Origin of the sequence: Lentzea albida (assembly GCF_900111005.1) — a bacterium.
Taxonomy (GTDB): Bacteria; Actinomycetota; Actinomycetes; order Mycobacteriales; family Pseudonocardiaceae; genus Lentzea; species Lentzea albida.
The window spans coordinates 222,647-279,055 of sequence record NZ_FOFV01000004.1; the positions used below are offsets into that span (position 1 = coordinate 222,647).

At 69.6% G+C, this 56,409-nt stretch carries 56 protein-coding genes and 2 tRNA genes (2 of these 58 only partly in view); 35 read left to right on the top strand and 23 right to left on the bottom strand.

Annotated elements, in window-relative coordinates:
* The 3 genes from BMY74_RS13030 to BMY74_RS13040 form a co-directional block, all read left to right on the top strand.
* Positions 1–100, top strand: partial view of a metal-dependent hydrolase gene (locus BMY74_RS13030; protein ID WP_089914934.1) — the 3' end only. 707 nt of this gene lie to the left of the window's left edge; the window shows 100 of its 807 coding nt (coding positions 708–807); its start codon lies beyond the left edge, outside the window; its stop codon occupies positions 98–100.
* 252 nt (positions 101–352) lie between these two features.
* Positions 353–835 (top strand): hypothetical protein, encoded by a 483-nt coding sequence (locus tag BMY74_RS13035; RefSeq protein WP_245786089.1) that lies wholly within the window; start codon positions 353–355, stop codon positions 833–835.
* Between the two features lie 9 nt (positions 836–844).
* Positions 845–1,789 (top strand): ribose-phosphate diphosphokinase, encoded by a 945-nt coding sequence (locus BMY74_RS13040; protein ID WP_089914940.1) that lies wholly within the window; start codon positions 845–847, stop codon positions 1,787–1,789.
* Here BMY74_RS13040 and BMY74_RS13045 read toward each other — a convergent pair whose 3' ends face one another.
* On the bottom strand, positions 1,790–2,416 hold the full coding sequence (locus tag BMY74_RS13045; RefSeq protein WP_218159613.1) for a TetR/AcrR family transcriptional regulator: 627 nt from the start codon (positions 2,414–2,416) through the stop codon (positions 1,790–1,792).
* Positions 2,417–2,526: 110 nt separating this feature from the next.
* Here BMY74_RS13045 and BMY74_RS13050 point away from each other — a divergent pair, with 110 nt between their 5' ends.
* Genes BMY74_RS13050 through BMY74_RS13060 form a run of 3 tightly spaced genes read left to right on the top strand, consistent with a single transcriptional unit; the run spans position 2,527 to position 4,635 of the window.
* On the top strand, positions 2,527–3,576 hold the full coding sequence (locus BMY74_RS13050) for a medium chain dehydrogenase/reductase family protein (protein WP_089914946.1): 1,050 nt from the start codon (positions 2,527–2,529) through the stop codon (positions 3,574–3,576).
* Complete coding sequence (locus BMY74_RS13055; protein WP_089914949.1) at positions 3,573–4,031, top strand: TetR/AcrR family transcriptional regulator; 459 nt, start codon at positions 3,573–3,575, stop codon at positions 4,029–4,031. Before BMY74_RS13050 ends, BMY74_RS13055 begins: the two co-directional genes overlap by 4 nt.
* Positions 4,032–4,050: 19 nt before the next feature.
* The gene (locus tag BMY74_RS13060) at positions 4,051–4,635 is read left to right on the top strand and encodes an ABC transporter permease (protein ID WP_089914952.1); all 585 of its coding nucleotides are present in this window, start codon (positions 4,051–4,053) and stop codon (positions 4,633–4,635) included.
* 5 nt (positions 4,636–4,640) lie between these two features.
* Here BMY74_RS13060 and BMY74_RS13065 read toward each other — a convergent pair whose 3' ends face one another.
* Positions 4,641–4,976: a nitroreductase/quinone reductase family protein gene (locus BMY74_RS13065; protein ID WP_089914954.1), complete on the bottom strand. Its 336-nt coding sequence runs from the start codon at positions 4,974–4,976 to the stop codon at positions 4,641–4,643.
* An 81-nt stretch (positions 4,977–5,057) separates the two neighbouring features.
* Between BMY74_RS13065 and BMY74_RS13070 the strand changes: the two genes are divergently transcribed.
* Positions 5,058–5,651, top strand: a complete 594-nt coding sequence (locus BMY74_RS13070; protein ID WP_089914956.1) for a TetR/AcrR family transcriptional regulator — start codon at positions 5,058–5,060, stop codon at positions 5,649–5,651.
* Here the strand turns inward: BMY74_RS13070 and BMY74_RS13075 are convergent.
* Positions 5,648–5,908 (bottom strand): Prokaryotic metallothionein, encoded by a 261-nt coding sequence (locus BMY74_RS13075; RefSeq protein ID WP_089914960.1) that lies wholly within the window; start codon positions 5,906–5,908, stop codon positions 5,648–5,650. The genes BMY74_RS13070 and BMY74_RS13075 overlap by 4 nt on opposite strands.
* A 192-nt stretch (positions 5,909–6,100) precedes the next feature.
* Positions 6,101–6,174: transfer RNA gene (locus BMY74_RS13080), tRNA-Ser, on the bottom strand.
* A gap of 106 nt (positions 6,175–6,280) precedes the next feature.
* Between BMY74_RS13080 and BMY74_RS13085 the strand changes: the two genes are divergently transcribed.
* The 11 genes from BMY74_RS13085 to BMY74_RS13135 all read left to right on the top strand — a co-directional run bounded on the left by BMY74_RS13085 (position 6,281) and on the right by BMY74_RS13135 (position 15,532).
* The gene (locus BMY74_RS13085; RefSeq protein WP_089914964.1) at positions 6,281–7,396 is read left to right on the top strand and encodes a J domain-containing protein; all 1,116 of its coding nucleotides are present in this window, start codon (positions 6,281–6,283) and stop codon (positions 7,394–7,396) included.
* Positions 7,397–7,472: 76 nt separating this feature from the next.
* Positions 7,473–8,324: a type IV toxin-antitoxin system AbiEi family antitoxin domain-containing protein gene (locus tag BMY74_RS13090; protein WP_089914968.1), complete on the top strand. Its 852-nt coding sequence runs from the start codon at positions 7,473–7,475 to the stop codon at positions 8,322–8,324.
* Complete coding sequence (locus tag BMY74_RS13095; protein WP_089914971.1) at positions 8,321–9,238, top strand: nucleotidyl transferase AbiEii/AbiGii toxin family protein; 918 nt, start codon at positions 8,321–8,323, stop codon at positions 9,236–9,238. Before BMY74_RS13090 ends, BMY74_RS13095 begins: the two co-directional genes overlap by 4 nt.
* A gap of 44 nt (positions 9,239–9,282) precedes the next feature.
* Positions 9,283–9,849, top strand: coding sequence for an HhH-GPD-type base excision DNA repair protein (locus BMY74_RS13100; protein WP_089914974.1), 567 nt, complete (start codon positions 9,283–9,285; stop codon positions 9,847–9,849).
* Between the two features lie 60 nt (positions 9,850–9,909).
* Complete coding sequence (locus BMY74_RS13105; protein ID WP_245786090.1) at positions 9,910–10,857, top strand: SdiA-regulated/phytase-like domain-containing protein; 948 nt, start codon at positions 9,910–9,912, stop codon at positions 10,855–10,857.
* A 38-nt stretch (positions 10,858–10,895) separates the two neighbouring features.
* Positions 10,896–12,272, top strand: a complete 1,377-nt coding sequence (locus tag BMY74_RS13110; RefSeq protein WP_245786091.1) for a serine/threonine-protein kinase — start codon at positions 10,896–10,898, stop codon at positions 12,270–12,272.
* Between the two features lie 112 nt (positions 12,273–12,384).
* On the top strand, positions 12,385–13,095 hold the full coding sequence (locus BMY74_RS13115; RefSeq protein ID WP_245786092.1) for an ABC transporter permease: 711 nt from the start codon (positions 12,385–12,387) through the stop codon (positions 13,093–13,095).
* Positions 13,088–13,885 (top strand): ABC transporter permease, encoded by a 798-nt coding sequence (locus tag BMY74_RS13120; protein WP_089914985.1) that lies wholly within the window; start codon positions 13,088–13,090, stop codon positions 13,883–13,885. The genes BMY74_RS13115 and BMY74_RS13120 overlap by 8 nt, the downstream gene beginning before the upstream one ends.
* On the top strand, positions 13,882–14,853 hold the full coding sequence (locus BMY74_RS13125) for an ABC transporter ATP-binding protein (RefSeq protein ID WP_089914988.1): 972 nt from the start codon (positions 13,882–13,884) through the stop codon (positions 14,851–14,853). The genes BMY74_RS13120 and BMY74_RS13125 overlap by 4 nt, the downstream gene beginning before the upstream one ends.
* A gap of 43 nt (positions 14,854–14,896) precedes the next feature.
* Positions 14,897–15,244 (top strand): hypothetical protein, encoded by a 348-nt coding sequence (locus BMY74_RS13130; RefSeq protein WP_089914991.1) that lies wholly within the window; start codon positions 14,897–14,899, stop codon positions 15,242–15,244.
* Between the two features lie 96 nt (positions 15,245–15,340).
* Positions 15,341–15,532: a DUF1918 domain-containing protein gene (locus BMY74_RS13135; protein WP_089914994.1), complete on the top strand. Its 192-nt coding sequence runs from the start codon at positions 15,341–15,343 to the stop codon at positions 15,530–15,532.
* Here BMY74_RS13135 and BMY74_RS13140 read toward each other — a convergent pair.
* Together BMY74_RS13140 and BMY74_RS13145 are read right to left on the bottom strand one after the other, a co-directional pair.
* Complete coding sequence (locus BMY74_RS13140; RefSeq protein ID WP_089915713.1) at positions 15,529–16,341, bottom strand: inositol monophosphatase family protein; 813 nt, start codon at positions 16,339–16,341, stop codon at positions 15,529–15,531. The genes BMY74_RS13135 and BMY74_RS13140 overlap by 4 nt on opposite strands.
* Positions 16,342–16,365: 24 nt before the next feature.
* Entirely contained in the window at positions 16,366–17,346 is a 981-nt protein-coding gene (locus BMY74_RS13145) for a malate dehydrogenase (protein ID WP_089914997.1), read from the bottom strand.
* Positions 17,347–17,438: 92 nt separating this feature from the next.
* Between BMY74_RS13145 and BMY74_RS13150 the strand changes: the two genes are divergently transcribed.
* The gene (locus tag BMY74_RS13150; protein WP_425434834.1) at positions 17,439–18,038 is read left to right on the top strand and encodes a pentapeptide repeat-containing protein; all 600 of its coding nucleotides are present in this window, start codon (positions 17,439–17,441) and stop codon (positions 18,036–18,038) included.
* On the opposite strand, the gene BMY74_RS13155 is transcribed toward BMY74_RS13150, so the two are convergent.
* Positions 18,024–20,723 (bottom strand): TNT domain-containing protein, encoded by a 2,700-nt coding sequence (locus tag BMY74_RS13155; RefSeq protein ID WP_089915000.1) that lies wholly within the window; start codon positions 20,721–20,723, stop codon positions 18,024–18,026. The two genes, BMY74_RS13150 and BMY74_RS13155, sit on opposite strands and share 15 nt — an antisense overlap.
* 139 nt (positions 20,724–20,862) lie before the next feature.
* Here BMY74_RS13155 and BMY74_RS13160 point away from each other — a divergent pair, with 139 nt between their 5' ends.
* The 3 genes from BMY74_RS13160 to BMY74_RS13170 are packed head-to-tail and all read left to right on the top strand — an operon-like array spanning position 20,863 to position 22,935.
* Complete coding sequence (locus tag BMY74_RS13160) at positions 20,863–21,783, top strand: DMT family transporter (RefSeq protein WP_089915003.1); 921 nt, start codon at positions 20,863–20,865, stop codon at positions 21,781–21,783.
* Positions 21,780–22,628: a bifunctional methylenetetrahydrofolate dehydrogenase/methenyltetrahydrofolate cyclohydrolase gene (locus BMY74_RS13165; protein ID WP_089915006.1), complete on the top strand. Its 849-nt coding sequence runs from the start codon at positions 21,780–21,782 to the stop codon at positions 22,626–22,628. Before BMY74_RS13160 ends, BMY74_RS13165 begins: the two co-directional genes overlap by 4 nt.
* On the top strand, positions 22,615–22,935 hold the full coding sequence (locus BMY74_RS13170; RefSeq protein WP_371927508.1) for a DUF3017 domain-containing protein: 321 nt from the start codon (positions 22,615–22,617) through the stop codon (positions 22,933–22,935). The genes BMY74_RS13165 and BMY74_RS13170 overlap by 14 nt, the downstream gene beginning before the upstream one ends.
* On the opposite strand, the gene BMY74_RS13175 is transcribed toward BMY74_RS13170, so the two are convergent.
* Positions 22,925–23,497: a TetR/AcrR family transcriptional regulator gene (locus tag BMY74_RS13175; RefSeq protein ID WP_089915009.1), complete on the bottom strand. Its 573-nt coding sequence runs from the start codon at positions 23,495–23,497 to the stop codon at positions 22,925–22,927. The two genes, BMY74_RS13170 and BMY74_RS13175, sit on opposite strands and share 11 nt — an antisense overlap.
* 65 nt (positions 23,498–23,562) lie before the next feature.
* Between BMY74_RS13175 and BMY74_RS13180 the strand changes: the two genes are divergently transcribed.
* The 3 genes from BMY74_RS13180 (at position 23,563) to BMY74_RS13190 (ending at position 26,562) form a co-directional block, all read left to right on the top strand.
* Positions 23,563–24,135: a dihydrofolate reductase family protein gene (locus BMY74_RS13180; protein WP_342716758.1), complete on the top strand. Its 573-nt coding sequence runs from the start codon at positions 23,563–23,565 to the stop codon at positions 24,133–24,135.
* A 215-nt stretch (positions 24,136–24,350) separates the two neighbouring features.
* A tRNA-Arg gene (locus BMY74_RS13185) sits at positions 24,351–24,422 on the top strand.
* 211 nt (positions 24,423–24,633) lie between these two features.
* Entirely contained in the window at positions 24,634–26,562 is a 1,929-nt protein-coding gene (locus BMY74_RS13190; RefSeq protein WP_177229724.1) for a DUF8189 domain-containing protein, read from the top strand.
* A gap of 84 nt (positions 26,563–26,646) precedes the next feature.
* Here BMY74_RS13190 and BMY74_RS13195 read toward each other — a convergent pair whose 3' ends face one another.
* Both BMY74_RS13195 and BMY74_RS13200 read right to left on the bottom strand, forming a co-directional pair.
* Entirely contained in the window at positions 26,647–26,853 is a 207-nt protein-coding gene (locus tag BMY74_RS13195) for a DUF397 domain-containing protein (RefSeq protein ID WP_245786093.1), read from the bottom strand.
* On the bottom strand, positions 26,850–27,713 hold the full coding sequence (locus BMY74_RS13200) for a helix-turn-helix domain-containing protein (protein ID WP_089915728.1): 864 nt from the start codon (positions 27,711–27,713) through the stop codon (positions 26,850–26,852). The genes BMY74_RS13195 and BMY74_RS13200 overlap by 4 nt, the downstream gene beginning before the upstream one ends.
* Before the next feature lie 203 nt (positions 27,714–27,916).
* Between BMY74_RS13200 and BMY74_RS13205 the strand changes: the two genes are divergently transcribed.
* Positions 27,917–28,612 (top strand): hypothetical protein, encoded by a 696-nt coding sequence (locus BMY74_RS13205; protein WP_143091561.1) that lies wholly within the window; start codon positions 27,917–27,919, stop codon positions 28,610–28,612.
* A gap of 2 nt (positions 28,613–28,614) precedes the next feature.
* Here BMY74_RS13205 and BMY74_RS13210 read toward each other — a convergent pair whose 3' ends face one another.
* The 10 genes from BMY74_RS13210 to BMY74_RS13255 all read right to left on the bottom strand — a co-directional run bounded on the left by BMY74_RS13210 (position 28,615) and on the right by BMY74_RS13255 (position 43,365).
* Positions 28,615–31,902, bottom strand: coding sequence for an error-prone DNA polymerase (locus BMY74_RS13210; protein WP_089915017.1), 3,288 nt, complete (start codon positions 31,900–31,902; stop codon positions 28,615–28,617).
* Positions 31,903–31,962: 60 nt separating this feature from the next.
* The gene (locus tag BMY74_RS13215; protein ID WP_245786094.1) at positions 31,963–33,465 is read right to left on the bottom strand and encodes a DNA polymerase Y family protein; all 1,503 of its coding nucleotides are present in this window, start codon (positions 33,463–33,465) and stop codon (positions 31,963–31,965) included.
* On the bottom strand, positions 33,462–34,205 hold the full coding sequence (locus BMY74_RS13220; protein ID WP_089915020.1) for a hypothetical protein: 744 nt from the start codon (positions 34,203–34,205) through the stop codon (positions 33,462–33,464). Before BMY74_RS13220 ends, BMY74_RS13215 begins: the two co-directional genes overlap by 4 nt.
* A gap of 426 nt (positions 34,206–34,631) precedes the next feature.
* Entirely contained in the window at positions 34,632–36,203 is a 1,572-nt protein-coding gene (purH, locus tag BMY74_RS13225; protein ID WP_089915023.1) for a bifunctional phosphoribosylaminoimidazolecarboxamide formyltransferase/IMP cyclohydrolase, read from the bottom strand.
* Complete coding sequence (purN, locus tag BMY74_RS13230; RefSeq protein WP_089915024.1) at positions 36,200–36,817, bottom strand: phosphoribosylglycinamide formyltransferase; 618 nt, start codon at positions 36,815–36,817, stop codon at positions 36,200–36,202. Before purN ends, purH begins: the two co-directional genes overlap by 4 nt.
* A gap of 50 nt (positions 36,818–36,867) precedes the next feature.
* Positions 36,868–38,406 (bottom strand): cell division protein PerM, encoded by a 1,539-nt coding sequence (locus tag BMY74_RS45010; protein ID WP_177229726.1) that lies wholly within the window; start codon positions 38,404–38,406, stop codon positions 36,868–36,870.
* A gap of 119 nt (positions 38,407–38,525) precedes the next feature.
* Positions 38,526–39,239, bottom strand: coding sequence for a DUF5336 domain-containing protein (locus BMY74_RS13240; protein WP_089915026.1), 714 nt, complete (start codon positions 39,237–39,239; stop codon positions 38,526–38,528).
* A gap of 179 nt (positions 39,240–39,418) precedes the next feature.
* A complete protein-coding gene (sucD, locus tag BMY74_RS13245) occupies positions 39,419–40,306 on the bottom strand; it encodes a succinate--CoA ligase subunit alpha (protein ID WP_089915029.1) in 888 nt (295 codons plus the stop codon).
* A gap of 5 nt (positions 40,307–40,311) precedes the next feature.
* Complete coding sequence (sucC, locus tag BMY74_RS13250; RefSeq protein ID WP_089915033.1) at positions 40,312–41,478, bottom strand: ADP-forming succinate--CoA ligase subunit beta; 1,167 nt, start codon at positions 41,476–41,478, stop codon at positions 40,312–40,314.
* A 207-nt stretch (positions 41,479–41,685) separates the two neighbouring features.
* Complete coding sequence (locus tag BMY74_RS13255; protein ID WP_089915036.1) at positions 41,686–43,365, bottom strand: hypothetical protein; 1,680 nt, start codon at positions 43,363–43,365, stop codon at positions 41,686–41,688.
* A gap of 134 nt (positions 43,366–43,499) precedes the next feature.
* On the opposite strand from BMY74_RS13255, the gene BMY74_RS13260 reads away from it, so the two are divergent.
* Together BMY74_RS13260 and BMY74_RS13265 are read left to right on the top strand one after the other, a co-directional pair.
* On the top strand, positions 43,500–44,480 hold the full coding sequence (locus BMY74_RS13260; RefSeq protein ID WP_089915040.1) for an esterase/lipase family protein: 981 nt from the start codon (positions 43,500–43,502) through the stop codon (positions 44,478–44,480).
* A gap of 281 nt (positions 44,481–44,761) precedes the next feature.
* Positions 44,762–45,478, top strand: coding sequence for a M23 family metallopeptidase (locus BMY74_RS13265; protein ID WP_245786095.1), 717 nt, complete (start codon positions 44,762–44,764; stop codon positions 45,476–45,478).
* 1,402 nt (positions 45,479–46,880) lie between these two features.
* Here BMY74_RS13265 and pcrA read toward each other — a convergent pair.
* Together pcrA and BMY74_RS13275 are read right to left on the bottom strand one after the other, a co-directional pair.
* Positions 46,881–49,187 carry a DNA helicase PcrA gene (gene pcrA / locus BMY74_RS13270; RefSeq protein WP_089915045.1) on the bottom strand — a complete coding sequence of 769 codons (2,307 nt, stop codon included), beginning with the start codon at positions 49,185–49,187 and terminating at the stop codon, positions 46,881–46,883.
* A 60-nt stretch (positions 49,188–49,247) separates the two neighbouring features.
* On the bottom strand, positions 49,248–49,733 hold the full coding sequence (locus BMY74_RS13275) for a hypothetical protein (protein WP_089915048.1): 486 nt from the start codon (positions 49,731–49,733) through the stop codon (positions 49,248–49,250).
* Between the two features lie 219 nt (positions 49,734–49,952).
* On the opposite strand from BMY74_RS13275, the gene BMY74_RS13280 reads away from it, so the two are divergent.
* Positions 49,953–50,216 carry a chorismate mutase gene (locus BMY74_RS13280; RefSeq protein ID WP_089915050.1) on the top strand — a complete coding sequence of 88 codons (264 nt, stop codon included), beginning with the start codon at positions 49,953–49,955 and terminating at the stop codon, positions 50,214–50,216.
* 17 nt (positions 50,217–50,233) lie between these two features.
* On the opposite strand, the gene BMY74_RS13285 is transcribed toward BMY74_RS13280, so the two are convergent.
* Positions 50,234–51,286: an arginase family protein gene (locus BMY74_RS13285; protein ID WP_089915734.1), complete on the bottom strand. Its 1,053-nt coding sequence runs from the start codon at positions 51,284–51,286 to the stop codon at positions 50,234–50,236.
* Between the two features lie 70 nt (positions 51,287–51,356).
* Between BMY74_RS13285 and BMY74_RS13290 the strand changes: the two genes are divergently transcribed.
* The 6 genes from BMY74_RS13290 to BMY74_RS13315 all read left to right on the top strand — a co-directional run.
* On the top strand, positions 51,357–51,683 hold the full coding sequence (locus BMY74_RS13290; protein WP_089915053.1) for a hypothetical protein: 327 nt from the start codon (positions 51,357–51,359) through the stop codon (positions 51,681–51,683).
* Between the two features lie 112 nt (positions 51,684–51,795).
* Positions 51,796–52,653 carry a hypothetical protein gene (locus BMY74_RS13295; RefSeq protein ID WP_089915056.1) on the top strand — a complete coding sequence of 286 codons (858 nt, stop codon included), beginning with the start codon at positions 51,796–51,798 and terminating at the stop codon, positions 52,651–52,653.
* Positions 52,654–52,879: 226 nt separating this feature from the next.
* Complete coding sequence (locus BMY74_RS13300; RefSeq protein WP_143091562.1) at positions 52,880–53,674, top strand: superantigen-like protein SSL4; 795 nt, start codon at positions 52,880–52,882, stop codon at positions 53,672–53,674.
* Between the two features lie 206 nt (positions 53,675–53,880).
* Entirely contained in the window at positions 53,881–54,720 is an 840-nt protein-coding gene (locus BMY74_RS13305) for a hypothetical protein (RefSeq protein ID WP_089915064.1), read from the top strand.
* Between the two features lie 147 nt (positions 54,721–54,867).
* A complete protein-coding gene (locus BMY74_RS13310; protein WP_245786097.1) occupies positions 54,868–56,196 on the top strand; it encodes a serine/threonine-protein kinase in 1,329 nt (442 codons plus the stop codon).
* A 118-nt stretch (positions 56,197–56,314) separates the two neighbouring features.
* Positions 56,315–56,409 carry the beginning of a serine/threonine-protein kinase gene (locus tag BMY74_RS13315; RefSeq protein WP_089915067.1) on the top strand. It continues 1,555 nt past the right edge of the window, so only the first 95 of its 1,650 coding nucleotides appear in the window; it begins with the start codon at positions 56,315–56,317; its stop codon lies off the right edge, out of view.

Here is a 56,409-nt window from a genome sequence, read left to right on the forward strand (position 1 = left end):
GCCGATCGTGACGGTCCTGTCGATCTGGCTGGGGCTCGCGGCGTTGCAGGGGACGGGCGCGCTGCCGTTCCTCGACGGCATCGACCTGCTGCCGGTGTAAAACGTTTCACTTCCAGCCATTCAGCGGCTACCTGAGTCTCACCCGATCGGTCTAGCCTCCACGAACCGGACCTGCGTGTGGAGGATCGAACGTGCCCGAGGCAGACATCGTTGTCGGCGTTCCCCCACGTCAGCCGTTCGAAACGTTGTCGACGCCACATGCGAAGGTCGAGCGGTCCTCTGAGCCGCGCTGGCAGCATGCGGGGTTCGAACCGCAGGCGGACACATCGGGATCCGCGCGAGTGGAGGTCAGGTGACCAGCACCTACGTCGGCATCGACGCCGGCTACGAGAACCGCTGGGAAGCGGAGAAGATCGCGTTGGAGCTGCACGACACGGTGCTGACCACGGCCCGAACGGTCGCGGTGCACGAGGTCGACGGCCACTACGCGATGTCCTTCCTCGTGCCCGTGGCGCCGTCCGACGCGGTGGTGACGTCCCTGGTCGCGCAGGGCTTCGGCGTCGCCGTACGCGGTGCGTCCTCGGGACGCCTGGTAGGCCCGGAGGCGCTCCGAGTGGGCGCCTCCACTGCTGCCGAGGCTCATCAGTACCGCCGCGAGGGGCGCGCTCTGCGATTCCAAGGCCAACGGTCGTTGCGCGGTCGTCATGGCGTGTCGGACATCCTCGCGTTCACGGCCATCGAGGCCGTTCTACCGCGTGACACGCACACGGTCGACACGCGCGGGAACCTCACGCCGTTCTTCCGCGACGGCAAGTTGGTGCTGGTCATCGACTAGTTTCGGGGTGTGCGTGATATCGCTGTCTTCAGTGGTTCTGCCCATCCCTCACTCGCCGCCGAGATCTGTGGTCACCTCGGCGTCGACCTCTCCCCCAGCCGCCTGACCCGGTTCGCCAACGACTGCCTCGAGGTGCAGCTGCAGGCGAACTGCCGCGAGCGGGACGTGTTCCTGATCCAGCCGCTCGTCCCGCCGGTGCAGGAGCACCTCGTCGAACTGCTGCTGATGCTCGACGCCGCCCGCGGCGCCTCGGCGGCCAGGACCACGGTCGTCCTGCCCCACTACGCCTACGCGCGTTCGGACAAGAAGGACGCTCCCCGCATCTCGATCGGCGGCCGCCTGGTCGCCGACCTGATGGTGGCCGCGGGCGCGTCGCGGGTACTGGCGATGACACTGCACTCCCCGCAGGTGCACGGGTTCTTCTCGGTGCCCGTCGACCACCTGCACGCCCTGCGCGAACTGGCGGCGCACTTCTCGAAGTACGACCTGTCGAACACCGTCGTGGTGTCACCGGACCTCGGCAACGCCAAGGAGGCCGCGCACTTCGCCCGGATCCTGGGCGTGCCCGTCGCGGCCGGCGCCAAGCAGCGGTTCGCCGACGACAAGGTGCAGATCTCGACCGTCATCGGCGACGTGGCCGGGCGGGACGTGATCGTGCTGGACGACGAGATCGCCAAGGGCTCGACGGTGATCGAACTGCTGGACAAGCTGCGCGAGCGCGGTGCCGGGCCGATCCGGGTGGCGTGCACGCACGGGCTGTTCTCGTCCGGGGCGCTCGACCGGCTGCAGGCGTTCGACGACGTGCTGGAGATCGTCGCCACGAACACCGTGCCGATCCCGTCCGACAAGCACGTGCCGAAGCTGCGGGTGCTGTCGATCGCGCCGGCGATGGCCGAGGCGATGCGGCGCATCAACGTCGGCGAGTCGGTGTCGACGCTGTTCGAGGCCCCCTAGTCACTTCAGGTGCGCGAGTGCCGTGATCAGGCGGTCTCCGACGTCGTCCGGTCCCGGCATCTTGCGCACCACGGCCCGCTGGTGGGCGAGGCCGTGCAGTCCGAGCCACAACGCCACCGAGTCGCCGAAGAGGTCGTCGCTGCCGTGCGCGATCCCCTCTTCCACACAGGCGCCGAGGACCTCGACGAGCAGCGTGAACGCCGCCACGCCCAGTGAGTCGAGGTCGGCGTCGGTGATCGACGTGTCCTCCGTGGACGGCGTCCAGAGGCCGCCGAACATGATCCGGTAGCGCTGCGGGTGCTGCCGGGCGAAGTCCAGGTAGGCGTTGCACACCGCGAAGAGCCGCGCGCGTGCGTCGGGAGCCGCGTTCTCGTCGGCCTCGCGCAGGACGCTCGTGAGCGAGTCCATCTCCCGCTGCACGACGGCCAGCATGATCGACGGCTGGTCGGAGAAGTGCGGGTAGATCGACGGGGCCGCGATCCCCACCTTCCGCGCGACCGAGCGCAGCGTGACCGCGCGTTCGTCGCCGCCCTCGTCGAGCAGCGCGACGGCCGCCTCGATGATCTCTTCCCGCAGCTTCCCGCCCTCACCGCGGCGGTTGCGCCTGCGCGGTTCCGTGTTCGTCACGGTCGTAACCATACACCTGAAAGTTTATGACTGTTAGGTCTTGCGCTCGTGAACTTACGGGCGTTAGCTTATGTCCGTAAGCACAACCGGGACCGACACGAGGAGCCACGATGAACACCACGACCGCCACCACCCAGGCCACCGAGATCGTCCTGCCGGGTGTGGTCGAGCCCGACGGCCTGCACGTCCGGGTCCGCGACCTGCCGGCGCCGGGCGAGGGCCAGGTGGTCCTGCGGATGGAGGCCACCGGCGTCTCGTTCGCCGAGCAGCAGATGCGCCTCGGCAAGTACTACGACCAGCCGGCGTTCCCGTTCGTGCCCGGCTACGACGTCGTCGGCACGGTCGTCGCCGCGGGTCCCGGTGTCGACCGCGACCTGCGCGGACACCGGTTCGCCGTGGTCACGAAGGTCGGCGCGTGGGCCAGCCACCTGATCGTCGAGGCGGCCGACCTGGTGCCCGTGCCGGACGGCGTGGACGCGGCCGCCGCCGAGACCGTCGCGGTCAACGGCGTCACGGCCTGGCAGATGCTGTACCGCACGGCGAAGGTCAAGCGGGGCGACACGATCGTCGTGCTGGGCGCGAACGGCGGCGTCGGCTCGACGCTGGTGCAGCTGGCCAGGCACGCCGGCATCAAGGTGATCGGCACGGCGTCGGCCCGCAACCTCGACGCGATCCGCGAGCTCGGCGCCGTTCCCGTCGACTACCGCGACCCGAACATGTACGCCCGCATCCGGGAGCTGGCGCCCGAGGGTGTCGACGCGGTGTTCGACCACGTCGGCGGCCCCTCCCTGGAGGAGTCCTGGAAGCTGGTGCGCCGCGGTGGCGCGCTGGTCAACTACGGCTCCGCCGCGACGAAGGACGAGCCGGGCAGCGGGACGCTGCCGGTGCTCAAGCTCTTCGGGCAGCTGATGGTGTGGAACCTGCTGCCCAACGGCAAGCGCGCGGGCTTCTACAACTTCTGGGCCGGCAAGCGCTTCCGCACCGCCGCGTTCCGCACCCGTCTGCGCGACGACCTCGTGCAGGTGCTCGCCTTGGTCGAGTCCGGTGTGGTCACGCCGCAGATCGCCGCGCGCGTCTCGCTGCCGGACGCCGCCGCCGCGCTGGCGCTGGCCGAGTCCCGCACCGTCGTGGGCAAGGTCATCATCGTCCCGGGGCAGTGACCAGGCCGGGCTGCCGTCAGCTGATCGTGACGGCGGCGACCGCCCTGGTCGACTCCGACCGCGCCGTCACGCTGCGGGCCGTGTCCCGCGAGGCCGGTCTCCCCACCTCGTCGATCTACCCGCTGTTCCCCGACGCCGAAGCCATCCTGCTGGCCACGTGCCACGAGGCCTTCCGCGACCTCGAAGCCGCCGTCCTCGGCGCCGCCGGCCCGTACGCGGCAGGCCTCGCCTACCTCGAGTTCGCCGTCGAGCACCCCCGCCGCTACCACGTGATGTTCGGTGCGGCCGACCTCTCCGAACCCGCGTTGCGGTTGTTCACGCAGGTCCTCGCTGATCCCGACCGGGCGCTGGTGTTCTGGCTGGGCCTGCACGGCCTCGCCGACCAGCGCTCCTCGATCCGCCGCTCACCCCAGTTCCACGTCGTCGCACCACGACTGATCACTTCACTCATCTGACTTCCGGAAGGTCCCCGCCATGAACGCCACCGCACTGTCCACCGCCACGACGACCGCCGCCGCGTCCACCGAGGTCGACAACCGCGCCGCCTACCTGGGGTTCGCGTTCGCCTACGTCTTCGGCCACGGCGCCTCGGCCCTGTCCCGGTCCGGCGCCGTGGCGCTGCCGGCGTGGCTGCCGGTCGCGTTGCTCGCCACCGGCCTCCTCGCCGGCACGGCCTTCGCCATGACCGCGTCGCTGCGAGCGCAGAAAACCGCGTCCGAGGCACGGCGACGAGCCGAGAAGCTCGTCGGCACGGCCTGGATCACCGGTTTCGCCGCGCTGGCTCTGGCCGTCACCGGTCTGAGCAAGGTGTTCGACCAGCCCGAGCTGCAGACCGTGCTCTGGCCCGCCGGGTCGGCCATCGTCGTCGGCCTGATCTACATCGCCGAGGGCGCCGTGCGCGGCATCGCGCTGCACTACAACCTGGGCACCTGGCTCGCGCTGGTCGCCGCCGCGGCGCTGTTCGTCCCCGGAGCCGGCGTGTTCGGCGTGCTGGCCGTGCTGGGTGGCGGCGCCTACCTCGTGGCCGCGTTCCTGGAGAGCCGCCGCCTTGCCGCGTAAGGCTTCTACAGCTGCACTCGCACCGTGACGCGACCCTTGTCGTCACGGTGCGATGTCGCGTGTCCGGTCCGTTCGGTGCCATCGAGTTCGAGAGTGAGCGGACCGCCCTCACCGCTGAAGTTGCGCCACCAGGTCTTGTCGTCCGGCATCATCACCTGGATGGTCACGGTGTCACCCTTGCGTTGGTAGCCAACGGGTGTGGAGAACGTGCGACCCGACTTCCGGCCCGTGTAGGACACGACGGTGATGCCCTTGCGCACCAGCTTCCCGACGAGCGGCGCGTCGCGCAGCCCGACGACCACCCTGTTGACGCGGCCCACGATCGAGCTCTTGAAGTTCATGAACTCGACCGTAGCCTGCTAAGTGGAGACCCCCATCCGCTTGGCTGGAAGTGAGAAGAAGTGGTTGCCGAACCGTCTCAGATGCGAGCCGACGCGCGCGAGAACCGCGCACGGGTGCTGACCGTCGCACGGGAGTTGTTCGCCGAACGCGGGCTCGACGTGCCGATGGCCGCGATCGCCCGCAGGGCAGGCGTCGGCGTCGCGACGCTGTACCGGCGTTTCCCCACCAAGGAGTCGCTGGTCGTGGAGGCCTTCACCGAGCAGTTCGCGCACTGCCAGGCCGTCATCGACGACGCGATGCAGGACCCGGACGCGTGGCGCGGGTTCTGCACGGTGATCGAGCAGGTCTGCCTGCTCCAGGTGCGCGACCGCGGGTTCACGGCGGCGTTCGTCGCCTCGTTCCCCGAACTGCACTCCGAGGTGCGCGACCGGACCTGGACGAGCTTCAGCGCGTTGGTGCAGCGGGCGAAGGACAGCGGTCAGCTGCGCGCGGACTTCTCGCCGCACGACCTCATGCTGGTGCTCCTGGCCAACAACGGGCTTTCGGGCGCACCGGTGGAGGCCGCGGTGGCCGCGTCCCGGCGCCTCGTCGCGTACCTGCTGGAGTCGTTCCGGACCGGCACGGACGCCCTGCCGCCGCCCGTGCCGCTCAGCCTGGACCTGGTGCTGAACTAGCCCGGGTGGGCGCCGACGGTGTCGCGGATCTGCGCGCCCAGGTCGGACGAGCCCGACCGGGCGCAGTGGGCGCAGCAGAAGAACTTGCCCTCCACCTCCACACCGTGCCCGATCACGCGGCAGTCGCAGTGCTCGCAGCGCGGCGCGAGCCGTTGGATCGCGCACTCGAAGCTGTCGAACGTGTGCACGCCGCCGCCGACGGTGCGCACCTCGAAGGCCATCCAGTAGTCGTTGCCACAGACGTCACAGGTCGCCATGCGCGGAAGACTGCGGCAGGTCCGCCGGGTCGGCAACTCGAGCGTCGAGTCCCGTGACCAGCTTCTTCGGCGCTGTCACCCGATAGGCGTCCTCGTGCACGCCGAGCCGGCCGCGTCCACGAGTCCGTGCTGCGCCTCGCAGGCTCCGTCCACAAAGGACGTGCCGGAGGAATGCGGAAGCCCCGTTCTGAGCGGGACCGGCCGGATTCGAACCGGCGTTCTCCCTCCGTTCCGGAGGGCGCGTCGACCACTGCGCTACAGGCCCCATCGCCACCGCACGTCCCACACTAGTCGGCGAAGTCCGGGCCGTATGCCCTGCGAAAGTGTTGGACCCAATAAGGTTCACGGACCAACCTCGAACTGGACGGTGTCGTGCCAGGGATCGACTACTACGAGTTGCTCGGTGTGAACCGGGGCGCCAGTGCCTCGGAGATCAAGTCGGCCTACCGCTCTCTAGCCAAGGTCATGCACCCCGACGCGGGTGGGACGTCTGGCGGTTTCCGCCTGCTCCAGGAGGCCTACGAGACGCTGAAGGACCCGGTCCGCCGGGCCGACTACGACCGGCCCGCCGTCCAGGCCCCGACGGTCGTCCGCCCCCAGACACGCCCACGACCTCGACGAACAGGTCACACGGGCAGGCTGCGCGACTTCGGCGACGACCCGAACTACATGGCACCGCGCCCCCGTGTAGACCTCGGCTCGATGGAGTGGTGGAACCGCATCGACCTGGGCGCGCGCGTCCGCTACGTGCCCGCCACAGGCCTCGGCCACGCCCCCGCGGCGGCCGCGATCGGTGGGTGGTTCGTCCTGCTCATCCCGTTGACGATGACGCTGTCACCACTCCTGCTGGCCGTCTGGCTCCCCCTCGTGGCAGGCGCCGGTTACGGGGCGTTCCGACTGGTGCGCCGCTACATGACCGTCGCACGAGCAGAAAGAGCGTTCGCCGGCGAGTACGACGGCAACACGATTTTCGGCCGTCCGGGTGAAAACAGACGCGAACGGCTGACCGCCGGATTGCTCACGGAGTACATGACCCAACTACCGGGAGTGCGCATCTTCCACGGCCTCGCGTGGCCGGGCTCGGTCTTCACCGACGTCGACCACGCCCTGCTGTGCGGCCGCCGCCTGGTCCTCATCGAGTCGAAGTCGTGGCTCCCCGGCCACTACTACTGCGACGAGGACGGCGAACTCTGGCGCAACGGCCACCCGTTCCGCGGCGGCGGCTCCCAACTGCTCGACAGCGTCGACTACTACGCCGAACTCCTCCCGTGGCTCGAGATCCGGGGCGCCCTGATCATCTACCCGAGCCGTGCGGGCGAGGTCACGTGCGACGACGACCTGGACTTCGACGTGCCGCCGATGACGCCGGAGCAGTTCGTGAGCGAGATCGGCGACTGGCTGGCCGACGACCCGGCCACCGTGGACCGGGAGGCGTTGCGCGTGCTGGTGCGGCAGGTGGTGTCGGAGGTGCGGGTGGCGGGGGCCTAGTCCGGACCGCGGATCAAGAGCAGCGTTTGCTACACCCTAGAGGTAGCAAACGCTGCACTCATGTAGCGTTTGCTGCATGGAACGGGTTGAGGCTCTCCGAGTGGTAGGCGACATCGCCGCTGATCAATGGGGCCTTTTCACGACGCAACAGGCGGAAGCGGCAGGAGTGCACCGCACGACCCTGACGCGACTCGCGGCGGCAGGGCTTGTCGATCACGTGTCGCGTGGCGTCCACCTCGTCGTAGCGGCAGGAACACCGAACCATGTCGAGGAAAAAGCGGCCTGGCTGCGTCTCGCCCCTTCCCGCCCTGGGTGGGAGCGCCGTTCCACGGACACGGACAGCGGGGTCTTCTCACACAGCACGGCCTGCGTTCTGCACGAACTGGGGGACGTCCCAGCGCCCGCGGTCGAGATCACCGTGCCACGCCGACGCACCACCAGAACTGCAGGCGTACGACTACATCGTGGTGATCTCTCGGAAGGAGAGATCACCACAACTGGAGATGGCCTGCCCGTGACGACGGTCGAACGCACGATCAGAGACCTCCTCGCATCCCACGTGGATGGGGGTCATGTCGGAGGGGTGCTGCACGACGCGATGCGCCGCGGTCTCGTGGACGTAGACAGCCTGGTACCTGCTGCAGCGATGTACGCGTCCGCCTACGGCATCGGTCGATCGGATGGGCGTCTACTCCTCCAGCACCTGCTGGACCAAGCAGGCACCGCAACGTCCATCAACGATCGAACCGCACAGGCCCAGTCCGCCCGGATCACAGTCGAAGCGTTGGATTCGAACGCGCAAGTCCGAGCAGTCGCCTCAGAACTAGCCGCCCTGGACCAGTTCCAGCTGAGAAGACTGCGAACAGCGGTGACAGCGCTGATCCAGGAGTCCGATGGAAACACGTCCGAGAAGGAAGCGGACCAATGACCTACGCGTCGCCCCAGGCGTTGAGCCGCGCACTTCGTGATCGCGCCAAACGAGAAGCCGCGACCTCCGGCACAAGCCCTGGCGACCTGCTCAGCAGGTTCTACTTCGAACGGCTCATCACCAGGGTGTTCCACCACGACCCCGACGGATGGCTGCTCAAAGGCGGTCAGGCGATGCTGGTGCGCTACCGCGACGTCCGCCACAGCCGTGACATCGACCTGTGCCGCCCAGGCGCCGCAGACCTGAACGAGGCCGTGGAGGCGATCCGCTCAGCCGCCGCGCTCGACCTCCACGACTTCGTCCGATTCGAGTACCGCGAACGCATTGAGATCAAGGGAAACCGCCCGACCACACGAGTCTCGTTCAGGATCCTCGTAGGGCCGCGGACAGAAGGAACAGTCAGCGTCGACCTCGTCGTGCACTCACCGCTGCACGGAAGCCCCGAGCTGCGAAGGCTGAAGCCTTCGGTCCCTGTCGAGTGGCCGGACGACTGGCCCGTCGTCAAGCTGTACCCGCTCGCAGCCCAAGTGGCGGACAAGGTGTGCGCCCTTTATGAGCGGCACAACGGAAGACCATCCACGAGATATCGCGACCTCGTGGACCTGGTCGTGATCGTTCTGCGCGAATCCATGCAGGGCAAGGACCTGCAGATCGCCATCAGCCACGAACACGACCGCCGACGCGGTGCCGGCACCGACCTCGAGCTTCCCGCGGTCTTCACCGTGCCAGAGCCCACCTCGTGGGCCATCGGATACGAACGTGAAGCCAGCAGGCTCGACGCCCTGTCGGCCTGCCGGACGCTCCACCAGGCGACCGAGCTGATGAGCAGATTCCTCACCCCGGTGCTTGCGGCCCCGGACCCAGGTCGATGGACCGCGGCCGAGCAGCAGTGGCGCCCCACCGCGGAGCCGTGAACTCGGCGGGCAGCGGTTGCCGGGTCCGTGGCACTATCCCTCCCATGACCCGCACGGTGTGCCTCGCGCAGAACCCCGACGCGGACGCACTCCTCGCGTCGGACATGTTCGCCCTGCTGACCGGAATGCTGCTGGACCAGCAGATTCCCATGGAGAAGGCCTTCTCCGGCCCCAAGGTCCTCGCCGACCGCATGGGCGGCCTGGACGTGCGCCGCATCGCCGAGGCCGACCCCGAAGACTTCGCCGCGGTCATGGCCACGCCGCCCGCCGTGCACCGGTTCCCCGGTTCGATGGCCAAGCGGGTGCAGGCGCTGTCGCAGTTCGTCGTCGACACCTACGACGGGGACGTCACGCGGATCTGGGCCGACGGGGACGGGGCCGCGGTGTTCAAGCGGCTCAAGGCGTTGCCCGGGTTCGGGGACCAGAAGGCGAAGATCTTCCTCGCACTTTTGGGCAAACAGTTCGGCGTCACGCCCGACGGGTGGCGCGAGGCCGCCGGGCACTACGGGGACGAAGGAAGCCGACGTAGCGTCGCCGACGTGCGCGACCAGCAGTCGCTGCTCGAGGTCCGGGACTTCAAGAAGGCCGCGAAGGCCGCCGCCAAGAAGTAGCCCTGCTGTTCATCGTCTGGTGCACTGGACGTCCGCCGTCAGTTCGCACGAGGTGTGACCTTGCCTCGTGGGAGAAAGGCGGTTCCGTTGCGCATCAAGGTGATCGGCGTGTTCGCGGTCCTGGCGGTCGGTCTGGGGACCATGTCGGCGGACGCGGCCACGGCGTGGCCCGGTGGGTCGGCCACGCAGACGGCTGACGGGTCGAACGTGTTCGGGAAGAACCTCAGCGGGTTGTCGTTCGAGGGTGCGGGTGTCGTGTGGGCCGTGAAGAACGGGCCGTCGACGCTCTACCGGCTCGTTCCGAGCGGGAGTACGTGGAAGGTCGACCAGAAGCGGTCGCTGAAGTTCCGGAACGGTACGGGTGACCCGGACGCCGAAGGTGTCGTGAGCACGCCGGACGGGTTGTTCGTGGTCAGCGAGCGGGACAACGACAACGGTGACGTCAGTTCGCCGATGGTGTTGAAGGTCGGCAACGGCACCGAGAAGGAGTGGAAGCTGCCGGGGATGCCGTCGGTCGAGCCGAACGACGGGCCTGAGGCGATCTCGTGGATTCCCGACTCGTTCCTGACCTCGCAGGGCTTCAAGGACGACACCGGCAAGCTCTACGACCCCGCCGCCTACCCGGGTCACGGGACCGGGTTGTTCGCGGTCGGGCTGGAGGCGACCGGCGGGATCTTCCTGTACGCGCTGCAGGACGGCGGGGCGAAGCTCGTCTCGAAGTTCGCGAGCGGGCAGGCGCAGGTCATGGACCTGGAGTGGGAGAACAACAGGCTGTGGGCCACGTGCGACAACAACTGCAGTGGCAGGTCGACCACACTCGCGGTCAGTGACGGCAGGTTCAAGGTGACGGCGACGTACGACCGGCCGTCGAAGCTACCGAGCGTGAACCTCGAAGGCTTTGCGCTTTCGCCGAACTGCGTCAACGGCAAGAAGGTCGCTCTCTGGGCGGACGACGACAACACCGACAAGCACGCCATCAGGAGCGGTTCGCTGAACTGCACGGTCTAACGGCCGGGTTGTCGGGGTGCGGAACTATGCTCCCGCGCGTGACCGCACCCCACATCCCCGGCCTGACCGACCTGAGACCGTTGGGCGCGGGCGGATTCGCCACCGTCTACACCGCCCACCAGGCACAACTCGGTCGTGACATCGCCGTCAAGATCGACAACCGGGTGCTCGTGGACGAACGGGACCGGAGGCGGTTCCTGCGCGAGGCGCGGGCGGCCGCCAAGCTGTCGGGGCATCCGCACGTCGTCGGGGTGCACGACGCGAACATCACGCCGCAGGGCACGCCCTACATCGTCATGGAGCTGTGCACCGGCGGGTCGCTCGCCGACCAGCTCGACGCGCGGGGGCCGTTGCACCCGGACCAGGTTCGTGACCTGGGCATCAAGCTCGCCGACGCGCTCGCCGCGGCACACCAGGAAGGCGTGCTGCACCGGGACATCAAGCCCGGCAACATCCTCGTCGACCGCTACGGCACCCCGAAGCTCGCCGACTTCGGGCTCGCGGCGCTGCTCGACGCGCAGGGCGGCAGCACGGTCACGCGGGACGCCCTGAGCCCCAGCTACGCGCCTCCCGAGGCGTTCGCGATGGCGGAACCGACGCCGCAGGCCGACGTCTACTCGCTCGCCGCCACGCTCTACACGCTGCTCGCGGGCAAGCCGCCGCGCCCGGTGCCGTGGCCCATCACGTCGTTCGACCAGCTCGGCGAGATCCTGCGCCGGCCCGTTCCCGCGGTGCCGGGGGTGCCGCCCGCGATGCACGAGGCGCTGGCACGGGCGTTACACCCGGACGCGAACCTGCGCACGCCCAGTGCCGCACAGCTGCGGGACGAGCTGATCGACCCGATGCGGTCGCCGACCGTGCCGGTGCCTCCCCCGCCGAAGAGCAGGAGGTGGCCGCTGGTCGCAGCCGCGGCGGGGCTGGTCGCCGTGGTCGTGGCGGGCGTGCTGATCTTGAATCCGTTCGGTGGCAAGGAGCAGTCGAACGCGCAGGGGCCCGGTCCGGCGACGACGCAGCCGGGTGGAGCCGAGGACATCCCGCCTTACCTCAAGAAGTGCGACAGCGGGTTCTGCATCGAGAAGTCGACCTGCTTCCGCGGCATCACGAACATCGGCGGCATGCCCGCGGTCGCGCGGAAGGTGTCCAGCTGCTCCGACCTGCACTACTGGGAGGCCTTCACCGGCGGCTGGCTCTCCGGGGAGATCCCAGCGGTCGACTCCGACGAGCTGATGGCCTCGCCCGAGCTGAAGGACGTCTGCACGGCCGCGGCGATGAAGGCGAACTCGCGGCCGACCGTCGACACCACCGGCTGGGAGATGTCTGCCGTGGGGTTCAAGGACGGCACGCGCAACTACTTCCTCTGCCTCGGGAAGCAGCCCGAGGCCGGCGAGGTCGTCACCAGCGCGTTCGGCAGCTGAAGAAATCCACTTGCGACGGTCACTAACGTAGACCGACGTGCGTGTTCACGCCGATTTGATCATTGCTGGATTCCGAAGGTACTCGACCTACCGACAAGCGATGCTGGCCGGGATGACCACGAACGTGGTCTTCGGCCTGTTGCGGGTCGCGATCCTCGTCGCCGCTCTCCGGGCGGCGAACGGGGAGATCGCGGACTACGACATCGCTGCCGCCAACACGTACGTCTGGATCGGGCAGGGGCTGCTCGGGTTCGTCCTGTTGTGGGGAACCAACGAGCTCGCCGAGCGCGTGCGATCCGGTGACGTAGTAGTAGACCTTTACAGGCCGTGGAACCTCCAAGGCGCCCTCCTCGCGGAGGACGTCGGGCGGGGTGGCTACGCCCTCCTGACACGGCTGGTGCCGCCGATGGTGTTCGGCATGCTGCTGTTCCCGTTCCAGTTCCCGCAGAACGCCGTGCAGTGGCCGTTGTTCGGCATCAGCGCGCTGCTCGCGCTGGTGATCAGCTTCGGCTTCCGGTTCCTCATCGACATCAGCTCGTTCTGGCTGCTCGACAACCGGGGGCTGTACGGGTTCTGGAACGTCTCGTCGGGCCTGCTGTGCGGCCTGACGGTGCCCATCGCGTTCTTCCCGGGGTGGGCGCGGGACGTGCTGTGGATGACGCCGTTCCCGGCCGTGCTGCAGGCTCCGATCGACGTGTTCCTCGGGCACGGCGATCCGTGGGAACTCCTGCTGTTGCAGGCGTTCTGGGCCGTGGTGATGCTGGGGATCGGCCATGTCACGTTGCAGCGCGCCATGCGGAAGGTGGTGTTGCAGGGTGGCTGAGTTCGTCTACCCCAAGCTCATCGGCGCGCGCCTCAGGAGCCAGCTGTCGTACCGCGCGTCGTTCGCGATCGACTTCGTCACGCAGGTCATCGCGCAGGGCTACGAGATGGTCGTCATCCTCGTCCTGTTCACCCAGATCGACGCGCTGGGCGGCTTCACCAAGAACGAAGTGCTGCTCATGTACGCGTTCGCGGGGGCGGCGTTCGGGGTCGCGGACCTGTTCGCCGGGCAGCTCGACAACCTGCCGACCTACATCCGCACGGGCAGCTTCGACGTGCTGCTGATGCGGCCGCTCCGGACGTTGCCGCAGATCATGTGCTCCGACATCCGCCTGCGCAGGATCGGGCGGATCACCGGTGCGCTCGCGGTCATGTTCTACGCGCTGGCGCACGTGCCGGTCGACTGGTCGCCGGCGAAGGTCCTGCTGACGGTCCTGACGCCGGTCGCGGGCGCGGTCATCTACAGCGCGGTCTGGGTGGTGGCGTGCTCGATCTGCTTCTGGATCGTCGAGGGGCGCGAGTTCGCCAACGCGGTCACCTACGGCAGCAACGCCTTCACGTCGTACCCGATCAACGTCTACTCGCGGCCGCTGCGGTGGCTGATGGCGTTCGTCGTGCCGGGGGCGTTCGTCGCGTACTACCCGAGCCTCGCGCTGCTCGGCAGACAGGACCCGCTCGGCCTTCCCGGCTGGGTGGGCTGGACATCACCGCTCGTCGCGGCGCTGGCGGCGGGGGTCGCCGCGCTGGTGTGGCGGTTCGCGGTCAGGCACTACCGGGGAACGGGATCATGATCGAGGTCAGGGAGCTCCGCAGGGAGTTCAAGGTCGCCACGTCGAAAGGCCTGCGGCGCAACTACAAGACCGTGACGGCGGTCGACGGCGTCACGTTCGACGTCGCCGCGGGCGAGGCCGTCGGCTACGTCGGGCCGAACGGGGCGGGCAAGTCCACGACGATCAAGATGCTGACCGGGATCCTGGTCCCGACGAGCGGCCACCTCACGGTCAACGGCGTGGACCCGTCGAAGCAGCGGCGCGACCTGGCGAGGCGCATCGGCGTCGTGTTCGGCCAGCGCAGCCAACTCTGGTGGGACCTGCCACTGAAGGACAGCTTCGACCTGCTCAGGTCCATCTACCGGGTGTCGGCGCAGGACCACCGGGCGCGCCTCGACGAGTGCGTGGAGCTGCTCGGCCTGCAGGAGACCCTCCAGATCCCGGTGCGGCAGCTCTCGCTGGGGCAGCGGATGCGCGGCGAGATCACCGCGGCCCTGCTGCACGCCCCGGAGCTCCTGGTGCTGGACGAGCCGACGATCGGCCTGGACCTGGAGTCCAAGGAACGCCTCAGGGAGTTCCTCGCGGACCTCAACACCCGTCGCGGCACGACGCTCCTGCTCACCACGCACGACCTGGACGACATCGAACGCCTCTGCCCGCGGCTCATGGTGATCGACCACGGCCGGGTGCTCGCCGACGGCCCGCTGGACGAGCTGCGCGCCGAGGTCACGCCGGAGCGCGAGCTGGTCATCGACCTCAGGGAACCCGGACCTGCGCCGGACGTCCCAGGAGTAACGGCGGTGCGCAGCGAGGCGGGCGGATTGCGACACCACCTCACGTTCAGGAGAGCGGAGACGACGGCGGCGCAGTTGATCACGCAGGTGGTGCGGCAGGTGGAGGTCCACGACCTGGCCGTCGTGGAGCCCGAGATCGACGACGTCATCCGCAAGCTCTACCAACGCCAACTCGATCAAGACGCACATCGGTAGAGTCGTAACCAACAGAACCGGACAGTTCGGGCAAGGAGAGCGAATGCGCGTAGTCGGAACGCTGGCAGCAGCCGCCATCGCGTTGGGCAGCCTGACGGCCTGCGACACGCTCCAGGGGGTCAGCGACACCGCGGACAAGGTGAAGCTGTGCGCCGACGCGGTTCAGCTGGTGGGCTTCTCGCCGGACATGAGCGACCCGCAGAAGGCGCTGGAGGACACCCAGGCCAAGGCGAAGGAGCTCGAGACGCTGGCGAACTCCGCGCCGGACGAGCAGGTGAAGAAGGCTCTCGAAGAAGCGGCCAACGGCATGCAGAACGTCAGCTCCGCGGCGGACTGGGTGCAGCAGAAGGCCGACCTCGTCGCGAAGGTGTCGGCCGCCTGCGGCGGATGAGCACTTGAGCCCTGTTGCGCTCCTCCGGTGGCGGCTTAGGCTTTAGCGCGTTCATCGCGCAGGCCTCACGCCGCACACCGGAGGTGTTGCAGCACCATGCAAGCAACAGTGGGTGACAGGCTTCACGTCCACAGCCGTTCCATCGGACTCGAGGAGCGCCTCGGCGAGATCCTCGAAGTGCGCGGGACCGACGGACATCCGCCGTACCTCGTCCGCTTCAACGACGGGCACGAAGGTCTGGTGTTCCCCGGACCCGACTGCGTCGTCGAGCCGCGGGGCTCCGTCTAACCCAGCACGGTCGCGATCAGCTCCTCGGCCAGCTGAGGAGTCGCTGCCGCCACGCCCGACCACCGGTGGGTCAGGTCGGGCTCGAACGTGAACGGCCGCCCGTGCAGGTCGACCAGCACCCCGCCCGCCGCGGGGACGGTGACCAGTGCCGTCGCGAGGTCCATGATGCGGTGCGTGTCGCTGCCGGGATCGATGAACGCGTCGACCGTGCCCTCCGCGACCAGCATGGTCTCCAGGCAGGTCGTGCACAGCACACGGATGCGGTCCGCGCTGTTCGCGATGCGCAGCCACGCGTCCTGAGTGCCTGTCTTCGGACGCATCAGGCACACGGACGCGCCCTTCAACGTCGTGCGGCCGGTGGTGCGGAACGCCGTCGGCACTCCTGCGCGCGCATGCCACGCACGGCCCGTGTCGAACCACGTCGTGAGGGCTTCTTTCGCCGTGCCGTCTTCCACGAGCGCGCCGGCGAAGCACGAGAGAGGCACGCCGAACGCGGCGTTCGCGGACCCGTCGACCGGGTCGATGACGAGGGTGATCGAGGAGCCGTTGTCGACGAACCCGGCCTCTTCGGAGAGCAGGTTCACGCGATTGCGGTGGATGGACTCCAGGATCGCGTCCTCGACGATGCGGTCGACGCGCATCGTCGGTGTTCCGTCGGCGCCGTCCGCGACTTCCTCGCGGAGTTCGAGGCGCGTGTGCAGAGTTCGGGCACGCCCGTACGCCGCTGACGCCGCGCGGGCGGCGTCAGCGAGCGCCGGGTGTACGTCATCGGAGAGCTGTGGCCGGGGAACGTCCCAAGGGATCAGCACGTTCCCCACCCTGCCACGAAGAACTCAGATCAGGCCGAGACCCTTGACCGCGTCGCGCTCCTCGACGAGCTCGGCGACCGAGGCGTCGATGCGGGCGCGCGAGAACTCGTCGATCTCCAGGCCCTGGATGATCTCGTACGAACCGCCCGAGGTGCGGACGGGGAACGACGAGATGATGCCCTCGGGCACGCCGTACGAGCCGTCCGACGGGATGGCCATCGAGGTCCACTCGGTGCCGTTGACCCAGTCGTAGATGTGGTCGATGGCGGCGTTCGCGGCAGACGCGGCGGAAGACGCGCCACGGGCCTCGATGATCGCCGCACCGCGCTTGGCGACGGTCGGGATGAAGTCGTTCTCGAGCCACGCCTGGTCGTTCACGGCCTCGGCGGCGGTCTTGTCGCCGACCTTGGCGTGGAACAGGTCCGGGTACTGGGTGGCCGAGTGGTTGCCCCAGATCGTCATGTTCTGGATGTCCGTGACCGCGACGCCCAGCTTCTTGGCGAGCTGCGACAGGGCGCGGTTGTGGTCCAGGCGCGTCATCGCGGTGAAGCGCTCGCGCGGGACGTCCGGCGCGTGCTGCTGGGCGATGAGGGCGTTGGTGTTGGCCGGGTTGCCGACCACGAGCACCTTCACGTCGTCCGCGGCGCCGGCGTTGATCGCCTCGCCCTGCGGCTTGAAGATGCCGCCGTTGGCCTCGAGCAGGTCGCCGCGCTCCATGCCCTTGGTGCGGGGGCGGGCGCCGACGAGCAGGGCCACGTTCACGCCGTCGAACGCGGTCTTCGCGTCGTCGGTGATCGTGATGCCCTTGAGCAGCGGGAAGGCGCAGTCGTCGAGCTCCATCGCGGTGCCCTCGGCGGCCTTCAGCGCCGGGGTGATCTCCAGCAGCCGCAGGTTGACCGGGGTGTCCGGGCCGAGCAGGTGGCCGGAAGCGATGCGGAACAGCAGTGCGTAGCCGATCTGGCCGGCGGCACCGGTGACAGTGACGTTCACGGGCGTGCGGGTCATGAGCCTTCCCGAATGACGGTCCTCGTTGACGTCGGGCAGGTCGCCCGGCGTCCCGCACGTTACCAACACGGGGGTTCTGCGAGAGTGTGAGAGTGGACAACCTGGTCGAAGAGGTCGGCGAGGACTACGCCGACGCCAACCTGCCTGATCAGCAGTGGGAGAAGCGGTCCTTCACCGACTGCGACTTCACCGAAGCCGATCTCCGCTCACTGGTGACGAGCGGGTGCACGTTCACCCGGTGCGACTTCACCCGGACGGACCTCGGCGAGTCGAGGCACCACGCGACGGCGTTCCGGCAGTGCACCTTCGACCGCACCGTGCTGACCCGCTCGTCGTTCGACTCGTGCAGCCTCATGGGGTCGAACTTCGTCGACTGCGTGCTGCGGCCGATCACCTTCACCGAGGTGGACTTCACGCTGGCGTCGTTCGTGAAGGCACCGCTGCACGACCTGAAGCTCGGTGGTCAGCGGTTCCGCGAGACGAACCTGAGCGAGGCCGACCTGCGCAACACCGACCTGAGCCAGGCCGACCTGATGGGCGCCCGGCTGCTCGACGCGAAGCTCGACGGCGCGGACCTGCGCGGGGCGAAGATCGACGCGAACGGGCTCCGGCAGGCGAAGCTCGCCGGAGCCCTGATCGACGTCGACACGGCGATCGCTTTCGCCGCGGCCTACGGCCTAGTTGTCAGCTGATCCCGTGATCTCCACCAGGACGCCGTCCGCGACCATCTCCTCGACGGCCTTCGGCAGCAGGTAGGCGGTGCCGCCGCCCGGCTGCTCGAACCACGGCACGGCCACGCCGGTCAGCACCTCGAGCGGGCGGCGCAACCGGTACACGCGGTACGGGCGGTTGATCCACGACGGCACGAGGCTGCGTTCCGGGAACGGCGTGCCCGCCACGTAGACGAGGTTGCCGGTCTGGTCGCCGTAGCGGTCGACCTCGGTGCCCGCCGGCAGCTCGAACATCTGCTTGTGGCGGAACAACGTGAGCGGCGGCTCGCCCGCGAGCGGCGAGATCGGGAACTTCCGCTTCGCCGGTTCCTCCTGCGCCACGGCGGCGGCGACCGGCGACGGTGCCTGCTGCGGTGCGGGAGGCGGCACGGACTGCACCTGCGTCGGGGCCGCGGCCTGCGGCATCGGCGCGGCCTGCGGCATCGGCGCGGGCGGGGTCTGCGGCGGCATCGGCGGGCGCTGCGGCGGCACGGGACGGCGCGGCGGTTCCTCGCGGAAGCCGTTGGTCATCGGCCGTTGCGGAGCGCCCCTCGGCGGGATCGTGCGGAAGTTGCCCAGCACCAGCCTGCCGATCAGGTACGCCGACGCGTCCTCGACCTTGTCGAACCGCACCGGGTTCTTGGGGCCGTGGTCGAACCAGGCGACCTCCCAGCTGTCGCCCTCGAGGCGCAGCGTCCAGGTGCGGTCGGCCGGTTCGCCGCCGATCCGGAACACGCCGTGCGGCACGTTCAGGTCGTCCAGCGCGCGGCGGGTGCCCGCCAGTTCGCGGTCCTCCTCCTGCGTGACCTGCCGCGGCGGCTTCACCGGTTCCGGTTCGGGCTCGGGTTCCGGCTCCGGTTCGGGCTCGTTGAACAGCGCCGCGTCGAACTGGGTGGTCTCCTCCGAACGCGTCGGAGCGGGCGCGACGGCCGCCACGGGCACGGCGGCGACCACGGGCGGAGCCTCGGGCTCCGGCTCGAAGTGCGAGTCGAGCCGGGAGTCGAAACGGGTCTCGAACTCCTCGTCGAACTTCGCCGCCTCGAACGACGTCGTCGACTCGATCTCCTCTTCGGCGAGGTCGGGCTCGTCCTCGGCGACCGGGACGACCGGGTGTTCCTCGGTGACCTCGGCCGGGCTCTCGAGCGGCTCGTCGAGGACCGGGCTCCACGCCATCGTGTCCTGCATGGCGTCGCGCGGGCGTTCCTCGGTCTCGGCCTCGATGTGGTCGGTGACCTCTGCTTCGCGGTGGTGCGTGAGGAGTTCTGGCTCCGCCTCGATGTGGTCGGTGAGCTCGGCCTCCCGGTGGTGCGTGAGGAGCTCGGGCTCGTCGGGCCCCGCGGTGGGGATCTCGGGTTCCTCGGGAACGTCCACGTCGTGACGTTCGTCCTCGGGTTCCGTTTCGTTCGGCTTCTCGGCGACGGGTTCCGGAGCGGCCTCGGGGACGACCTCGGCGGCCGGCTCCTCCTCCAGGTCGGCCGGGTGCGGCGCGAAGAGGTCCATGCCCGCGCCGTAGGTGTCGCGCAACGTCCTGTCGTCGACCGTGTCCGGCACGCCGTCGGAGTCGAAGACCACCCGGTAGGGCGGCCCGTCACCGGCGAGCGGCGGCGCGGCCACCGCGATCGTCTCGCCGAGGTCCGGCTCCGGCTCGGGCCGGGGCTGCTCGGCGGCGCGCGGCGGCTCCGGGTAGAGGGGCTCGAAGTCGTACTCCTCCTCCGGCTCCTCCGCCGCCTCCTGCTCGGCCTCGAACTTCGGCGCCGCGACGTACTGCGTCTCCTCGGCGGCGGGTTCGGGCTGCGGCTTGCGCTCCGGTTCGCGCTTCGGTTCGGGCTCGACCGGCACGGGCACCACGGTGCCGGGAGGCGCGGCGGGCGCCCCCAGGTTCGCGGCGGCGGCGAGCCTCGACTCCTCCGAGACCTCCGGCAGGGCGAACCCGGCTCCACGCGCGCGTTCGACCAGCTCGGGCTCGGGCGGCACGCCGTACTTGCGCAGGTAGTACGCGACCCCGGCGGGCCAGATCCACACACCGTCGGTCTGGAACCCGGACGGCACGACCGGCGGCGCGTCCGGGTGCAGCACGTCGTTGTCGAAGCCGCGTCCGGCCACGGCGACCGGGGCGTTCGACAGGTACGCGAGCAGCGGCGCGACCTCGGGTTCGGGCACCGGCGGCCGGTTGACCGACGGACGGCCGCCCGGTCCGGCGCCGTCGAACACGCGGACGGTGCGGAACGCCGGCGTCGGCGGGTTCAGCCTGCGGCGCAGCCAGTCGGGGACGTTCTCCTCGGCACGCGGGAAGAACCGCATCTCGTCGACGTACGCCTGCTGCGGAGGAGGCGTCTGCCAGCTCGGCTCGGCGCGGTCGAAGTCGAGGTTGTAGCTCGACGGGTGGTCGAGCTGGTAGCGGGCGTTGGTCCAGCTGCCACGGCCTTCGCGGTGCATGCCGGCACGCAGCCGCGCGAACAGCGAGGCCACCTCCTGCGGCGCCTGCCAGGCGCGCTTGCTCCCGTCCTGCAGGCGGAGCTCGGCCTCCAGTTCGAAGTACCGGCCGGTGGCTCGGTACTGGGCGATCACGCTTCGCCAGTCCTCTGGTGCGGCCCGCATCAGAGTCAGGCCGATCTGCTTGACGAGAGCGTCCTGCTCGGTCGGGTTCAACGGCTTCGGCTCGGACACGCCAACATCTTCCCCCGCAACTCGCCGGATCGCACACGTCCCCCGCCACTGCGCCGAACGGTGGAGGCCCGACCATAACGTGGTCGACGTGCAAGGTTAAAGCTGATCAAGAACACCCCTCGACCCCTCTGGAGGCGCTGTGACGCGGTCCGCGCAGGTGACCGGCGGTCTGCTGGCGGCGGCGGGCGGTGTGGCGATCGCGGTGCAGGCGCGCGTCAACGGTTCGCTCGCCCAGTCGCTCGGCAACGGGCTGGTGGCGGCGTTGATCTCGTTCGCCGGCGGGTGGTTCGTGCTGCTCGCGGTGGTCCTGACCCGACAGTCCGGCCGCGACGGCCTCCTGCGGCTGCGGGACGCGCTGCGCGGGCGCCGCATCCGCTGGTGGGAGTGCGTCGGCGGGATCAGCGGCGCGGTGCTGGTGGGCTCGCAGGGGCTCGCGGTCGCGACGATCGGTGTGGCGGTGTTCACGGTCGCGGTCGTGATCGGGCAGGTCGTGAGCAGCATGGTCGTGGACAACCTCGGGGTCGGGCCCGGCGAGCCGAAGCCGATCACGAGGACCCGTGTCGCCGGGGCGGCCGTCGGTGTCGTCGCCGTCACGATCGCGGTGTCGGACCAGTTCACGTCCCCCGGCGGGTTGTGGCTCGCGGTGCTGCCGCTGGTCGCGGGCCTGCTGATGGGCTGGCAGCAGGCGGTGAACGGGCTGGTGCGCGAGGCCGCCGACAACTCGATGGCGACGATCCTGGTGAACTTCAGCGTGGGCACGGCGGCGTTGCTGCTGGTCAACGCGGTGACGTGGAGCGGGGTCCCCGGTGAGTTCCCCTCTGGCTGGTGGCTCTACCTCGGCGGCCTGCTGGGCATCGTCGGTGTCGGTGGCGCGATCGTGTCGGTGCGGTTCATCGGCGTGCTGATGGTGGGTCTGTGCGGCGTGTGCGGCCAGCTCATCGGGGCCGTGCTGCTCGACGCGGTGAGCGGGCACCTGGCGTTGCCGACGCTCGTCGGCGTGGTGCTGACGCTGGTGTCGGTGGGCGTCGCCGCGCTGCCCAGTGGGAGGATGAGGGCGTGACTGCGACGCTGCTCAACGGCAACGAAACCCGGAACGCGCTGTTCGAGGACCTCAAGGCGCGGGTCGCCGCGCTGCCCGGCTCGGTCGGCCTGGCCACCGTGCTGGTCGGCGACGACCCCGGCTCGCACTCGTACGTCAAGGGCAAGCACCGCGCGTGCGAGAAGGTCGGCATCAAGTCGATCCGGCGCGACCTGCCCGAGTCGACGACGCAGGAGGAGCTGGAAGCCGTCATCGACGAGCTGAACGCGAACCCCGAGGTCACCGCGTACATCGTCCAGCTGCCGCTGCCGAAGCACCTGAACGCGAACGCGATCCTGGAGCGCATCGACCCGGCCAAGGACGGCGACGGCCTGCACCCCGTCAACCTCGGCAAGCTCGTGCTCGGCGAGGAGGCGGCGCTGCCCGCGACCCCGCGCGGCATCGTGGAGCTGCTGCGCCGCTACGACGTGCCGCTCGCCGGCGCGAACGTCACCGTGGTCGGCCGCGGCGTCACCGTGGGCCGCCCGATCGGCCTGCTGCTGACCCGCCGTTCCGAGAACGCCACCGTGACGCTGTGCCACACCGGCACGAAGGACCTGGCCGCCGAGGTGCGCCGCGCGGACATCGTGATCGCGGGCGCGGGCAGCCCCGGTCTGATCACGGCGGACATGGTCAAGCCCGGCGCGGCCGTCGTCGACGTCGGCATCACCCGCACCGAGGCGGGCCTCGTCGGCGACGTGGCCCCCGAGGTGCGCGAGGTCGCCGGCTGGCTCGCCCCGATCCCCGGTGGCGCCGGCCCGATGACGGTCGCGATGCTGCTCACCAACACCGTTGAAGCCGCCGAGCGCGCCCATGCAGCGGTCTGACGCGCAGGCGCTCATGGGCGAGACCCGCTGGCGTTCCGGTCCCGGCAAGCACCTGCCGTTCGCGCTGGTGCTGGGGGTCGGCGCGCTCGGGCTCGTGCGGATCTTCCAGTACCACTGGCGGCAGGGCGCCGTGCTGCTCGGCGTGTCGTTGCTGGTCGCGGCCGTGCTGCGGATCCTCGTGACCGACGAGCAGGCGGGTCTGATCAAGATCCGCGGCCGCGGTATGGACGCGTTCCTCTACTCGACGCTGGGCGTCGTGGTGATCGCCGTCGCCCTGACGATCACCGGCGGCCCGCTCAGCCGATAGCGCGGTCGACCAGGACCTCGACGAACTCGTCGAGGTCCACGGCTGACGCCGCCGCGTCCGGCAGCGTCAGCCGTTCGTAGATGAACCCCGTCATCGCGAAGTACAGGATCATGACGGCCATCCGGTCGCCCGGCAGCCCCGACTCCTCGTTGAACGCGACGTTGAACTCGATGCCCTCGGCCATCGTCTTCGTGAGCGAGGCCCGCAGGTCCGGCCTCCTCGTGGCCTCCAGCCGCAGCTCCATCATCGCGAGGTAGCACGCCTTGTCGGCGTCCGCCCGCTTGATGATGTCGTGCATGAACTTCAGGCTCAGCGCCTGGTCGCGCGGCGCGCTGAGCGACTCCGCGACCGACTCGTCCGACGGCATGAGCCTGATGTGCACGCGCATCATCACCGCGGACATCAGCTCGTCGCGGTTCGCGAAGTAGTTCGACGCCGTGCCCGCCGGCACCTCCGCCTTCGCGTCGATCGCGCGGTAGGTCAGCCCCCGCGCGCCCTCCTCGGCCAGGACGTCGATCGCCGCGTCCAGCAGGGCCGTGCGCCGTGCCTCGTTCCGGACCACGTTTCCTCCTTGACAACCACTACAGCCATAGTACTACAGTTGTCGTGGTTTACGCGACTGAGGGGATGATCGTTTTGCGAAAGCTCGTCTACTACGTGGCCGTCACGCTCGACGGGTACATCGCGGCCGAGGACGGGACCTTCGACGGGTTCGTCTTCGAGGGCGACCACATGGCCGGCATCAACGCGCACTACCCGGAGACGGTGCCCAGCCAGGCCCGTGACCTGGTCGGGCTGACCGACGCGCCGAACCGGCACTTCGACACGGTGCTGATGGGCCGCCACACCTACCAGGTGCCCGGCGGGCTGGCCTCGCCGTACGCGCACCTGCGCCAGTTCGTCGTCTCGGCACAGGTGAGCGACACGCCTGACGACGTCGAGGTGATCCACGAGGACGTCATCGGGCGCGTGCGGTCGCTCAAGCAGGAGGACGGTCTCGACATCTGGCTGTGCGGCGGCGGCAAGCTGGCCGCCGAACTGCTGCCCGAGATCGACGCGCTGCTGCTGAAGATCCACCCGGTGGTGTTCGGGCGCGGAATCCCGTTGTTCGACGGAAAAGCCGACATCAGGAAGTTCCGGCGCACCGACGCACGGCTGTTCGAGAGCGGAGTTTCGTTCATGACCTACGAACGCGCCTGAAATAAACGATTGACGGCGGGCCCGGCCCGCCGCAATACTCGTTGCACACACCGAGCCGAAAGGGGACCGCGATGACCAGCACGCCGCAGCGCCGACCGTCGTCGCGACCGTTCGCGCAGGTGAGCTCCTTGTAGTGGCGTGATGTCAGGCCACTGCGGGAGCCGCCCGTCGGGAAACCGACCAGGGCGGCTCTCTTTTTGTTGCGCATTTATCTTGCCCTTGTAGCTCAATGGAGAGAGTGCGGCGCTACGAACGCCGAGATTCAGGTTCGACTCCTGGCAGGGGTACTCGCGGATGCGAGGGAGACGGCAACCCGCCTCATTTGGGATGAGGAAACACCGCGTTCGACTCGCGGGCATCCGACAACTTGGAGTGGACACGGCGGATGGGCCGAACGAGGCCCATCCGTCACCCACAAGTCTGATCCGACCGTGCAACCTCCCCCGGACCGACGCGTCTTCTGTTTCGCTGAACCGAAACGAATCTGGGGGGATTCTCATGACCTGCGTCAGCCGTCGCACAGTCCTGCTCGCGGGCGCCACCGCGGCAGCCGCGACCGCCCTTCCGAACACCGGTGCCGCGCTCGCCGCGGCGTCGAGCGCGGCGAACCTGCCGGATGACGGCAGCTTCGTCACCATCATCGCGCACACGGACGACGACCTGCTGTTCATCAACCCGGACATCCAGCCGTCCGTCCTCTCCGGACTGCCGGTGCGGACGATCGTGCTGACCGCGGACCAGAACGAGGGGGCCGGAGGCCTCTCGCGCGAGGAACTGTCCGCGAGCGTCCAGGAGGGCCAGCGCTCCGCCTACGCGAAGCTCGCCGGCCAACCGAACAACTGGACCCGCGGCACCAAAGAGGTCGCGACCATGATCCTCGAGATCGACACCCTCGTCGGAGCGCCGAACGTCCAGTTGCTCTACCTCAACATCCCCGACGGCGGCGATCCGCTTCCCGAGCACAACGAGTCGCTCAAGAAGCTCTGGGAGGACCCGAACCACGTCGCACCGGTGATCATCCCGACGGGTGGGCCGGTCCAGGTCCAGCAGTGGTACAACCAGGCCGACGTGAACAACGTGCTCCTCGCGCTGCTCGAGGAGTTCCAGCCGACGATGATCCGCATCCAGGACCCGTCGCCGAACGACGGCTTCGCGGGCCAGTTCGACGAGCACAACGACCACATCCACGCGGCGAGGTTCGCGACGAGGGCCGTGAAGGCCTACGAAGGCACGGACGCCCGCGGCTTCGCACTGCTGACGCGGTACCGCTGCTACAACATCGGCGCGTCACCGATCAACGTGCCCGCGGCACTGGCCGGGCCGAAGTCCGAGGCCTACCAGGCCTATGCCGCGCACGACCCGGTCACCGGTCCCACGTTCGACGGCCACGTGTTCCGCAACTACCACCGGTGGCCGGTGGCAGCGCCGTGGGCGATCACCGACGGCACGGGCACGCTGCACGCGTTCGTCGCCGCCGGTGACTCGATCATGTGGTGGCACCAGCCCGTCAACGGCGCCTGGACCGGCCCCGTCCTGCTGCGCGCCGGCACGTTCGCACCGGGTGTCGCCGTGGCGCTCAACGGGTCGGGACTCGTGCACATCGCCGTGCTGGACCTGGACACCGGCTCGATCCTCGTGGCCGGCCAGTCCGCACCGGGCGGCGGCTTCGACACCTGGACCGACGTCGGCAACCCGGACGGCGCCACACCCGCACTGGGCACGCCGGGCCTCGTCCTCAGCGGCGACGGCGTCCTGGAACTGTTCGCCGTCAACGGGGCCAACGGCATCAGCAACGCCTGGCAGAACCCCGACGGCTCGTTCAGCGGCTGGATCGCGCTGTCCGGCAACACCGCCATGATCGTGTCGCCACCCGTCGGCCTCACCTCGACGACCGGCCGCCTGCACCTGTTCGGCGACGCCAACGGCCAGGTCGACCACTGGGAGCAGAACCCCGGCGCGTCACTCGCGTACAAGTCCATCGGCGCTGTGGAGTGCACCCACGCACCAAGCTTCACCATGGACGGCAACAAGGTCCGCGTGCTCGTCCGCGAACACACCGACGGCGCCATCGGCACGGTCGCCGAGGGCTCGAGCAACGGCACGTTCAGCGCACTCGCCCACCTCGGCGGGCAGGGCGGCGTCGGCCCGGTCTCCGCGGTGACGTCCGGCGGTTCGGCTGCCCGTGTGCTGGCGTTCGCGCGCAACGACGGGTACGGCATCAGCGTGGCGCGTCAGACTTCCGGTGACACGTTCGCGCCTTGGGAAGACCTTGGCGGGTACGCGGAGATCGGGCCTGCTGCCGTCCGTGACGCCATGGGGTTCGTGCGGGTGCTGGTCGTCGGGCCGGACGCGAAGCTGTACGAGCGGAAGCAGACCTCGGTGGGGCCTTCGGGCGCGTTCGGCACCTGGCAGGTCTGCGGGAGCTGAATGAGCAACGGCCGGGCACGAGGTGCCCGGCCGTTCAACTCCTGGCTCCTGCTCCAGTGGCTGTGCAGGACGAGGCTCGCCGAATCAGCAGACCTGTTTCACGAACGACGTCCAGGCGGCCGAGGAGACCCGCATGACGGGCTGGTCGGCACGCCGGTCCTTGCTGTCGCGCACCAAGACGCTGTGAGCACCCAGGTTGACCTCGACACAACTACCCGAAGCATTGGTGTAGCTGCTCGTGAACCATCCGCTCCACTCGCGGGGGGACGCCGAGACCTTCTGGCCGATCAATCCAGCTCCTCAATGCACTGTTGAATTTTTTCCAGGGACTTCTGGGGGGAGAGCGTGCGTTCGAGCGCACTCTCGTAGGTGTTGCTGATCTCCGCCACCCGAACGGCGTCGAAAGTGATGTCCCTCGTCGTGACGGTCTCCTGGAACATCACGGTCGGCAGCCTGTCGCCGGGGAAGTCGAGCAGGTGAATGGTCGCCGCGCCGAACAGCCCGCACGCCTTCGCCGTGAACGGGATGATGCGAACCTCGAGGCCGGCCCTGTTCCCCTCGATGCTGCGCACCAGGTGTTCCAACTGGCGACGCAGCACGGCGGGCCCGCCGATCTGCTGCCGGAGCGCCGCCTCACTCATGACCGCGACCACCCGCAGTGGCGCTTCTCCGGTGAGTCGTTCCTGACGCCGAACTCGGACCTCGACGCGCTGATCCACATCAACCGGACGAATGGTGCCGTCCGGCTCCATGATCCCCCTGGTGTACTCCTCCGTCTGGAGCATGCCCGGGATGAGGAGGCTCTCGTAGTACCGAATCCTCTCGGCGCCGGCCTCAAGACCGATGAGCCGCTGGAGATCGCCGTCCAGCAACGTCCCGTACTGCGTCCACCAGCCACGTTCCTTGGCCGCCAGGCGCAGGTCGAGCAGTTCCGGCCGCTCGTCCTCGTCGAACTCGAGGAGGTCCAAGGCCGCGACCAGGTTCTCCTCGGAGAGGATCTTGCGCTCGTTCTCGACCGCGGACCAGTAGTTGCGGGTGAAACCCAGCGCACTGGTGATGGCGCTGACCTCGATCTTCTTCCTCTCCCGCTGCTCCCTCAACCGGAGCGCGAGTTCCCAGCCAGCGACGACGGGTGATGCCGGACTCGGCATGACCTCCCCCTTCGGCGGCATCTGCTCAGGTGAACCTGCACAGGTATATCACGCGGTTCATCAAACTGGTCCTCTTTCAGGTTACGGTAACCACACAATCATCTGGTTACTCTGGCGCAGGCCCGAACCACCGCCTTATCGTCGCCACGAGGTTGCATTCTGCGGAACGACGCTTGCCACCCGAGGCGCAAGGGGAGAGAGCGATGACGAGCGGGCCCTTACCCGAGGCGGTGCGCCTCTCGGGACACAGCGATCTGCTGGTGGAGACCGAAGACGAACGCCTGTTGCTCAACACGGCGCACTGCACGATCATCGCGGCGGACATCGAGGGTTTCGGGCAGCACCACAGGAACAACGCCAACCAGGTCCGGCTCCGGCACGGCATGTACGAGGCGATGCGCGCCTCCTTCGACGCCGCCGGCATCCCCTGGTCCGAGTGCCGCCGCGAGGACAGAGGAGACGGCGTGCTCGTCCTCGCCTCCGCGGACGTGCGCAAGAGGTTGTTCGCGGACCACCTCCCGGACGCGCTGGTCGAGGCGTTGTCATCGCACAACCGGCTGCACCCGCCGAGGGAACGGATACGGCTGCGGCTCGCCCTGCACGCGGGCGAGGTCAACTTCGACCTGCACGGTGTGACCGGGTCCGCCATCAACCACACCTTCCGACTGCTTGACTCCGACGTCCTCAAAACCGCCCTGGGCAGCTCCTCGGCGGCCCTCGCGATCATCAGCTCGGCCTGGTTCTTCGACGACGTCATCCGGCACAACGAGCTGAGCCGCGCCAAGACGTACCGCCAGGTGGAAGCGGTGAACAAGGAGACGCAGACCCAGGCCTGGATCCGCCTGCTCCGGCCACCGGTGGTCCGCCACCTGCGGCCGCGCGACACCAGGAGCGCCTGAGGTCAGCGGAAGTCCCTCGACTTCGACGGGATGCGCAGGTCGAGGTGCTGCAGGCGGTCCGCCAGCACGCTGACCACGCCCTCCGCCGACTCCACCACGCCCCGCACGAGCATCGCGCCGCTGCTCCGCGCCACCCGCCGGTACCGCGCCCACAGTCCCGGCGAGCACACGACGTTCACCATCCCCGTCTCGTCCTCGATGTTCAGGAACGTGACGCCGCCCGCGGTCGCCGGACGCTGCCGGTGTGTGACCGCGCCGCCGATCAGCACTCGCGTGCCTGGTTCGACATCGCCCAGCGCGGTCACCGGGAGTGCACCCATCGAGTCCAATGTGGACCGCACGAACTGGGTCGGGAAGCTGTCCGGGGACAGGCCCGTGGCCCAGACGTCCGCCACGGCCAGCTCCACGTCGTCCATGCCGGGCAGTGCGGGCGCGTCCACGCCCACGACGGTGCCCGGTAGGCGGTCGGACCTGATGGCGGCCACGGCGCCCGCGGCCCAGAGCGCCTCGCGGCGTTCCAGGCCGAAGCAGGCGAACGCGCCCGCTGTGGCCAGGGCCTCCACCTGGGTGGCGGTGAGCTGGACGCGGGTGCCGAAGTCCTCCATGTCGCGGAACGGTTGTGCGGCAACGATCTTCTCGGCGTCCGCGTCTCCCACGCCGCGGATCGCGGCCAGGCCGATGCGGACGGCCTGCGCTCCCTCGCACGGTTCCAGGCCCGCCCAAGGCAGTGAGCGGTTCACGCACGGGCCGTGGACCGTCACGCCGTGGCGGCGGGCGTCGATCACCAGTGACTGCGGTGAGTAGAAGCCCATCGGCTGGGCCCTGAGCAGGGCCGCGCAGAAGGCCGCCGGGTGGTAGAGCTTGAACCACGCGCTCACGAACACCAGGTGCGCGAACGACAGGGCGTGCGACTCCGGGAAGCCGAAGTTGGCGAACGCCAGCAGTTTCGCGTAGATGCGGCCGGCGAGTTCCTCACCGATGCCGTTCTGGGCGCAGCCCTCGTAGAAGCGGTCGCGCAGGCGTTCCATGCGGGCGGTGGAACGCTTGGCGCCCATCGCGCGGCGCAGTTCGTCGGCCTCGGCCGCGGTGAAGTCCGCCACGTCCACCGCGATCTGCATGAGCTGTTCCTGGAACAGGGGCACGCCGTAGGTCTTCTTCAGCGCGTTCTCCAGCAACGGGTGGTCGTAGTCCCACTTCTCGGTCCCGTTGCGGCGCCGGATGTACGGGTGCACCGAGCCGCCCTGGATCGGGCCCGGCCTGATCAGCGCGACCTCGACGACCAGGTCGTAGAACTCGCGCGGCTTCAACCTGGGCAGCGTCGCCATCTGCGCGCGGCTCTCCACCTGGAAGACGCCCACGGAGTCGGCTTTCTGCAGCATCTCGTAGACGCGCTGGTCGTTGAGGTCGAGGTGCCCGATGTCGACCTCGACGCCCTCGTGGTCGCGGACCAGGTCGATGGCGTAGTGCAGCGCGGAGAGCATGCCGAGGCCGAGCAGGTCGAACTTCACCAGGCCGATGGACGCGCAGTCGTCCTTGTCCCACTGCAGGACCGTGCGCTTGTCCATGCGCGCCTTCTCCACCGGGCACACCTCGCTGACGGCGCGGTCGCAGATCACCATGCCGCCGGAGTGGATGCCGAGGTGACGTGGGAAGTTCTCCAGCTGTGCGGACAGCTCCAGCACGTCACGCGGGATGTCGCAGTCGTCGGTGGTGACGCCGAGCGGGCCCCACCTGTCGATCTGCTTGCTCCACGCGTCCTGCTGGCCCGGCGAGTGGCCGAGCGCGCGGGCCATGTCGCGCACCGCGGAACGGGCGCGGTAGGTGATGACGTTCGCGACCTGCGCCGCGTGCCTGCGCCCGTACTTGGAGTAGACGTGCTGGATGACCTCCTCGCGCCGGTCGGACTCGATGTCGACGTCGATGTCGGGAGGGCCGTCGCGGGCGGGCGCGAGGAACCGTTCGAAGAGCAGCTCGAAGCGGACCGCGTCGACGTTGGTGATGCCGAGCGCGAAGCACACCGCGGAGTTCGCCGCGCTGCCCCTGCCCTGGCAGAGGATGTCGTTGTCCTTGCAGAACTTCACGATGTCGTGCACGACGAGGAAGTAGCCGGGGAAGCCGAGCTGCTCGATGATCCGGAGCTCGTGCTCGATCTGCCGGTACGCCTTCTCGTGGTGGTCGCCGTACCGGCGGCGCGCGCCCTCGTAGGTGAGCTCGCGCAGCCAGCTGATCTCGGTGTGGCCGCGGGGCACGTCGAACGGCGGCAGCTTCGGCGCGACCAGCCTCAGGTCGAACGCCAGTTGCATGCCGAGCAACGCGGCGTTGTGCACGGCACCGGGAAAGCGGCGGAACCGGTGGAACATCTCCTCGCCGCTGCGCAGGAACGCGGCGGGGGACGGCGGCAACCAGCCGGCCATGTCGTCGAGACTGCTCCGCGCGCGCACGGCGGCCATCGCGGCGGCGAGCCTGCCACGGCTCGGCGTCGCGTAGTGCGCCGCATTCGTTGCCACGACGGGGAGTTGCAGCTTCTGCGCCATCGCGTTGAGGATGTCGTTGCGCCTGCTGTCCTCCGGCAGGCCGTGGTCGGTCAGCTCGACGTAGACGCGTCCCTTGCCGAACATGTCGGTGAGCTTGACGATCTCCTCGAACGCCGCCTCCGGGCCTTCTCGCGCGAGTGCCCGGCGGACGGTTCCCTTGCGGCAGCCCGTGAGCACGACGACGTCGCCCTTGGTGTCGGCCACGACCTGGTCGACGTCGTAGACGGGCTTGCCCTTCTCGGCGCCGTCGTCGAGGTGGCCGGTGGTGAGCGTGCGGCACAGCGCGTGGTAGCCCTCCTGCTTGCGCGCCAGGAGGAGCAGGTGGTCGCCCTCGGGGTCCGGTTCGCCGTTGGCGGGCCTGCTCAGACCGATGCTCAGCTCGGCGCCGAAGATCGTGTGCATGCCGAGCTCCTTGGCGGCCTCGGCGAACCGCACCACGCCGTACATGCCGTCGTGGTCGGTGATCGCGATGGCGTCGAGCTTGAGCCGTTGCGCCTCCTCGACCAGCTCCTCCGGGTGGCTCGCGCCGTCGAGCCAGCTGAAGTTGGAGTGGCAGTGCAGTTCCGCGTACGGCACGCGCTTGCGGGTGACCGCCATCTCGTCCGCGCGCAGCCGGAAACCCGGCGGGGCGGTGTACCGGTCGCGGCGCCACGACCACGCCGGGCTGTCGCCGCCGTCGGGTTTCTGCTTGCCCGGCTTGCCGGAGAGAGCCCGCTCCAGCTCGCCCCAGCGGACGGGCGGGTTATTCCAGCCCATCGATTTCCTTGCGAGGCAACGGAATCAACGTCTCCAGCAGATCCCAGTAGTCGTCCTGCATCAGTCGTACACCCCTTCCAGAAACCACCTCTGGTCCCTGCGGATCAGCAGGAACGCCTGGTCGTCCGCCTGCACCTGCACGCGCGCGGCCCGGTGCCGGTCCGGCGCCCACCACCGCTCGTCGACCGGCCACGGACCGGCCCACGCGGTGACCTCGCGCGTTCTTCCCCGGATGGTCAGCTTCTTCGGTTGAGCGGTGAGTTCGAGACGGCCGGTCACGCCGACCTCGCGGCCGTTCTCGTCCTCCAGGGCCGCGGGGTCGTCGGCGAGCGTCGCGGGTGCCCTGGTGAGCCGGCCCGGCCACGGGTGGTCCGGGTTCCTCGTGGGGGTGCGTTCGTCGCCCCACGGCACGAGCCTGACCTGCTCCCGCGGTCCCCTGCCGCCGTCGATCACCGGGGTGAGCACGCCGTCCGGGCCGAGCAGGCCCTGGACGTGCAGCAACGCCCGCACCGCGCGTTCGTCGTCGTGCCCCCACAGACCGAGCTGGAGCGCGGTGCCGTCGACGACCTCGACCGGTTCGAGGGTGAGCGTGCGGATGCCGGAGGTGAGGCGTTCGCGGGTGAGCCAGCCGTCGAGCTGCCAGCGCACGCGGTCCGCAATCCCCCTCGGGGTCAACGGTTCCGCGGCCCGCCACACGCGCTGCAGCTCCTCGTCGTTCTCGGTGCGGGCGTGGATGCCGAGCCGCGTGCAGGCGAGGCTGCGCGCCGCGAGGTTCTCGTGCAGCCGTTCCGAGAGGAGCTTCGCGGCGAACGCGGCCGCGTCGACGCGCTCGACCGGTTCGTCGAACGTCTCGGTGACCGCGAGCTCCGGCGCGGGCCTGCGCTTGTCGAGCGGGCGTTCCGGCACCCCGCGCGCGAGCCGGTGCTGCCTCGTCGCCGGGCCGCCGAACCTCGTGGCCACCGCGTTCTCCGGCACGTCCGCGAACGCGCCGAGCGTCTTCAGGCCGAGCCTTCTGAGCAGGTCGACCAGTTCCGGTGCGTCGAGCTCGTGCACGCCCAACGGCCTGAGGAACTCCGGCGTGCGACCCGGTGGCACGATCATGTTGCGGTGCGCGGCTTTCGTGGCCGCGAACAGGCTGTCGGCGGCGCCGACCTGGGCTTCCGTGCCGGTGTGGGTCGCGATGTGGTCGACGATCCGTTCGGCCGCCTGCTCGGCCGACCCGAAGTAGCCCACCGGCCCCCGCGCGGGCACCGCCACGAGTCCGGGGTGCACGACCTCGATGCCGGGTGCGAGTTCCTCGACGGCCTCCGCGACGGGCTCGAAGAACCGGGCGTCGCGCTGCGGGTCGTGCTCGAACGTGACGAGCTCGGGGCACATCGCCTCGGCCGCGCGCCTGCGCATGGCCCTGCGGATGCCCTCCTTGCGCGCCACGGCCGACGTGGACACGATCTCGTTGCCGTCGACCACCGCCACCGGCACGTGCAGGGCGGTGCCGGTGGCGGTGCAGGCGGCGACGACGGGCCAGTCGGGGCAGCAGACGGCGAGCAGACGCGGGTCCTTCACGCGGGCTGCTCTCGTGTTGTAGCCCGCCGGGCGGCCAGTTCGTCGGCCCGGTCCGGACCGGCATCAGCCGGCTCGTCGGAGCGGTCCGGTCCCCCGGCCACCAGCGGGAGCTCGATTTCCTCCTCGCCGAAGGTCAGCAGCACGTTCTTCGCGCGCCCCGCCGACCCGCGACCGCCGCTGCGCACGGCGATCTGCTGACGCCGCAACGTTTCCGCGCCGTCGTCCAGGGCGTTCCAGCTCACGGACTCCGCGGTCAGCTCCACGTCGGGCGAGGGCCAGGCCCCGAAGGCGATGAGCACTGCTTTGCGTTGGCGCGCACGGGCTGTCAGCCGGCGGGCCAGTGAGGGAGGGAGTGGGCAGGCGACGGCGACCAGGTCGATGCCGTCCAGCAGGGCCGCGATGACCGGGCCCGGATCGGAGCCGGGGCGCGGGACCAGTGCGAGGCGCTGCACCGCGACGCCCAGTTCGGCCGCGGCCAGCACCCCGAGCTGCGGCAGACCGACCACGGCGGCCCAGCAGCCGTCCGCGGTCGCACCCGCCAGCAGGGCGAGCAGCAACGATGTCGATCCGCCCACCGACACCGTGCTGCCACGCCGCAAGCCGCCCCACGGCAGCAGACCCGCCAGTTCCCCGCGAACCGGCAGGACCCGCCCCGTGGCGTGGTCGGTGGTGGTGCTGGTCAGCTCGCTGGCCGGGTTCACCCCGAGCTCGGACAGCGACGCCGTTGCCGACCTGGACACTCCACCCACCTCCCATCACGGACCGTGCGCACCCCTGTGCACGGCCGCCGAGGGAAGTTCGGCGACTTGCTTATTCGAACTCTTGTTCGAACGAACGAGATGATGTTAGCGCGTGAACGCACCCCTGTGTCAATGCCAGGGCGTCACCCTTTTGGTGGACACGGCCACACGGGTGCGGGAGGTCCTCCGCGATGGCTCGAACACCATGGGAGAACTGGGAAACCGCGAAGCGACCACCGCCGGCCGGTGGCCTTGCCCGGTGTTCGGTGGTGTCGTCACCGCGTTCACGATCAGCCACGGCTTCGACACGAATGGCGGCATCGGCGAGGCCTCGGACCTGAGGGCTCATGTCACCCGGGACGAACCGCGGCACAAGGCAAAGGGGCCGCTTCCCCGGCGGAAGCGGCCCCTTTGCTGCAACGAGCGTCAGTGGGCGAAGTGCCGCGTGCCCGTCAGGTACAGCGTGATGCCCGCTTCCTCGGCCTTGGCGATGACCTCGGGGTCGCGCACCGATCCACCGGGCTGCACGACCGCGCGCACGCCGGCCTCCAGCAGCACCTCGAGGCCGTCCGGGAACGGGAAGAACGCGTCGGACGCACCGACCGCGCCCTTGGCCCGCTCGCCCGCGCGCTTCACCGCGAGGTGCGACGAGTCGACGCGGTTGACCTGGCCCATGCCGACGCCGACGGTCGCACCGTCGTTCGCCAGCAGGATCGCGTTCGACTTCACCGCGCGAATGGCGCGCCACGCGAACTCGAGGTCCGCCAGCGTCTTCTCGTCCGCGGGCTTGCCGGCCGCCAGGGTCCAGTTCGCGGGCGAGTCGCCGGACGCGTCGATGGCGTCGCGCTGCTGCAGCAGCAGGCCGCCGGAGACCGGGCGCATCTCGGCGCCGCCGCGGGACGGGGCCTGCGCCACGAGGAGGCGCACGTTCTTCTTGCGCTGCAACACCTCGACCGCACCGTCCTCGAAGGACGGGGCGATGACGACCTCGGTGAAGATCTCCGAGACGAACTCGGCCATCTCGACGGTGACCTCGCGGTTCGACGCGATGACGCCGCCGAACGCGCTGAGCGGGTCGCACTCGTGCGCCTTGCGGTGCGCGTCCGCGATGCTCAGCTCGGACACCGCGATGCCGCACGGGTTGGCGTGCTTGATGATCGCGACGCACGGCAGCTCGTGGTCCCACGCGGCGCGCCAGGCGGCGTCGCCGTCGAGGTAGTTGTTGTACGACATCTCCTTGCCGTGCAACTGCTTCGCGGACGCGAGGCCGGTGCGGCCGTCGCCCTGCGTGTAGATCGCGGCGCTCTGGTGCGGGTTCTCGCCGTAGCGCAGCACGTTCGACCGGTTCCAGGTCGCGCCGACCCAGCCGGGGAAGCCGCTGCCCTCGTCGTCCGGCGCGAGCACGTTGCCCATCCACGACGCCACCGCGACGTCGTAGGAGGCGGTGTGGCGGAACGCGTCCGCGGCCAGGCGCTGCCGGTCCGCCATCGTGAAGCCGCCCTCGCGGACGTTCTCCAGCACCCACTCGTAGCGGGCCGGGTCGACGACGACTGCGACGTTGGCGTGGTTCTTCGCCGACGCGCGGACCATCGCGGGGCCGCCGATGTCGATCTGCTCGACGCAGTCGTCCGGGGACGCGCCCGACGCGACGGTCTGCGTGAACGGGTACAGGTTCACGACCAGCAGGTCGAACGGCGCGATGTCCATCTCGCGCAGCTGCTCGACGTGCGAGTCCTTGCGCAGGTCGGCCAGCAGACCGGCGTGCACGCGGGGGTGCAGCGTCTTCACGCGGCCGTCGAGGCACTCGGGGAACCCGGTGACCTGCTCGACCGGCGTCACGGGGACGCCCGCGTCGGCCAGCACCTTGGCGGTGCCGCCGGTGGACACGACCTCGACTCCGGCCGCGTGCAGGCCGGTGGCCAGTTCCAGCAGGCCGGCCTTGTCGGAGACCCCGATCAGGGCCCGGCGTACCGGTCGCCTCTCGGCAGGAGTGGTCACGGGATGCTCACCTTTCGTCCGTTCACGGTGCAGCCCTCGCGGGCGAGCCTGCCGACTGTCTCGACGAGCAGCCGGCGTTCGACGACCTTGATGCGTTCGTGCAGGGTCTCCTCGGTGTCGCCGGGTTCGACGACCACGGCCTCCTGCGCGAGGATCGGGCCCGTGTCGACGCCCGCGTCGACCAGGTGCACCGTCGATCCGGTGACGTGCACGCCGTAGGCCAACGCGTCCCGCACGGCGTGCGCGCCCGGGAAGGACGGCAGCAGCGCCGGGTGGGTGTTGATCATCCGGCCGCCGAAGCGGGCGAGGAACCGCTCCCCGATGATCTTCATGAAGCCGGCGGACACGACCAGGTCCGGCTCGTACGACGCGACCGCCTCGGTCAGCGCCGCGTCCCAGGCCGTGCGGTCGGCGTGGTCGCGCAGCTTGACGGCGAAGTGGGGCACCCCGGCACGTTCGGCGCGCTTGAGGCCCTCGATGTTCTCGCGGTCGGCGCCGACGGCCACCACCTCGATCGGGAGGTCGGAGTCCAGCAGGGCCTGCATGAGGGTTCCGGAACCGGAGACGAGTACGACGACGCGCGCCGGTGTCGGAAGCCGAAGTTCGGTGCTCAGCGTCTACTCCTGGGCGTCGTGTTGCAGCAGCTCAGGGGCAGTTTAGGCCGTCACCGTTCCGGCTTGGCGTCCAGGTCCTCCTCGGGCTCCATGCCCAGCATCTCGTCGAACTCCGCGTCGAGGTCTTCCTCCTCGTCGGCGGGTTCCTCGTCCTCGTCGACCGGCTCCTCGTCCACGACGTCCTCGACGTCTTCGACGCCTTCCGGCTCTTCCTCGTCGTACTCGTCCTCGTCGTAGTGGTCGTCGTCCTCGAGGTCCTCGTCGACCTCGAACTCGTCGGCGTCCACGACCTCGAGTTGCTCGAGCTGCTCGAACTGGTCGGTGAGCTCGTCGTCCTCGAACACCACGTCCGGGTCGGCGGCTTCGGCGTCGTCGTCGTAGTCGGGCTCCACGAACTCGCTGCTGCCCGCGGCCACCGCGGCCTTCGCCCGGTTGCCCGCGAGCCAGGCCACCAGCGCGCCCGGCACCAGCACCCACACCGCCACGACCAGCGCGAGCAGGCCCGCGGGCACCGTCACGGGGTCGAACGCGCCCCCGGCGAGACGTCCGCCGGCCGTCGCGGCGAGCACCAGGCTGCCCACGCCCGCCGTGATCGCGGCCACCAGCACCGCGCGCAGCCTCGACGTCGGCCGGTCGGACACCTTGCGGCACGTCCACCCGACGACCAGGCCGAGCAGCAGCCCGCCCACCAGCACGGCCGGGCTCCACACGAACTCGTTCTCCGGCATGGCGGCCAGCAGCGGCACCGGGGGCACGTCACCGCCGACGAACTTCAGCGGCGAGACCTCGACCGCGCCCATGGAGAACCCGGCGCCCACCACGTACGAGAAGCCCGCGATGATCGCGTTCGGCAGGTAGGCGAGGCACAGCAGGAACACCCCGAGGCCGACGCCGAACGACGGACCGGCGCCCGCGAAGAGCCCGCTGGTCGTCGGCCACGACGCGGCGAGACCGGCCGCCACCGCCAGTGAGCCGACGCTGACCAGTGCGAACAAAGTCATGAAACCGGCGCGCAGCCCGTGCAGCGCCACCGGGTCGAGCTTGTCGAACACCACCTCGTACAGGCCGCAGCGGCGGGCGACGCCGAGCGTGGCGGCCAGTCCGGACACCGCGGCGCAGCCGAAGAACGCCACGGCCGGTGTGGCGCGCACGACGCCTTCGCCCATCACCAGAGCGATCGCGCCGCCGACGACGGCGTGCGATCCGGCGATGCTCAGCACGACCCCGCGCGCCTGCAGCGGTTCGTAGAGGCCCAGGCGGTCGGCGGTGCCCGCGGCGGTGCGGCCGATCAGCAGCATCAGCAACGCCGTGGGCAGCAACGGCAGCACGCCGAGCTGTCCCGAGTCGAAGCGCAACGGCACGTGGTGTGCCGCCAGCCAGGCGGGAGCGGCGGCGCTGAGCACGCCCGACGTGGAGAACTCGGCGTACGTGGCCGTCGCGGAGATCAACGCGAGGACGGCGGCGACCGCGGCGTACCCGACGACCACCGATCCGACCGCGGCGGCGACGAGCACGCGAAGGCGTTCGGACCGCGAGAACTCCGGTGGGCGCACGGTGTTGACCTCGCGGGTCACATCGCGTTGCAGCACGGGCACTTCTCCACTGTGTCAGGCCGCCTGGTCCGAACGGGTCAGGCACGCCGGGTCATGCGACAGGGGTGGCACCGGAAGAACCGGCACCACCCCTGAGGTCGAACGGTGTGCGGACCTTACTGCTGCGGTCCGCCGAAGCCGCCGGGCGGCGTGCCCGGCGAGCCGAACTGGCCCGGCTGCGGCATGAAGCTGGTCTGCTGCGGCGGCTGACCCGGCTGCTGCGCGGGCTGCTGCGGCTGCTGGCCGAACTGCTGCTGCTGACCGAAGGACTGCTGCTGGGGCGCCTGCTGCTGCGGGGCCTGCTGCTGGTGCTGCGGGTGCTGACCCTGCTGCGGGAACGCGCCCGACTGCGGGTTCCAGCCGCCCGGCTGGCCCTGCGGCTGACCGGCGTACGGGTTCGCGGGCTTCGGCTCGAACTTCACGATGCCCTCGGCGAGCAGGAACGCGAGCACGACCGCGGCCGTCTCGAGCAGCGCGACGATGAGCAGCACGATGTCGAGGCCCTGCACGGCCGGCGACTTGATGATGACCTGCAACTGCAGCAGGGTCTGCACGGCCGCCAGGATCGCGGCGACCGGCACGAAGCCCTTCGGCGTGTTCGGCAGCACCGACAGACCGGCGAGCAGACCCGCGGCGAGCAGGTACGTCACGTTGCCGCTGCTGACGTCGTCCGCGAACGCGACGAAGTAGGCGACGAGGCCGAGAGCCGCCGCGACCAGCGGGAGGATCTGGGCCAGGTTGATGTTGTTGGCGCCAGGAGCCCCCGGCGCTGCCTGGTGCTGTGCCGGACCCGGCGGCTGCTGTTGGGGTGCGCCGTAAGGCACGGACATGTCGAGGTCTCCTCCTCAAACCAGGGTGCGTCGTTTGACGCTAGCAGTGCTCTGCCATCCGCTAAGACGATGGACCGATCATGCCGGTTCCGCCATACGAGCGAAGGCCGGACTCCGAAACTACTCGGAACCCGGCCTTCGTGTTGCTCTGCGTGTTGTGACACTCCCAGAAGCGGAGGTCAGAGCGCCTGCATGATCTCCCGCATCAGGGCGGCGGTCTCGGACGGCGTCTTGCCGACCTTGACGCCGGCGGCCTCGAGGGCCTCCTTCTTCGCCTGCGCGGTGCCCGCCGAGCCCGAGACGATGGCGCCGGCGTGGCCCATGGTCTTGCCCTCGGGAGCGGTGAAGCCCGCGACGTAGCCGACGACCGGCTTGGTCACGTTCTCCTTGATGTACGCGGCCGCGCGCTCCTCGGCGTCGCCACCGATCTCACCGATCATCACGATCGCGACGGTCTCCTCGTCGGCCTCGAAGGCCTCCAGGGCGTCGATGTGCGTGGTGCCGATGATCGGGTCGCCACCGATGCCGATCGCGGTGGAGAAACCGAAGTCCCGCAGCTCGTGCATCATCTGGTAGGTCAGCGTGCCCGACTTCGACACGAGGCCGATCTTGCCGCTCCCCGCGATGTTCGCGGGGATGATGCCGGCGTTCGACTTGCCGGGGCTGATGATGCCGGGGCAGTTCGGGCCGATGATGCGGGTCTTGTTGCCCGTCGCGACGGCGTGCGCCCAGAAGTAGGCGGTGTCGTGCACCGGGATGCCCTCGGTGATGACGACGGCCAGCTCGATCTCGGCGTCGATCGCCTCGACCACGGCGGCCTTCGAGAAGGCCGGCGGGACGAAGATCACGGTCACGTTCGCGCCGGTGGCCTCCATGGCCTCCTTGACGGTGCCGAAGACCGGGAGGACGGTGCCGTCGAAGTCGACCTTCTCGCCCGCCTTGCGCGGGTTCACGCCACCGACGATGTTCGTGCCGGACGCGAGCATGCGCTTGGTGTGCTTGGTGCCCTCGGCACCGGTCATGCCCTGGACGATGACCTTGCTGTTCTCGTTGAGGAAGATAGCCATCGTTCTCAGACCCCCGCAGCCGCGAGTTCGGCGGCCTTGGCGGCCGCGTTGTCCATCGTGTCGACAACGGTCACCAGCGGGTGGTTGGCCTCGGCGAGGATCGCGCGGCCCTCCTCCACGTTGTTGCCGTCGAGGCGGACGACGAGCGGCTTGGTGGCCGAGTCGCCGAGGATCTCCAGCGCCTTCACGATGCCGTTGGCCACGGCGTCGCACGCGGTGATGCCGCCGAAGACGTTGACGAAGACGGAGCGGACGGCCTCGTCGCCGAGGATGACGTCCAGGCCGTTGGCCATGACCTCGGCGGACGCGCCGCCACCGATGTCGAGGAAGTTCGCGGGCTTCACGCCGTACTGCTCACCGGCGTACGCCACGACGTCCAGGGTGGACATTACGAGACCGGCGCCGTTGCCGATGATGCCGACCTCGCCGTCGAGCTTGACGTAGTTGAGGCCCTTCTCCTTGGCCTTCGCCTCGAGGGGGTTCTCAGCAGCCTTGTCGACCAGCTCGGCGTGGGCCGGGTGGCGGAAGTCGGCGTTCTCGTCGAGCGTGACCTTGCCGTCGAGCGCGACGATCTTGCCCTGCGGGTCGCGGACGAGCGGGTTGACCTCGACCAGCGTGGCGTCCTCGGAGACGAAGGTCTCCCAGAGCTTCACGATGGTGTCGACGACCTGGTCCTTGACCTCGGCCGGGAAGTTCGCGGCGTCGGCGATCTCCGTCGCCTTGGCCACGTCGACGCCCTTGATGGCGTCGATGGCGATCTTCGCGAGGGCCTCGGGCTTGGTGGCCGCGACCTCCTCGATGTCCATGCCGCCCTCGACGCTCGCCATGGCGAGGAAGGTGCGGTTGGCGCGGTCGAGGAGGAAGGAGAAGTAGTACTCCTCCGCGATGTCGGAGGCGGGCGTCACCAGAACGCGGTGAACGATGTGCCCCTTGATGTCGAGGCCGAGGATGGCGGTCGCCTTCTCCTCGGTCTCCTCGGGGGTGGAAGCGAGCTTCACACCACCGGCCTTGCCGCGGCCGCCGGTCTTCACCTGGGCCTTGACGACGACGGCCTGGCCGAACTTCGCGGCGATGGCCTTGGCGTCGGCGGGGTTGGTAGCCACATCGCCCGGCAGTACCGGGACGCCGTGGGCGGCGAAGAGGTCCTTCGCCTGGTACTCGTACAGGTCCACTCGGGTCTCCTGCGACGTCGGTGTCGGAACACCGCGCCTGGGTGGTCCTCAAGGGGCCGTGCGAACCCACTTGACGCGGCTGGGCCCAGACACTATCGACCTGCGGGTACCGCTCGCACGCCACCACCGGTGAGGTCGGTCTCAACGGCGGTGAGGTCGATCACGCGCTCGCGCGCGATGTAGGGAAAAGCGGGTCCGCGTCACGTTTCAGCGGGTCGCGCGGGCACCCATCAGGCCGGCCGCGACCAGCAGTGCCGCGATCGACGCCAGCGCGAGCCACGTGCCGGGAGCGGCGGTGGCGCCCTCGACCCGGTCGCCCGTGAGCGGCAGTTCGAGCGCGCGGACGCCGAGCAGCAGCGCGAGTCCGGCGAGGGTCGCGGCACCGCGGGCCGGCCTCGACCGGAAGACCGGCACGAGGGTGAAGATCATCAGCACGAGGCAGATCAGGAGCCCCCAGGAGACGGCGGGCTCGTTGTCCGGGATCACCGTGGGCGCCGTGTACCTGGCGCCGCGCAGGGTCGGCAGCACGAAGGCGCCGACCGCGAAGAGCCCGGCGAGCAGGACCGCGCCCAGTTCGGCGACCGGCACCTGCTCCTTCTCGACCTCGCCCGCGTTCTCCCGCTCGGTGGCGCCCGCGAGGCCGGCGCAGGCGAGCGCCAGCAGGCCGAGCGGTGCCTCGACGACCATCAGCCAGAACCCGGCGCCCGGTTGCGCGACGCCCAGCTGGCTCGCCGCCACCACGACCTCGGTCATGCCCGCAGCGGCGAGCTGCATGGCCAGGTAGCCGCCGACCAGTGCCGGGCGCACCACCGGGGCCGCCGACGGCACGAACAGGAGGAGTCCCAGCACCCCGAACGCGAGGCCGGCCGCCCAGAGCAGGTTCACCGAGGCCAGGTCGGGCGCCGCGCCGCCGGTGGTGAGGACGAGCTGGGGCAGCAGCGCGCCGACCAGCATCGCGAGGGCGGCGAGCACGGCGAGGACACCCGCGGCGACGTGCATGCGCCGCAGGGACGGCAACGCCAGGTCGCGCGTCTCGTCGCGCTTGCCGCTGAGCAGCCGCGCGGTCCGGCCGAGCAGAGGCGCGGCTGGCAGGAGCAGCGCGGCGACGAACGCCGACATCGATCCACCGGTGATGCCGAGCCCCGGCGCGACGGTGCCGGCGGCCAGGGGCGGCACCACGACGGCGAGGAGAGCCAGCGAGACGCCGATGGTCCCGCCCACGCGCGTGTCCGGGTCGGGCGAGCTCGCCGCGAGCGCGGCCGCGAGCGGGGCGGCCAGCGCGATCAGCAGGCCGCCGACCAGGCCGAGCACGGGCAGTTCCCACGGTCCCCGGTCGAGCTGGAACGGGTCGGCCGAGGTGAACGGCTTGCCCAGCAGGCCGACCGCGGCGACCAGGGCGATGAGGACGGGGAAGACGACGAGGCTCGGCGGCTCGGACTCGTCCGCGGGCATGCCGGCGCGGCCGGACGCGAGCGCTCCGCCGGCGATCACCAGCAGGTGTCCGGCGAGCAGCAGCCACACGCCCAGCGAGGGCGTCACCGCGACGAGGGTCGCCGGCCGGAACAGCTCCGGCCGCGCCACCTCCATCGCGTCGAAGACGATCAGCAGGTCGCTCAGCAGCCGGCCGACGCCGAAGACGCCGGCCGCGGCGAGCAGCCCCGCGGCGACGAACGGGCGGCCGCGCATCAGCAGCACACCCGCGACGACCGGCGGCAACAGCGCCAGCACGGCGAGCAGCGGCCACGACGTGAAGGCGGGTTCGGCGCCGCCGACCACGCCGAGCAGCGGCCCGAGGGCCAGTAGGAGGGCGCCTGCCGCGGCGAGGGCCCACGACGTGCGCAGCCTGGCGGCCGCCGGGGTCTGGTTCTCGAGCTCGGTGCGAGTCATCGCGGGCGAACCTAGCAATAGAAGGGTCGGGTCAGGCGTCCCGTGCCGGGCCTACTGAGATGAATTTCGTTCGCATGTGGAAAACATCCGCCGGGTAGTCCAGGCGCGTGACTTCATCACTTAACGTCGCTCACATGAGCGACGAGGGCAGGTCGTGGATCGCGCGTCTGACCGACGCCGCCCTCGACCGCGCCGGGTGGGGCGTCCACACCGCTCGCGACGTCGCCGAAGAGGTGAAGGTGGCGCTGCGGGCGATGGCCACGCCCGGCGGCGTGCGCGGCGTCGCGATGGAGGCGGCGTGGCTGACGGCCCACGCGGTGCTCTACCCGTGGGGCGCGATCACCGAGCAGCTGCGCCCGGACGGCCAGTACCGGCACTACCGCACCGACGGACTGCCGCTGGTCCAGCGCGGCCTGGTGGTTTCGGCCATGGAGGCGGCGGGCACCCCGATCGTGCTGGTGCACGGCATCGGGGACAACCGCTCCGCCTTCGCGGTGCTGTCGGGGGCGCTGCGAAGGCGGGGCTTCGGGGTCGTGCACGCCATCAACTACAGCGTGCTGACGGCGTTGACGGGTGACGTCCGCCGGTCGGCGGCGCTGCTCGGGGCCCAGATCGAGCGGATCTGCGAGCAGACCGGTTCGGATCAGGTGCACGTCGTCGGCCATTCACTCGGCGGGCTCATCGCCAGGTACTACGTACAACGACTGCACGGCGACTCACGCGTTCGCACACTCGTAACACTGGGGACTCCCCACAGCGGCACTCTCGCCGCCTATCTGCTGCCGACCCCGCTCACCCGGCAGCTGCGTCCGGGCTCCGAACTGCTGGAGGAGCTCGCCGAACCGTGCCGCTCGTGCCGCACGCGTTTCGTCGTGGTCTGGTCGGAGATGGACCAGGTCATCGTCCCTCAGCGCAATGCCCGGCTGGAGCACTCGTCGTTGCTCGTCGAGGAGCACCAGATACGTGATTCAGGTCACCTTTCCCTGCCCGTTGACACGAGGACTCTTCACGTAGTTGTGACCGCCATCACCCGATCGGATGACTTGTCAACTCACCCCATCGCCGCTGGCGGTGAGGCGTTTCGCGCGCCCGGCACGACCGACGGTCACAGTTGACAGTTGAAACTCCCTGGTTGCCGCCCATTGGGAGGACATAACGAACTGGGGTTTGCCCTCCGAGGCTTCGCGCCGTTACTGTCCCCCGGTCCGTTGTCACGGTCTGATCACAGAAGGACACCGAGTCAGAACCCCGAATCCTGACTCACCGGGAATCCCCCGCCCGGCGGTCCACCCGATCAGGCTCCCCGAAGGCGGAAGGGCAAGCTTTGAGTCACCACCGCTCCCCCGGCGGCCATGAACGCAGTGCTGCGCTTGAAGAGGCAGTCGACCGCGCGTCAGTGCGCCCGGTCAGCTCGCACCGGCTCCCCCCGCCACCGTCGGCGCTTCGCGGACGCATCGTCGTCGCCGCCGTCGCAGTAGGCGCCTTCGCAGCAGCAGGCGCGGGCCAGCTCGGCCAGGCCGCAGCGGACGACAGCGGCGACGTCCAGCTCGCGAACCACTCCGGTGGCGCCGCGACCTTCGACGGCGTCGGCGGTGACACCGCTCCCGCCCCCCAGATCCTCGCGGTCTCCAAGACCACGTCCGAAGGCTCCGCCGAGGCAGCCAAGCTGCTCCGCAGCCAGCAGCTCACCACCGAGCGCGAGGCCGTCGAGGCCGAGAAGAAGCGCCCGAAGTTCGTCCGCCCCGCCGCCGGCGAGTTCACCTCCGGCTACGGCGGCCGCTGGGGCACCATGCACCTCGGCATCGACATCGCCGGCCCCATCGGCACCCCGATCGTCTCCGCCGCCGACGGCGTCGTGATCGAGGCAGGCCCCGCGTCCGGCTTCGGTCTCTGGGTCCGCGTGCAGCACGAGGACGGCACCATCACCGTCTACGGCCACATGGACTCGTTCAGCGTCCGCGAGGGTCAAGCGGTCAAGGCCGGTCAGCAGATCGCCCGCATGGGCAACCGCGGTTTCTCCACCGGCCCCCACCTGCACTTCGAGGTGTGGAACCCCGGCGGCCAGAAGATCAACCCGTTGACCTGGCTGAACGCTCGCGGTGTGACCGTCTGATCTCTGCTCTTCCCCGGCTCGCCGGTTGGCGCGTTGCTGGTGGTGGGGTTGCCGTTTTCGTGGCGGCTGAACCTCTCGTCCGGTGGCTTCGGGCGGGTTGATCAAGTTCGCCTTCTGCTGAACTACGGCTCAGTAGCTTTCTGACGGCGTTTCGCGGCCGGGGCACCTCCGGGTGCGGGTTCGCGTGTTTCTCGCGCCTCAGGGGCTCCAGTGGCGCTCTAGCGCGGCTCTGGTTCCGGGCGGGCGAAGTACGTCGCCGCTACCCGCCAGACCGAGCACATGTGCCTGCGCCAGCGAGGGCCGCACGCACTGCAGGCCCCGCCCTCTGTCGGCGCGTGGTGGCTGAGCAGAGTGCGCCAGGCTTCGACCAGCTTCGCGGTCTCCGGAGATTCCAGCTGGGTGAGGATTGCGAACACACGTTCGTGTAGAACGCCGGCCAGTACGTGATCCATTCCCCGCTCTCCCGCCTGGGTTGTGACCTCATGCGGTTGATGATGCTCCGGGGGTCTGACAATTTTTGAGCTCATGGCCGGTGAGCTGCGGTGATCTTCGGGGTACGGCTGTTCGCCTGGCTGTGGCACGGCCGTGTGTCCCGGGCTGTGGCGGGAAGAACACTTGTTGAGGCGGTCCTGAAGTGACAGTCCTGGGCGGACCTGTCCTGTCCTGAGAAGACAGTGCGGCCGGACCGCTCTCCCGTTCGGTCCGGCCGCACTTCGCCGCGAAGATAGGCCCCCGCCGTCCCTTCGCTCCCCTTCGTGCGCAGGCTGCTCGTTGTGCCTTGGAGCGCCCCGAGCGTTCCCTGGCTGTGCTGCTTGCGACACCCACATAGACGCACGTGGTGGGTTGCCGTTGCGCCGGATTTCGGGGATTTTTTGGCGAGGTTGGTAACACGGGGGAAGTGCTGGTCAGGTTGGTGAGCTGTTGGGCGTGCGCGCCGGTTGGGTGGGTCGTCCCCCTGGTGCGTTGGCGGGCGGCGGTCTGTTGTTCGTAGGTGGTCGGGGTGCGTGCGGATGTTCCGGCTTCTTCCTGGGGCTCCGCCCCAGACCCCGCCAATCTGATCAAAAACCGGGCCAGCGCCCTCGGCAGGTAGATGGCACGCCTGGTGCTTCGGGCGGCTGCGCGTTGCTTTGTTGCTTGCGGAGTCGTGGGGTGGTTTCGTCACGAGCCGAGCCAAGAGCGGGCCACACCTGAGGAGGGGTGTCAAACCGCCGAAAAGCGTGGCGGTTTGACACCCCTCCTCAGGTGCAGCAAGAGCTGTGGCACGACTCGTGACGAAACCACCCCACCCAGGCCTCTTTGGAAAGACGGCTCGCCTTCGGCTTCGCTGGTTGTCAGACCCCGTCGCTAGGTTGGGTCGCGGGGGGTCCTGTTGTGAAGGGGACCCCTGCGTCAGCTTGCCTGCCTACAGTTTTGTCATCGGGACGCTGCCGATCAGCATCAGGCGGACTGTGCCCGAGCCGCCGAAGTCGATCGTCGCCGTGGCCCGCAGGCCCGCGCCGTCCACCGCCACCACTCTGCCCAGGCCGTACTTGTCGTGGGTGACGCGGTCGCCCACTTCCAGCTTCATGGCCGGGGCGTCCTTCCAGCCCGCCTTGCCCGGAGCGGGGCGGGAGAGGCCTCGGGAGGCTATGCCGCCTGAGGCCGAGCGGCCCCACGTCGTGGCCGCGGTCGGGGCCGAGCGGGAGGGTTCGACCCTGCGCCAGTCCATGAGGTCCTGGGGGATCTCGTCCAGGAAGCGGGAGGCCGGGTTGGCCGAGGGCTGGCCCCAGGCCGAGCGGACCAGGGCCCTGGAGAGGTAGAGGCGGCGCTGGGCCCTGGTGATGCCCACGTAGGCGAGGCGGCGTTCCTCTGCCAGTTCTGCCGGGTCGCCGAGGGCCCGCATGTGCGGGAAGACGCCGTCTTCCCAGCCCGTGCTGAAGACGACCGGGTACTCGAGGCCCTTGGCCGTGTGGATGGTCATGAGGGTGACCACGCCGTCGGACTCCGCGTCCGGGATCGAGTCGGCGTCGGCCACCAGGGAGACGCGTTCCAGGAAGGCCGGGAGGGACGGGACCGGGTCGGCGCCTTCCGGGAGTTCCAGTTCGGTGAACTCGCGGGCGACGGTGACCAGTTCGTTGAGGTTCTCGATCCTCGTGTGGTCCTGGGGGTCCTCGCTGGCTTCCAGTTCGGTGCGGTAGCCGGTCTTCTCCAGGACGGCTTCGAGGATGTCGGCCACGTCGTCCTCGCGGGCGACCATCTCGCCGAGCTCGTCCATCATCTCCACGAAGCCCGCGATGGCGTTGCGGGAGCGCGGGTTCAGCATCGGGACCTTGTCCAGGTCGCGGAGGGCCGCGGCGAAGCTGATGCGTTCGCGTTCCGCGTAGGCGGAGACGCAGGCTTCCGCCCTCTCGCCGATGCCGCGCTTCGGGACGTTGAGGATGCGGCGCAGCGAGACCGTGTCCTCCGGGTTCGCCAGGGTGCGGAGGTAGGCGAGGGCGTCGCGGACCTCCCTGCGCTCGTAGAAGCGGACGCCGCCTACCACGCGGTACGGGAGGCCGAGGCGGATGAAGATCTCCTCGAACACGCGCGACTGGTTGTTGGTGCGGTAGAAGACGGCGATCTCGGAGTTGTTGACCTCGCCGCTGTCCACGAGGTGGTCGATCTCGTTCGCGACGAACGCGGCCTCGTCGTGCTCGTTGTCCGCGACGTAGCCGACGATCTTCTCGCCCTCGCCGAGGTCGGACCAGAGCGACTTGTCGCGGCGGTTCGGGTTGCGGGAGATCACCGCGTTCGCGGCCGTCAGGATGTTCTGGGTGGAGCGGTAGTTCTGCTCCAGCAGGATCGTGGTGGCGTCCGGGTAGTCGCGCTCGAACTCCACGATGTTGCGGATCGTGGCGCCGCGGAAGGCGTAGATGGACTGGTCCGCGTCGCCCACCACGCACAGTTCGGCCGGGGGGATCTCGCCGCCCGCCTTGCCCACGAGCTCGCGCACGAGGGTGTACTGCGCGTGGTTCGTGTCCTGGTACTCGTCGACCAGGACGTGGCGGAAGCGGCGGCGGTAGTGCTCCGCGACCTCCGGGAAGCGCTGCAGGAGCTCGACGGTCCTCATGATGAGGTCGTCGAAGTCGAGCGAGTTCGACTCGGCCAGGCGCCGCTGGTAGACGGTGTAGACCTCGGCGACGCGGCGCTCCAGGTCGTTCGTGGCCTGGGCGGTGGCGGTCTCCGGGTCGACCAGCTCGTTCTTGAGGTTCGAGATGTGCACGGCGAGGGTGCGGGCCGCGTACTTCTTCGGGTCGAGGTCGAGGTCCCTCGCGACGAGCGTGATGAGGCGGCGCGTGTCGTCGCTGTCGTAGATCGAGAAGTTCGACGACATGCCGAGGGTCTTCGCGTCGCGGCGCATCACGCGCACGCACATGGAGTGGAACGTCGACACCCACATCGAGCGGGCGCGGGCGCCCACCATGTCGGCGACGCGTTCCTTCATCTCGGCGGCGGCCTTGTTCGTGAACGTGATGGCCATGATCTGGCCGGGGTGCACGTCACGAGCGGCGAGCAGGTACGCGATCCGCCTGGTGAGGACGCGCGTCTTGCCGGAGCCCGCGCCGGCCACCACGAGCAGGGGTGAGCCGGCGTGCTCGACGGCACGGCGCTGCGCGGGGTTCAAGTCGTCGAGCAGGTGACCCGCGCGGGAAACGGGGGGACTTGAGGGCAAGTCGAACAAGGCGCTCATCGTCCATCCACGGTACCGGGCGGCACCGACGAATCCGGTACCGCCCGACCATGTGTTCGATCAGGTGCTCAGATCGATGCTGTACGGGACGCCCGCGTGGGAGGTCTCCGCACCGCCGGACTCCGCGTACACGTCGATCGTGTCGCTGTGGTGCTCGCGCCCTCTTGTGTGGATCTGCAGCGTCGGGAACGCCTCGCCCGGCACGGCCAGGAAGGCCGCCGCGCAGTGCACGCCCTCGACCCCGGGACCGCCCTCGACGCTCCAGCACCTCCAGTACTCGCCGTCCCAGCCGGTGACCGCCAGCTTGGCGGGCGGCAGCGAGATGCGGACGTGGAGGTCGGAGACGTCGCGGTCCGACCGGTTGGTGATGTTGACGTCGAACGTGGCCAGGACGCCGCCGCGTATCGTCCAATGGCCGGTCTCGAGGACCTTCCACCCCGCCGACGGCGCCATCTCGACGCCCGCCCACCCGGTCTCCGCCGCACCGGCGGAGGTGGCGGACGTGGACAGGAGCAGTGCGGAAGCCACACCCAGCAGGCGCTTCACGATGACCCCAAACGATCGTGGATGGGACTGGAGCAGCCTAGGTCGGCTTCTTGTGGCACACTAGGTCCGTGCGCGCGACGTTCTTCGAGTTTTTCTACGGGATCCGGACTCCGGCTCCCGTGGTCGTCCAGCGCTGACAAAGCCACCACGAAGCCCCGGAGTCCTCGGACCCCGGGGCTTCGCTGCTTCCGGGCCGGGACTCGAAGTTCTCGAGAGGTCATGACGATGGATACCACCACCGAACCCGACATCAACCTGCTGCGCGAGGAGATCGACCACCTGGACGCGGAAATACTCCGACTCGTCCAACGGCGCGTCGAGGTGTCCAAGGTGATCGGCGCGGCCCGCATGGCCGCCGGCGGCACGAAGATCGTGCACAACCGCGAGATCGACGTGCTCAACCGCTACAAGCCGCTCGGCCCCGAGGGCAAGGACCTCGCGATGATCCTGCTCAAGATGGGCCGCGGCCCGCTCGGCAGGTAGGCACGCCCGGCCCGGCGTCACAGGACGCCGGGCCAAAAAGGCCGCAGCGCCGTGCGGACGCGCTCGAAGTCCGCGTCCGCGAGCTGGGAGTCGTCCGGCACGTACGCCAGCGGGTCCTCCAGCAACGGCTCCGGCAGCCCCAGCAGGCCCTCGACCAGCGCGTGCAGGCACAGTGCCGCATAGCCGCGCAGGTAACCGCCCTCCTGGGTGAGCACGACCCTGGGGCCGAACGACGCCACCCGCCGTCCGATCTCGCGGTATCCGTCCGCCGTGAGGTTGTGACGGCCGTTGGGGTCGAACGCCGATCCGTCGAACCCGGACGCGCACACCAGCAGGTCCGGTGCGAAGTCGCGCAGCAGAGGGAACGCGATTTCATCGAGCGCACGTATATATGTCGTGTCGCCCGCGCCGAGCGAGAGCTCGATGTTCACGTTCCGCCCGTTGGCGCCCACTTCTGATGGCGCGCCCGTCTGCGGATGGTTCGTTCCCCACGCCCCATGCCGCATGTGCACCGAGATGGTCAGCACGTCCGGCCGGTCGTAGAACACCTCCTGCGTGCCGTTGCCGTGGTGCACGTCCCAGTCGAGGACGGCGACCCGCATCCCCTGGCGGCGCGCGGTCTCCGCCACCAGCGCCGCGTTGTTCACGAAGCAGTAGCCGTCCGCCAGGTCCGGCTGCGCGTGGTGCCCTGGCGGCCGCACGAGCGCATAGGCGAGAGGCGCGCCCGACTCCAGCGCCGCCAACGCCGTGCCCGCCGCCGCTGACGCCGCACGCCACGTCTCCGGCCCTACGACCGTGTTCACCTCCAGCGCCACACGCTCCGAGACGCGCAACGAGTCCAAGTAGCCCGCTGTGTGCACGCGCAGAAGCTCGTCGACGGACGCATGGCGCCCCTCGTGCCACCTCAGGTGCGATGCCACCGGTCCGTGCGTCAGCGCGTGCCGGAACGTGCGCAGCCGTGCCGCGTTCTCGGGGTGCGGTTCGGCGACGTCCAGCCACGGCCAGGAGCCGGGCAGCTCCCACAGGCCCTCACCGGCGTCGTGCTCGAGGCAGTCGTCGTGCCAGAACATGTCCACGCGAATCGGATATCAGGGCGATCACGGATGGTCCACCGGAAAAATCTGGGGGCACACTGGAGGCATGGGCCTCATCGCCGCACTGATCGCCATCGCCGGCCTGCTCGCCGCCTTGGCGCACGACGCTTACCTGGGCTTGCTCGGTTCGGCCGCGAACAAGAAGGGCCTCTCCGGAGCACCTGTCTCGCAGTTCGTCCGCAGCCGCTGGAAGACCGCGATCATCACGACCGCCGGCGCGGTGATCGGCCTGCTCATCACCGGGGGCGACAGCGTGCCCGCCGACGTGATCGGCGCGCTGATCGCGGGCGGCAGCGGCCTGGCCGCGCTCAACGGCGTGCAGAACACGCGCAAGCAGCTCAACAGCGGTCAGGCGCAGCTCCCGCCACGCTGAGGGCTCATCCGATTCACACAAAAGAGTGTCACTCGTCCTGAACACCCCCATTTGGTTGCTTCGGCACCTCCGGACGGCCCTACTCTGATTGCGTCGCAGAGGGGTGTCGGGGATGGACGAACTGCCGGGCAAACATCGTCTGGACGACGGGCCGCAGCCGCCGAGGTCGAGGCCCGTCGCCGGGGGCGACCGCATCCCGCTGCCGCGCGGGCGCCAGATCGATCCGCTGCAGGACACGGACGGCCTGCGCAAGTTCAACATCGGCCTCGTGCCCGCCTCGGTCACACCGCCGCGCACCTGGAGGCGGGCGGCCTGGTTCGCCGTCGTGTCCTCGGTGCTCGTGCTGGTCGGGCTGAGCGTCGCCGCGGCCAAGCTGGTCAGCGGGGGCGGTGACGTCGAGACGGTCGGCCTGCCCGGCTACCCGTCGGACGTGCCGATGATCTCCCCGCTCCCCACGGGCGGTACGACCCCCTCGGCCACGGGCACCAGGCCGTCGGCCGCGAGGACGGGTCAGAACGCGCCCGTTCCCGGCACGGGCAGGGGCACCGGGTCCAGCAGCGCGCCCGGCACGAGCGGCCCGGCGTCCGCGCCGAACCCCCAGCCGTCCGGGACGATCCCGCCGGTCATCACGACCGTGCCGGTCACGCAGGCGCCCGTCGTCGACGGCGGCAAGATCGCCCAGCAGACCGAGCACTTCTACCGCGAGATGGCGACGAACGCGGACACGGCGCTCGCCATGACCACGGATGCGGTGCGCTCGAACGCCGACGCGCTGCTCGAGGGCCGGCTCTCCGACATCTCGCTGATCGAGGTGAAGGAGATCGCCGTCGACCCGGGCAAGGGCCTCACGGTCAGCCTGCTGCAGGTGACGAAGAAGGACGGCTCGGTCAGCACCGAGAAGCGCGAGCTGAGCTTCACGCTCGGCGACCTGCCGCTGATCAACGGTGAACGGTTGAAGACCGGCGGCTGAAGTGGCTAAAGGTCACAGCCGGACCTACCGAACGTAGTAGGTAGCACCATCGAGCGAATCCTGAACGCCGCTGGCCGCCACGGACGGGTGAATACGAGCCAGACACTGGCGTCTTCGACCGCGACCACGGTACGTCTTCAGGTGCACACGGACAGTACGGAGGGCCCGAGCAGTGCAGCGTCCCGCGACGACCGGCCGGAGACACACCCGCGTCGGCTCGATCAGCGTGGCTGAGCTGATCAAGCAGCAGCCTGGCCCGGTGCGCATCCTCTCGACCGAGGAAGCGGCCACCGACGCACTGGTCACATCCCTGCTCGGCCCCACCGAGAACATGACCGCGACGACCGCGGTGATACCTGTCACACCCGGCCGTCGCCGCCGCACCAAGTCGAGCCGCACCGCCAAGGCCGCAAGTCTGCTCACGGGCGCGATCGTGCTCGTCTCCTCCGTCGCCGGCGCGGCCGTTCTGGCCGGCAACCGCCCGCCGAACGCCGGCATCCCCGTCACCGAGCGCGCCGTCGCGCTGTCCGGGTCGAGCGCGCTGCGTCCCGACGTCCTGTCGGCCCAGCTGCCGAACGAGCGCCCACCGGCCCAGACCACCCCCGGCGCCGCGGCGGCCCCGATGCCGCAGCCGTCCGAGCTGCTGCTGGAGACCGGCGCCGCCTCGGCACCGGCGAGCACCGAACCGTCGACGCCCGAGGTCTCGACCGGCCCGTTGCCGCAGGTCGACGTGGTGAAGAAGTTCTACGAGCTGCTCACGACCAGACCGGGGTCGGCGGCCAAGCTGCTCTCACCGGACCTGGTCGGCCCGAACACCGCCGACTTCGTGAAGTCCTGGGGGAAGATCAAGGTCGTGAACGTCGACCAGACGTCGGTGCGGCCGGACGGCTCGGTGCTGGCGGTCGTCTCGATGCAGGAGGCGGACGGGAGCTGGCTGCGGATCGAGCAGCTCTTCTGGCTCACCAGCACGACCCAGCCCCGGATCATCGGAACTGAAGTCCTTTCGGCGCAGAGGAGCTGAACCCCGGGAGTTAGGTCGCGCCCAACTGATTCGCCGTTCGCAGTCGAACGGTGACCGCTCGTCGCGAAAACCGGGTTTCGGTCGTGAAAATTCCCCCATAGGGGTTACATCTCGGGTCACGATTCGGTATCCATGTTCCCGCCAGTGCGCAAACGCGAACTTGGAAGGGTGAACGAGCGGTGTCGATTGAGGACCATCGTCGGCGGTTGAGCGGTTCGGCCGAGTCGACCGGGCAGCTGTCCGTCGCCGAGCTGATCGCCCGCCGCGAGGCGGAGACCGTCGAGATCCCCGTGATCACCGACGACATCACCCCCGAGGCGTTCGAGGAGACCGTCAAGTTCAAGCCGGTCAAGTCTCCTGGCAAGAAGAAGCAGCCCATGAAGGAGCTGCACATCACCGAGCTCCTGCGCAGGGAGGGTCGCGCCGACGACACCCAGCGCGGCGGGTTCACCGTCGGCAAGCTGGCCGCCGCGGCCAGCGGTGGCGTCATCATCTGCGGTTCCGTGGCGTTCGCCGCCTCCTCGTGGCTGTCCTCGCCGGACGAGCGCCCGCTCGCCGAGGTGCGGTTCGACGAGCGCGCCCAGGCCCGTGGCGCGAGCTCGGGCACCGAAGGCGTCGTGAAGCTGCCGTCGAACAAGACGCAGCAGTCCGACGCGAGCGAGACGCAGGCCGCGCCGACGACGGAGGAGACGACGCGCGTCGCCCCGTACGTCCAGACCCAGCAGCAGCGCCCGACGCAGCAGCAGACCCAGACGCAGGCCCAGCAGCCGACGCAGCAGCCCAGCCCGGAGACCTCGACCTCGACGACCCCGTCGACGCCGACGGAGACCAGCACGCCGCCGTCGAGCCAGACGCCTCCCCCGCCGAGCTCGTCCACCACGCCTCCGTCGAGCGGCAGCACCAGCACGCCGCCCAGCTCGGACAACTCGACGCCCCCGCCGTCCAACCCGGTCGACGTGAGCGTGGACCTCGGCGTCCTCGACCCGGTCCTCGACACCGTGGGCGACGTCGTCGGCGGATTCGACTTCTTCGCCCCGGCGAACTGATGTACGACAGGTAGCTCGGCGACGGCCCCCGGCAGGTACCCTGTGCGGGCATTCCGGACGACCCGCTGACTACCGCACGAGGAGCACGAGCGTGGGATCTGCTGCCGCAGCCGCAGTCACGCCTTCGAGCACCCACGGGGTGGGCTTGTGACGACGTCCGGCACCTCGGACGGCCGTCTGATCGCCGACCGCTACCGCTTCCTCGACCGCATCGGCTCCGGCGCGATGGGCATCGTCTGGCGCGCCCACGACGAACGCCTCGGCCGTGAGGTCGCCATCAAGCAGTTGCTGCTGGCACCCGGTCTCGACGAGGCCGAGCAGGACGAGGCCATCCAGCGCGCCATGCGCGAGGGCCGCATCGCCGCCAAGCTGCACCACCCGAACGCCATCGCCGTGTACGACGTCGTCGAGGAGGACGGCGTCCCGTGCCTGGTCATGGAGTACCTGCCGTCCTACAGCCTCGCCGACGCGCTGGCCGAGGGCGGACCGATGGACCCGGTCGAGGTCGCGAGCATCGGCGCCCAGTGCGCGGCGGCGCTGGCCGCGGCCCACGCGGCGGGGATCGTGCACCGCGACGTGAAGCCCGGCAACGTGCTGATCGCCGACAACGGCGTCGTCAAGATCACCGACTTCGGCATCTCCCGCGCGTCCGACGACATCACGGTCACCAAGACCGGGCTGATCGCCGGCACGCCCGCGTACCTCGCACCGGAGATCGCGCGGGGCCAGGACCCGACGCCGGCCTCCGACGTCTACTCGCTCGGCTCGACGCTGTTCGCCGCGATGGAGGGCGAGCCGCCCTACGGAGTGAGCGAGAACACTCTCGGTGTTCTGCACGCCGTCGCGGCCGGGCGGATCAACCCGCCGACCGTCGACCACCCGCTCGCCGACACGCTGCTGTACCTGCTCAACTTCGAGCCGGACGACAGGCCGACCATGGCCCAGGCGCGCGAGGTGCTCAACGCCGTCGCGCACGGCCGTTCGCCGTCCTTCAACGGCCTGGCCGTGGTCGCGGGTCCCGACCCGACGACGATCGTGGAGCCCGAACGGACCCGCGTGGTCCGCGCGGTGCCCCGCACCTCACCTCCGCGGACGGCCCCGCCGATGGCGCCTCCTCGTGGCGAGGAGAACAACCGCCCGTTGGTGATCGCGGCGGTCGTGCTGGCGTTGTTGCTGGTCATCGGTGGTCTGATGGTCGCGCTCGGGGTGTTCAACAGGGACGAGAAGACCCCGGTGGCTCCTCCCGCGAGCAGCTCGCAGACGGTGGAGCCGACGACTTCGGCGGCTGAGGTGACGACAACCACCCCTCAGGCAACGACGACGCAGGAAACGACGTCTAGCACTACGACGACGACAACCACGACCACCACTACGACGACCACAACGACGACAACCACAACGACGACGACTCCCAAGCCGTCGTCTTCGCCGCCGCCGGTCGTGACAACGACGACGGTGCCGCCTCCGGCGGGCTAAGCGTCATTGCGCCGTAGAAATCTCGTATGGTGGGTACCCGCACCGATGGGTGATCTGAACCCGAAGGTGTGATCAGCCGTTGAACAGAGAGCAAGTGACCGCACAGCGGGGAGCAACTGTGACCGACGATGGCCGATTGGTCGCTGGTCGCTACCGATTGAGCCAGCGGATCGGCAGCGGCGCCATGGGCGTCGTCTGGACGGCACACGACGA

What these genes read in the sequence shown, in the direction of transcription:
- BMY74_RS13050 (WP_089914946.1), top strand. Translation starts at nt 2,527, where the DNA reads ATGAACACCACGACCGCCACCACCCAGGCCACCGAGATCGTCCTGCCG.
- BMY74_RS13060 (WP_089914952.1), top strand. Translation starts at nt 4,051, where the DNA reads ATGAACGCCACCGCACTGTCCACCGCCACGACGACCGCCGCCGCGTCC.
- BMY74_RS13065 (WP_089914954.1), bottom strand. Translation starts at nt 4,976, where the DNA reads ATGAACTTCAAGAGCTCGATCGTGGGCCGCGTCAACAGGGTGGTCGTC.
- BMY74_RS13070 (WP_089914956.1), top strand. Translation starts at nt 5,058, where the DNA reads ATGCGAGCCGACGCGCGCGAGAACCGCGCACGGGTGCTGACCGTCGCA.
- BMY74_RS13075 (WP_089914960.1), bottom strand. Translation starts at nt 5,908, where the DNA reads ATGGCGACCTGTGACGTCTGTGGCAACGACTACTGGATGGCCTTCGAG.
- BMY74_RS13090 (WP_089914968.1), top strand. Translation starts at nt 7,473, where the DNA reads ATGGAACGGGTTGAGGCTCTCCGAGTGGTAGGCGACATCGCCGCTGAT.
- BMY74_RS13095 (WP_089914971.1), top strand. Translation starts at nt 8,321, where the DNA reads ATGACCTACGCGTCGCCCCAGGCGTTGAGCCGCGCACTTCGTGATCGC.
- BMY74_RS13100 (WP_089914974.1), top strand. Translation starts at nt 9,283, where the DNA reads ATGACCCGCACGGTGTGCCTCGCGCAGAACCCCGACGCGGACGCACTC.
- BMY74_RS13115 (WP_245786092.1), top strand. Translation starts at nt 12,385, where the DNA reads ATGACCACGAACGTGGTCTTCGGCCTGTTGCGGGTCGCGATCCTCGTC.
- BMY74_RS13125 (WP_089914988.1), top strand. Translation starts at nt 13,882, where the DNA reads ATGATCGAGGTCAGGGAGCTCCGCAGGGAGTTCAAGGTCGCCACGTCG.
- BMY74_RS13130 (WP_089914991.1), top strand. Translation starts at nt 14,897, where the DNA reads ATGCGCGTAGTCGGAACGCTGGCAGCAGCCGCCATCGCGTTGGGCAGC.
- BMY74_RS13135 (WP_089914994.1), top strand. Translation starts at nt 15,341, where the DNA reads ATGCAAGCAACAGTGGGTGACAGGCTTCACGTCCACAGCCGTTCCATC.
- BMY74_RS13145 (WP_089914997.1), bottom strand. Translation starts at nt 17,346, where the DNA reads ATGACCCGCACGCCCGTGAACGTCACTGTCACCGGTGCCGCCGGCCAG.
- BMY74_RS13170 (WP_371927508.1), top strand. Translation starts at nt 22,615, where the DNA reads ATGCAGCGGTCTGACGCGCAGGCGCTCATGGGCGAGACCCGCTGGCGT.
- BMY74_RS13180 (WP_342716758.1), top strand. Translation starts at nt 23,563, where the DNA reads ATGATCGTTTTGCGAAAGCTCGTCTACTACGTGGCCGTCACGCTCGAC.
- BMY74_RS13190 (WP_177229724.1), top strand. Translation starts at nt 24,634, where the DNA reads ATGACCTGCGTCAGCCGTCGCACAGTCCTGCTCGCGGGCGCCACCGCG.
- BMY74_RS13200 (WP_089915728.1), bottom strand. Translation starts at nt 27,713, where the DNA reads ATGCCGAGTCCGGCATCACCCGTCGTCGCTGGCTGGGAACTCGCGCTC.
- BMY74_RS13205 (WP_143091561.1), top strand. Translation starts at nt 27,917, where the DNA reads ATGACGAGCGGGCCCTTACCCGAGGCGGTGCGCCTCTCGGGACACAGC.
- BMY74_RS13210 (WP_089915017.1), bottom strand. Translation starts at nt 31,902, where the DNA reads ATGGGCTGGAATAACCCGCCCGTCCGCTGGGGCGAGCTGGAGCGGGCT.
- BMY74_RS13240 (WP_089915026.1), bottom strand. Translation starts at nt 39,239, where the DNA reads ATGTCCGTGCCTTACGGCGCACCCCAACAGCAGCCGCCGGGTCCGGCA.
- sucD (WP_089915029.1), bottom strand. Translation starts at nt 40,306, where the DNA reads ATGGCTATCTTCCTCAACGAGAACAGCAAGGTCATCGTCCAGGGCATG.
- BMY74_RS13255 (WP_089915036.1), bottom strand. Translation starts at nt 43,365, where the DNA reads ATGACTCGCACCGAGCTCGAGAACCAGACCCCGGCGGCCGCCAGGCTG.
- BMY74_RS13260 (WP_089915040.1), top strand. Translation starts at nt 43,500, where the DNA reads ATGAGCGACGAGGGCAGGTCGTGGATCGCGCGTCTGACCGACGCCGCC.
- pcrA (WP_089915045.1), bottom strand. Translation starts at nt 49,187, where the DNA reads ATGAGCGCCTTGTTCGACTTGCCCTCAAGTCCCCCCGTTTCCCGCGCG.
- BMY74_RS13280 (WP_089915050.1), top strand. Translation starts at nt 49,953, where the DNA reads ATGACGATGGATACCACCACCGAACCCGACATCAACCTGCTGCGCGAG.
- BMY74_RS13285 (WP_089915734.1), bottom strand. Translation starts at nt 51,286, where the DNA reads ATGTTCTGGCACGACGACTGCCTCGAGCACGACGCCGGTGAGGGCCTG.
- BMY74_RS13290 (WP_089915053.1), top strand. Translation starts at nt 51,357, where the DNA reads ATGGGCCTCATCGCCGCACTGATCGCCATCGCCGGCCTGCTCGCCGCC.
- BMY74_RS13295 (WP_089915056.1), top strand. Translation starts at nt 51,796, where the DNA reads ATGGACGAACTGCCGGGCAAACATCGTCTGGACGACGGGCCGCAGCCG.